We start from the raw sequence: 57671 nt of genomic DNA, 5'->3' as shown, positions 1-57671 counted from the left end.
ACAAAGGATAGGAGGTCTTGCCGGCACCTGAGCTGCAGGTTTAATTTCCAGTTCTTCTTTCAAGATTGCCTTGCGGAGCATGTTTGCGCTGTATTCGCCCTGAACCGTGAGGATTTCCTTGCCTGTCGCCTTGATTCCCCAGGATTTGACCTGCTCTTCGATAACAGGATCCAGTTCTTCAACGATGTATAATTCATCCACTTTTGAAGCGAAGTCTTCGATTAATTTTCTTGGAAGAGGATTTACAATACCCAATTTAAGTACGGAAGCGTCCGGAAGGGCTTCCTTCACATAGAGATACGGGATACCGCTTGTAATGACGCCGATTTTGGTATCTTTCAGCTCAACCCTGTTGATTGGGAAATCAGAACCGTCTTTTATCATTGCGTTTGTCCTTTTTTCCACTTCGATATGTCTGAGTTTTGCATTTCCAGGCATCATGACATTTTTTGCAGCATTCCTTACGTATGGCTTATCTTCGATCTCAGTCCTATCGAAAAGTTCAACCATGCTCTGTGAATGTGCAAGTCTTGTCGTAGTTCTGACAATTACAGGCGTGTCGTATTTTTCACTCATTTCAAAAGCGAATTTCGTGAATTCCTTTGCTTCGCTGCTGTCCGAAGGCTCTAAAACAGGAAGCTGCGCTGCCCTTGCAACACATCTGGTATCCTGTTCGTTCTGGGAACTGTAAAGGCCTGGATCGTCTGCTGCCACCAGCACGAGTCCGCCGTTTACTCCCATATAGGAAACCGTAAAGAGCGGATCTGCCGCAACGTTGACGCCGACATGCTTCATGGATGCCATGGCACGCACGCCGCTTATGGAAGCTCCGATTGCCACTTCCATTGCAACCTTCTCATTTGGTGACCATTCTGCATATATGGCATCTTTATATTTGATGATGTTTTCACTGATTTCGGTACTTGGTGTTCCAGGATAAGCAGCTGACACTTTGACACCTGCTTCATAGGCTCCGCGGGCAATGGCTTCATTCCCCAGCATAATTATTTTTTCTGACATTCTTTTAAATTCCATCCTTTCTCAAATCCATTACGCTTTTGCTTTTCTCCTCAATCTCCTAAGGCTCCCTGATGCTGCGAGACGGATATTATTGCTCATTTACTCCCCATTATATCATCTTTGTTGAAATTTTTCTTTCTTTTTTTGATTTTTCTTTATTAATTTAATCTTGTGCCCTTTTAACGCAGTGATTTGTTTTTGGGCAAATAATCCACTTAAAAGAGGCGCTTAAAAACCGGCAGTGCCCTCTCAGGAACTGCCGGTTCATCTTTTATACTTTATGTCCCATTTCTCAGCCTGTATGCCTTAAGCCACTATACTTCCCTGATTTCCTTATGGAAATCCTGTAATGATTTAACACCTAAAACACCCTGGTTCCTGACTTCGCTGATTCCATTGATGGTAGCTTTTGCAGCCGCCATGGTCGTCACATAGGCAATCCGGTTCTTAATGGCAGCCTTTCTTATGTAGCTGTCATCCGAAGCTCCCTTTTTATCGTTCGGGGTATTGATAATGACATCAATCCTGTCATTTGCGATTGCATCCATGATATCAGGGCGCCCCTGATTTATCTTCTGGATTTTTTCCGCTGGAATTCCGCTTTCCGTAATGATGTCGCAGGTGCGTCCTGTCGCCATGATCTTAAATCCACAGTCATGGAAGCCTTTTGCAACTTCGACTACTTCTGCCTTGTCCCTGTCGTTAACGCTGATCAGCACTGTTCCTTCAAGGGGCAGTTTTGTCTGTGTCGCTTCCTGCGCTTTATAGAATGCTTCGCCGAAAGTCTGGGCAATTCCCAACACCTCTCCGGTCGAACGCATTTCCGGTCCCAAAAGCGGATCTACTTCCTGGAACATATTGAATGGGAATACTGCCTCTTTTACTCCGCAGTGGGTGAATATCTTTTCCTTCAGAGCAGGTACAGGAGAATCCATTTCTGTGAATTCGCTAGTGATGATCTGTGTTGCAAGCTTTACCATATTGATATCGCAGACTTTGGAAACCAGAGGCACTGTCCTGGATGCTCTCGGATTGGCTTCAAGAACATATACCTTGTCGTCTTCGATTGCATACTGCATGTTCATGAGGCCGCGCACGTCCATTTCCTTTGCAATCTTCCTGGTATATTTCTTTATTAATGCAAGATTTTTGTCTGAAATGTTTTTGGAAGGAAGAACACATGCCGAGTCTCCCGAATGCACGCCGGCAAGTTCGATATGTTCCATGACTGCCGGAACAAACGCATTTGCTCCATCGCTGATTGCATCAGCCTCGCATTCCAGGGCGTTGTGCAGGAACCTGTCGATGAGGATCGGCCTGTCCGGCGTAACTCCTACTGCCGCCTTCATATAGATTTCAAGGCTTGCATCGTCATGGACGATTTCCATTCCCCTTCCTCCAAGAACGTAGGATGGCCTTACCATTACCGGATATCCGATTTTTCTGGCAATCTCAAGAGCTTCTTCGACATTGACTGCCATGCCTGATTCCGGCATCGGTATGCCAAGACGGTTCATGATTTCCCTGAACTGATCCCTGTCTTCTGCAAGATCGATGGTTTCCGGAGATGTTCCAAGTATGTTTACGCCGAATTTCTTCAGGTCTGCTGCCAGATTGAGAGGTGTCTGTCCGCCAAACTGTGCGATCACGCCCAGCGGCTTTTCTTTCTCGTGTATACTCAGCACGTCCTCAAGGGTCAGAGGCTCAAAATACAGCTTGTCTGAAGTATCATAATCTGTTGACACTGTTTCCGGATTGCAGTTTACGATGATTGTTTCGAATCCCATCTCTTTTAATGCAAATGCAGCATGTACGCAGCAGTAGTCGAATTCGATACCCTGGCCGATTCTGTTCGGACCTCCGCCAAGGATCATGATTTTAGGCCTGTCTGTATGAGCTACGCTTTTATCCTCTGCATTATAGGTCGAATAGTAGTAGGCGGAATCTTCCGTTCCGCTGACATGGACACCTTCCCATGCTTCAACGATTCCCGCTTTTGTCCTGTCTTCCCTGATCTGGGTTTCAGAAACATCGAGAACCTGACTCAGGTATTTATCCGAAAATCCGTCTGATTTTGCTTTACGCAAAACTTCCACAGGCGGAGTGGTTCCTCTGTACGCATTTAATGCTTCCTCTTCTTCAACCAATTCCTTCATCTGCTCAAGGAAATAATGCTTGATTTTTGTAAGCTTGAAGATTTCTTCAACTGTAGCGCCTTTTCGTAAGGCCTCATAAATGATGAACTGCCTTTCGCTTGTAGGCACATGGAGCATTTCCAGAAGCTCCAGCTTCGTCTTCTTATGGAAATCTTTTGCATGTCCTAATCCATAGCGTCCTGTCTCAAGGCTTCTGATCGCTTTCTGGAATGCTTCCTTGTAGGTCTTTCCAATGCTCATGACTTCGCCTACTGCACGCATCTGTGTTCCCAGTTTGTCCTCTGCGCCTTTGAATTTTTCAAATGCCCAGCGTGCAAACTTGATTACGATGTAGTCTCCGCCCGGTTTATATTTATCCAATGTTCCATATTTTCCACATGGTATATCGCTCAGATCAAGTCCGGCTGCCAGCATCGCCGAAATCAGCGCTATCGGGAATCCCGTAGCTTTTGACGCAAGTGCCGAAGATCGTGAAGTTCTTGGATTGATTTCAATAACCACGATTCTGTCGCTTACAGGATCGTGAGCGAACTGTACGTTCGTTCCTCCGATTACCTGGATTGCCTCTACGATTTTATAAGCCTGTTCCTGGAGACGGTCCTGCACTTCCTGTGAAATAGTAAGCATTGGCGCCGAGCAGAAGGAATCTCCTGTGTGCACGCCCATCGGATCGATATTTTCGATAAAGCATACCGTAATCATATTTCCCTGGGAATCCCTGACAACTTCAAGCTCAAGCTCTTCCCATCCGATTATCGATTCTTCTACCAGTACCTGGCCTACGAGACTGGCCTGGAGCCCGCGTGATACGATCACTTTCAGTTCATCTACATTATAGACGAGTCCGCCGCCCTGGCCGCCCATGGTATATGCCGGACGGATTACGACAGGATATCCGAGGTTTTCCGCAATTGCAACAGCTTCTTCCACCGTGTAGGCAACTTCGCTTTTTGCCATCTCGATTCCAAGTTTATCCATTTCCTTCTTGAATTCGATCCTGTCCTCGCCTCTTTCGATGGCATCCACCTGGACACCGATGACCTGGACATGATACTTTTTCAGGACACCTGCCTTGTCAAGCTCTGAGCACAGGTTGAGTCCAGACTGGCCTCCAAGATTCGGAAGAAGGGCATCCGGTCTTTCCTTTTCAATAATCTGCGTGAGCCTGTCAACATTAAGCGGCTCAATATATGTTACGTCAGCAGTTTCTGGATCTGTCATGATTGTCGCTGGATTTGAATTTACAAGAACGATTTCATAACCCAGTTTTCTCAGCGCCTTGCATGCCTGCGTGCCGGAATAGTCAAATTCGCATGCTTGTCCGATAATAATAGGTCCCGAACCAATAATCAATACTTTATGGATATCTTCTCTTTTTTTCATTGTTTCCTCCTTACCAATTGTCCAATATATTTGCCATGAATCCATATGAAGTGAATTATAGTAACTGTTCAGAATTGCTGTCCTGCAAGGCATTTTTATACTGCATCTGCATAAAAATCCAGAATGTACACAGACCGGCCTGCTGGTCCGTAGTCGTTACGCACTATTAGGGAACCGCATTCTGCGAAGTCACATAAATTATTTACATTTTACATAAACTCAAAGATTAATGCAATCATTTCTCACCATATTATACAAATATAATACTTTTATATGCGTAAATCTCTTCTCTTATAAAAATAATAAGTTGCGCTTATAAAAGAAACTGTCAGCAGCGCTGCCAAGACAGGGTATGCATAATTATACCCTCCCTTCAGTATCTTCCCCGCATCGAAATACTTGAAGGGAGACAGATATCCCAGATAGTCGTAATTCCCGCTGATATCTATTATGACAGCCAGCATGAACGTCAGAAGAAGAATCCCCGTTGATACGGCTGATGACAGTTTTGATCGGCTGATGAGTGCTGCAAAAAAAGCTCCCATTGCCAGAAAGAAGATTTCAAGGGCGAAACAACCCAGGGAAAGTTTAAGCACGCCTGCTGCATATGGATGCCCTTCCGAATAATACCCGATCATGGCAAAGGATGCAGCATATATGAAGCCATTGAACACTGCCACATTCGTCAACGCCGCAAGAAGTTTCGACGTGATTATGCTCTGCCGCGATACCGGCTTCACCATCAGATATTCTACCGTCCTGTCCCTTTCCTCCTTTGCAATAATTCCAGCACCAAGCATGACCCCGTGGACTGCTGCCACGAGTACGATATACATGTAAAGCACCGCATAATACTCAAGGGCAATCGACAGGTCGAACACCCCTACTCCGAAAATATTCTGAAGCGATTTCGGCATTGTCTTCATGAGGTCGTTCATATTCATCCCCTCAATGCCCAGCGTAGCAGAGTATTTGGCCATTCCGCCCATAATAAGAAGCGCCATGCTGGCAGTCCAGATTATGAGCGGCTTCATATGTGCTTTCAGTTCTCTTAAATAGATGTTCATAAGTTCCCTCCCGTAATTACTATTCAGGACCATGTCCTTCATAGTCACAAATGATGCATGATAATCAGACTGCCTGTATGTCCTTACGGCTGTATCTGAAATAGCTCAGGGCGATTCCGACCATGATGACGGCCACTCCCATGACCACGTATTCCATTTCATAATGCTTTTCCGCCAGTATGTAGTCTGCCTTGAAATACTGGAATGGCGTGACAAAACGCAGCCTGTCATCCTTGGATGTCACAGCAAATGCAGAAATCGCAAAAAACATAAACACCATCCCAAGTGATACCGGCAGAACAGCCCGCACCTTCTTCAAGACTGTCGAGACCGCCAGCCCTATGAAGAAAAAGACAGCCTGACTGAAAAAGAGGGAAAAGCTGATCAGCAGGAACGTCTTTGTTTCAAATTCCCCGTCCGCATATCCGGTCAGCATCAGGTACATGAGCGGTACGTAGCATGCATTCGTTACGGCAAGTATGGTGAAGGATGCCGCCAGTTTTGCAGTCAGTATTTCCAGCCTGGTAACAGGCTTCGTCATCAGAAAATCAGCCGTTTTTTCGCGCTCTTCCTTGGAAAGAATCCCTACCCCCAGATTCATTGCCTGAATTGCTCCAAAAAGCAGGGTATAGGTAAACGCAAATCCATAATAGCCCAATGGGCTGCTGAAATTCTCCGTCACGATCCCCATCAAGGCCTTTACAGCAGGGGGAAAGTTGTCCAGAAAAACAAGGTATTCGTCCATGTCCGCTTTTATCATCGGGTAGAAGAGCATCAGTATCATGGAAATGCCGCATATGGCGCAGATCCACAAAAACGATGTCAGAAGATTCACCCTGATTTCGTGTCTGTAAATATTCATGGCATCACACCCCTTCCGAGTAGTAATGCAGGAAGATTTCCTCAAGGTCCGGTTCCTCAGCCCACAAATTCACAAGTTCAACAGCAGAAAGTTTTTTAATGATCCTGTTGACATCTCCCCTGTATATGAAGCTGTGCACGTTTCCTGCGACCTTCAGTCCATCCACGCCCTCCATTGCAAAATAATCTTCAGGTATGCTGCTCTCGACTTCAAATTTAAAACGTCTGACGCTGTTTTCCTTCAGGGTAGAAATCTTTTCAACCTTGATGATCCGCCCCTCCTTAATGATTGCAACCCTGTCGCAGAGACGCTGAACCTCTCCCAGGATATGGGAAGACATGAGGACCGCTGCCCCCCTTTTATTCTCCTCCCTAATCAGTTCGAAAAAAGTCTGCTGCATCAGCGGATCAAGCCCTGATGTAGGTTCATCCAGAATGATAAGGTCCGGCGAATGGAGAAGCCCCTGCACGATTCCCACCTTTTTCTTGTTGCCAAAGGACAGCTCGTCTATTTTCTTGTTCAGATCCAGGTTCATCCTGTCCGACAGGTCTTTGATCCTTTTGCTGCAGTCCTTTTTGTAGAAGCTTGCCGAATAGTTCAGAAGTTCCCTGACTTTCATCCCTTCATAATAAAAAACCTCGCTAGGCAGGTATCCTACCCGCTTCGCGATTTCCCTTGACTGTTTCATGCAGTCAAGGCCGAATATCTTGGCCGATCCGGAATCGGGATAAAGGAGTGCCAGCATTACCCTGATCGTGGTTGACTTTCCTGCGCCGTTTGGACCGATGAAGCCGAATATTTCCCCTTCCTCGATATTGAAGGATACATCGATTATCCCTCTTGATTTCCCATAATATTTTGTCAGTCCCCTGATTTCAACTGCATCTGCCATATACTTCTCCCTCCATGATGTCAAATAGCGGATAGGAAGCAGCTTCCTACCCGCTACCAGACAAGAGCATCTCTTCTCTTGTTTTCTGATTATATTTTATTGAAGCGGTAAAGCATTGTCCGTATTGACTTTAAAATAATCCCATCGTCCCATCTCGATATGTCCCGATGCATATGGTTTACCTGCCACCGTCAGATACACCCTCTCCACGCCGTAGTAGTTTCCAAGTGTATTGGTTATGCTTGCAAGGATGAGGGATTCATATCCGGCTCCTGCATTCATATCCCTGACAAGTTCCTCTGAAAAGTCCACATACACCATTCCATCCTTGTTCAGATAGAGCCAGTTTATTTTCACGTTATCAGAAAGGACCCTGGCAACCTTTCCTGAGGGGAGTTCCTTGAAGGCCTCCTGCAGTACAATCCTTGTGATATCGTTTGTATCAAAAGATATGTTTCTGTCGACGAAATAAAGCTTCTCCACGTTATTATCGGGGTAGAAGAATCTGATATGCTGAACAAGAGGCTGATTTCTGGTCATCGAGCTGAGGGTGGAAGATACCGTGTACCCTTCCTTCGATTCCCATATCGTCTTGACCAGGCCGACCTCCGGCGCATAATAATCCTTATTTATATCCCCTGAACTTTCCGTCGTTACTTCCACCGCCCTGAACGTGCCTGCAGGCGTCTCTACTTCGACATCCACAGCCGAAATGTAACGTCTGTATCCGTCAGGCGTCGTCCATTCGGTGCCTTTTTCCAATGGTTCCATAAGCAGTACATCCGCCTCTTCCGCGGCTTTCGTCAGGAAATTTTCTCTGTAGTAGCATTCCGGACGCGAAAAAATTCTGGTTATTTTCCCATTCTTTACCTCTATGACCCTTACCATTTCCGTTCCGCCGTTGTTGGTCCTGGTCTGTATCCGGTTTTCCTTATATGCATCAATGTTCATGATAAAGGAAGCATATTCATTTCCATCGCCTTGATAGGTATAGACTGTGTTGTCAAGGAATGGATAGTAGTCGGCAAGGACATATCCCTCCTCTTCAGTCTCCTCTTCGGTTTCCTCTCCTGTTTCTTCTCCGGTCTCTTCGCCGGTCTCTTCTCCTGTTTCTTCTCCGGTCTCTTCGCCGGTCTCTTCTCCTGTTTCTTCTCCGGTCTCTTCGCCAGTTTCCTCTCCTGTTTCTTCTCCGGTCTCTTCGCCAGTTTCCTCGCCTGTCTCTTCTCCGTCACTTCCATTTTGGGTGCATCCAGGAACCGTAGTCAGTATCAGGATAAGTACTAAAGCCAGTAATTTTTTTCTCATGTTATCCACCTTCCCTTTGCATCTCTGCCACGTTGACTATACAAATGCAGACTCTCTGATCGAGCCCGTCACGGGGCTGCATAAGTGTTACTGTTCGCTGAGTGAACAGTAACACTTTGCGTCAGTTAACACATAAACAATAACACGTACATCTACCGGGATAGTCAAAAACTCCCCTTATATCTGCATTATACTATTTTGCCAAAAATATTGCCACAACAATTATTTTAGCTGAATATTCTTTCGATACAGTTAAAAAAAGAAAAAATTTCAAGGTCCTGAAGCCCTTAAAAAGGGCATTTTCACTATATTTGTATATATCTAAGGCACCATAATAGTTTAAGTTTTACTAAAAGTATTGACAATTCCTAACCTGCATGCTATTATAATCAAGTATTAATATTTTCACATATTTTTAGAGATTATATGTTTTCTAAAATATGATTTGTAAAAATATGTGAAATTTTTTATGCACAATATATTATTTTTTTAAGGAGGTACCACAATGAACAAAGGTACAGTTAAATGGTTTAACAGCGAAAAAGGATTTGGATTTATTTCTGCAGAAAACGGAGAAGATGTATTCGTACATTTCTCAGCTATCCAGACAGACGGATTCAAAACTCTTGAAGAAGGTCAGGCAGTAAGCTTCGACATCGAACAGGGTAACAGAGGACCACAGGCAACTAACGTTTGTAAACTCTAATTAAATCCTGTCCGGCTCAGCCGGTCAAGTTTTAAGGAAGAGATGCAAAGCAGATTGCTAGTATCGTCCGCTTCGCTTAATTCTTTATAGACTTAGTTAAAAAAGCAATGGAATGTATGCTTCGCATACATTCCATTGCTTTTTTTAATTCTCTCATGATTAACCTGTCAAAAGTCCCTTCGTAACGTTCGCTTCGTCAATTTGCACATCCGCCATCTATCACACAGTGATGCAAAACATGATTCAATGAGCAGCTTTATGAAGACGTTGGTACTTAGGCCGCGTACTTTGCGGCCTTACGTACCACTACGTCTTCATCTAAGCGAGAGCGCGCTGCGAATGAACATGTTTTGCATCACGTCCCCTCTTACTCCTCCGCAAACCAGCTCCAGACAACAGCTATTGCTGCCCCGAGAAAGATGAACATATCTGAAATATTAAATACTATTTTCTTCAGACCCTGAATTTTTGTGTTGAAGCTGAAATAGTCAACGACATAATTATGCATTACCCTGTCGTAAGTGTTGCTGATTGCACCTCCGAGAACAAGGCTCAGGGCAAATTTCAGACCGCCCCACCCTTTTTTCAAAAGCACCCAGACATAGCACACTGACAGCGCAAGGGTAAGCATTACGGAAACCTTGGAAACCAGCCTCTGTTTGTGATCCATGAAATTCATAATGGCACCCCTGTTATAAATTTTACGGATAATGATGTTTCCACCCATAATCTCTTCCGGATCATTGTATTCCTTGTTCTTTTCAATATAGTTCTTGATCTTGTAATCCAGTACAAAAGCCCCTGCTGCAACCATTACGTAAAAAATCATGTCCACCATTCCCTTCGCATTTTGTTTTATATTACGATATCGGGGCAAAAGGTATTTTTTTTCCCGGCACCGGTGTTAAACCCTGCCTTCCAGCTGAAGGTATCCCCTCATGTCAATAAGCGGGCCGCCGCGCTTTTCAATATAGTCCCTTGTAATAGTCACTTTTCCGATATTCTCATCCTTTGGAATCTCATACATGATGTCCATCATGAAATCTTCTATGATAGCCCTTAATGCCCTGGCGCCGGTCTTCTTTTCAAGTGCCTTCTCGGCAATGGCCTCCAGCGCTCCTTCATCGAATTCCAGTTTCACCTCATCCAGCGCCAGAAGTTTCTGGTACTGCTTCAGGATGGCATTTTTAGGCTCCTTCAGTATCCTTACGAGCATATCCTTATTCAGGCTTTCCAACGTATAGACGATGGGAAGACGCCCTATGAATTCCGGAATCATGCCGAAACTCCTCAGATCCTCAAGGGTCACTTTCTGAAGGATGTTTACATCATCATCATACTTGTCCTTCAGATCTGCCACAAATCCCATGGACGACTGCTTATTGAGCCGCTCCCTGATGATTTCCTCCAAATCCGGAAATGCACCGCTGCAGATGAACAGAATGTTCTTCGTATTCATTGTGACCAGGGGAACCATTGCATTCTTGCTGTTGGCTCCGACAGGCACTTCAATTTCTCCGCCCTCCAGCATCTTCAGCAGCCCCTGCTGTACCGACTCTCCGCTGACATCCCTCTGTGTCGTATTCTTCTTTTTTGCTATCTTGTCTATCTCATCGATCAGGACGATTCCTGACTCCGCACGCTGTACATCATTGTCTGCGGCAGCCAGCAGCTTCGAAAGCACGCTTTCGATATCATCGCCTATATATCCGGCTTCCGTAAGGGACGTCGCATCAGCCATGGCCAGCGGCACATCCAGAAGTCTTGCCAGGGTCTTTACAAGATAAGTCTTGCCGCTGCCCGTAGGGCCTATCATAAGCATGTTCGACTTCTCGATCTCAATCTCATCCATGGTATTCGTTGCAACCCTTTTATAGTGGTTGTAGACAGCCACCGAAATGACTTTCTTTGCACGCTCCTGCCCGATGACATAATCGTCAAGCTGGGCTTTCAGCTTGTGAGGCGATGGGATTTTCTTGATGTCGACGACCGGCTTTGGATTTTCTTCTTTCTTCTTTTTCAGTTTCTGCCTCTGCGGTACGCTCTCCTGCAGATTTGACAGGTCCACCATGTTTATGTTTCCTAGCCCCGGAAATTCCGAATTTTTCAGGATGCTGTCATAATCCATTCCGACGCTGTCCATTGTATCGAAAGCCTTTTGCATACAGTCCACGCAGATTGTAATGCTGTTCGGAATTTTTATCATTCTTCCCGTCTTGCTTTCAGGGCGCCTGCAGATATAGCAGATCTGCTCATATTCATCCTCATGTCCGTCCTTTTTTTCATGGACATGTTTATGGGATCCGTCTGGAACAGAGTCCTTTGTGGGTTCGTTTTTTGGATCATCATCCGCATTTGTTCCGGCCTGGTTTTCCTGATTATCTTCAGCATCCGGAATATTGTCTATGCTTTTATCAGGAAGATCGGTTTCCTTTTCATCCGTTGTTTGAAAGCCATCATTCTGCTGCGACATATTTATTCTCCTCTCTCTGCCACTTCTGACTTCATTATATCTTAATTATTTTTATCATTCAAGCAATGTTTTAGACGCCTGGATGCTGACAGAAAAACGTCAATTTGCCTAAGTTTCGTGAATGAGGACGTGATGCAAAACATGTTCATTCGCAGCGCGCTCTCGCTTAGATGAAGACGTAGTGGTACGTAAGGCCGCAAAGTACGCGGCCAAGTACCAACGTCTTCATATCATAGGAAAGTTCGTCCTATGATATGAAAACCCTCTGGGAGATGTGCAGTCGGGCTTGTGGTATTTGATTGACTATCGTCAATCAGCCCTCCGCACTGCAAAATGTCTTCGCCTTCAAGTTTTAGGTGGGTGGAGCTGAAGCGGCGAAACCACTTTGATCTAAAGCTGCTCATTGAATCATGTTTTGCATCACTGTGCGACAGATGGCGAATGTGAAAATTAACGAAAGCGAACATTGTAAGAGGACTTTTGACATGCTAGTCCTATAAATCAAAAACAGCCAGTTCCTGCGGATTATGCTCCCGGTACTGGCTGTTAAGCTTTGTCGCCTGATTTATTATTTTTTTATCTGCTTCTTAATTGGTTCCTGGCTTCTGCCTATTGAGCAGTCCGCTCTCCCAAAGTGACTGAAACTGTCTCTTTTTCGTAGCCGCCATTTGATGCTCTCTCCACTGTCAGGTCGACTGTCGTCCCTGCCGCATAGTATTCCAGAATACCCTGGAGGCCTTCCATTGAGGTAATGCTGTTTCCATCAAAGGCAGTGATGATATCTCCCTTTACAAGACCCGCATCATCTGCCGCTGTGCCTTCGACAACTGCCGCAACATATACGCCCATTGGCATGCTGTAGGTTTTTGCCACTTCTGATGTGACGTCAACGCCCTGGATTCCAAGATATCCTTTTTCCGCTTCATCTACTTTTACCCTGGTTTTTTTGTTCATAAGCTCGTTGATGATAGGGGTTGCCGATGAAACCGGTATTGCATAGCCCATGCCTTCAACGTCGCTTGATGCGAATTTCACTGCGTTTATTCCGATGACCTCACCCTTTATGTTCAGGAGGGCTCCGCCGCTGTTGCCCGGATTGATTGCCGCATCTGTCTGGATCAGTTCGTTGGTAATGTTGTCGACCGTGACTTCCCGGTTCAGTGCGCTGATGACTCCAGTCGTGACCGACTGTCCGTATCCCAATGCATTTCCGATTGCAATTGCCGGTTCGCCCACTGTAAGGGCATCTGAATCACCCAGCACTGCTATCTTGATCTGGCTCATGGTATCTTCTGTCAGGTCACTGAGCGGAACTGCTATCACAGCAAGATCCATATTGGCATCAGTTCCCTTCACCTGGGCATCATAGGTCTGCTCGTCTATGAAGGTCACTGTAATGGAATTGGCATTATCAATAACGTGGTTGTTTGTTACGATGAGCATTTCCGTATCATTCTGACCGATTATGATGCCGGATCCGCTTCCTTCGCTTTCATATTCCATGGACTGACCAAACATGTTCTGCTGCGAAACAGTAGCTTTGTTTATAATCGAGACGACGGACGGCATCACCGCTTCTACGACGCTCGAAACATCACTGACCGTAGTTGTTGTCTGGGTCGTGTTTGCCGCAATGATATCGCCGGCATCTGCAGCAGAGTCAAGCGTTGTCTGTGCAATCTGCTGGGCACTGCTGTCTTTCTGCAACGATCCTGCAATCATATTCACACCCTGGAAAGCCGCTCCTGAAATGGATCCGAACACTAGCGCTATTGCCGCAGTCATGGCGATCCGTCTTCCAAAGCTGTCGCTTTTATGGGTTTTTATTTTTTTCGTCTTTTCCTTTTTTCCACCATTATTTCCATTATTTCCATTATTTCCGGTGTTACCTGCATATCCCGAATTCCCATCCTCCGTAAAATTATATGCAGCATACACATTTTCCCTGCTGCTTTCTGAGGATGCCTGGGTGCTGCTGCCGGAAACTTTCCGGGTGCTGTCACCCGTATTGCTGCCCGTATTGCTGCCCGTATCGTTGATTCTGTTTTCCCCGGTTACATTGCTGTACCTGTAGCTGCTTCCCTCGACTGTTCCATAATTGAAGGAATCGCTCATCGGCATGCTGCCCTGGCTGCTTTCACCGCCTGATTTAGTGCCTGGTTCATGATCAGCCGCTTTTGTAACCGGGACTTCGTTATCAATTACCGCATTGTCCGTTACTGCCTGACCTGGTGCTGCATTGTCCGTTACTTCACCATACAGCACGTCGCCCTCCGGCAATGTGCTATCTTTCATTTCTCTATCTGGTTCCTCGTTATTCTGGTTTTTCTTATTTTCAAATTCATCAAACATAAATGATTCTCCTTTCAAACTTGCCCTGCCAAATGAAGGCTTGCATATCCGGGCTGCTTATCTTTTAACTGATTATAAGTTTAACAAGAGTTTGTGTTCAATTTGTGTTTAATTGATTAAAAAACTTTGAACTTCTATTCACATTCGAACAACGGCGCAGATGCCGTTAAAGCCAGTATGCACGGTTCATTGTCAGCCTGTTTATGAGCCACTGGGGAAGGGAGCGGTATTTTCTTCCCAGCTTGTAGCCAATGAATTTGAATCCGCTTTTTATGATGAGATCCGGAATGAGCCATGGCTTTCCGATCCTGACCAGATGTGCTGCACTTTTCTTTACGAGCTTAATCCCCTCGCTCTCTGATTTCACCCCTGCAAAAACCTCAGGATGATCTTCCTGGGAGACGGCCAGATCAAAATTTCTCCTCAGCTGCTCCATATTCCCGTAGTTGTGGGAATGGACAACCTCTGCATCTGCCGCATAGGCAATGCTCTTCCCGGATTTTATAATGTTTCCGGCAAAAATCATATCTTCATTGAATATGGTTTTCTTCACGAATCCCCCGAGGCTCTCATATAAGTCCCTCCTGTAGGCGGCACAGACATTCGAGCAGAAAAAGGTCTTGATCCCGAGCCTGTCCAGATCTTTCAGGGACTTGACCGAAGACTGGGCTGGATAGTTGAACGCTCTGGTGAATTTCTCCACCTCCCTGCAGTCGTCCGCTGGGAGCTGCCTTGCATAAGCCGCTCCGATCTCAGGATTCGCAAAGGGCCTGAGCAGATTCTCGATAAGCCTTTCGTTTTTGGGTACTGCGTCCTGGGTCATGAATACGAGTATGTCAGCATCTGAAAGCTTTGCCCCGAAATCCCTTGTCCTTCCATGATCGAACTCTGACTTCTTTATATGATGTATCTGAAGGTTTTTGATATCCTTATACCGGTTTTCGTCCAGATATGCCTTCTCCGTATTGACCAGGATGATCTTGCGGACCTTGTGGGTCTGTTCCTGGATTTTTTCAAGAAGGAGGTCCAGTTCCCTGCCTGGCTTATATGCAGGCACTATTAAGTCGACTGTAAATGTTTTTTCCATACTATCTTCCTTTCCGAAGCTGCTCTCTTTGATGCCCGGACGGCTTTTTGCCCCCGTTCTGCTCCACTCCGCCTTGCAAAATGGCAGGAGACAGCAAAAAAGAGACTCTGAATTTTCCAATGCAGAAATCTCCTTTTTACCTGATCTATTACTTTAATTCTTGCTTGTGCTGGTCTTGGTACTAGAACCCGTTGTAGACTTCGAATCTCCGCTGTCATCTGTTTCTTCGTCTGTCTCTTCTTCTGTCTCTTCTTTTATCAGCGCTTTGACTCCGGTATCCTTAATGATTTTATTATTGATCTGCGTCACGGTTGCAGATGGCTGATAGTCCTTTTCTCCGAACAGGAATTCATGGAGCTGAACGACATTCTGCTCGAGGCCCTGGGCGATTACACAGCTGCCTCTCTTTCCTACGGTACCTGTCGTCTTATCGAACGGGAATCCGGCAGTCTCACTGATGCTGTATTTTGCAGCATTCGGCACAAGTGCGATAAGCTCTTTTATAGAAAGGCTTGTTGATACCTGTGGGAATACTTCATTAATTACTTTGTTCAGGGTAACGACATTTGCCGTTTTCGCCTTTTCGATAATCTTCTCGATTACCTCTCTCTGGCGCTCTGTTCTTCTGAAGTCGTCACCTGCCGTATACCTGATCCTTGCATAGGAAGTAGCCTGTACCCCGTCAAGAACCTGAAGCCCTGGCTTTTTGACCTTTGTAGTCTTGACTCCCGTTACTTTTGATGTCTCGATTGCATAGTTATTAAGATGAACAACTTCATCAGCGGTCTGTATATCGATTTCGATTCCGCCTAACAGGTCAATTACATCAACCAGAGCTGCGAAATCCACCGAAACATAATCCTTGATATCCAGATCGAGGTTCATGTTGAGCATATTGATGGACTGCTTCGGTCCTCCTGAGAAATAAGCCTGTGTCGCCTTGTTGTAGCTGTCCGTCGACTGGTTCAGATAAGTGTCCCTGTATACTGAGACAAGCTTGATATCCCCTGTCTTGTTGTTGATGCTGGCAACGATGATACAGTCGCTGTGGTTTCCTTCACCCAGGGAACCTGCTGTCCTTGAATCCACTCCAAATAGTGCGATATTCCTGTATCCTTCTTTTTCGACCGTCGTCTCATCATCGATTTCGTTGACGATGACATCTTCTTCCGGAATCTCTTCCTTCTGCATCATGCCATATTTCGTATATCCATAAAGGACACCTGCCAGGATCAGGATCAAAAACAATTCAACGCCCAGGATGATCCTCCTGCGTCTTCTTCTTTTTGCTGCCCTGCTATTTTTATTTCTCTTTTTCATCTGTTTTTCTTCAACCGACATTTTCTAACCTCTCTATCCGACACTAATAAGCGTTCTTGTTTACAAACCCCTTAAATACTGTTAAAAACAGAATTTTAATATCAAAACCCATTGTCCAGTTCTCTATATAATATAGATCATGATCTATCCTTTTTCTTATGGAGGTATCTCCCCTGTATCCATTCACCTGCGCCCAGCCCGTAAGCCCCGGCCTTACCTGGTGTTTTACCATGTATCTTGGAATCTCTTCGCGGAATTTTTCGACGAAGAAAGGCCTCTCGGGTCTTGGTCCCACAAGGCTCATGTCACCCATCAGGACGTTGAAGAACTGCGGGAATTCGTCGATGCTCGTCTTCCTTATGAATTTTCCGATTCCGGTGACCCTCGGATCGTTCTTTACAGTCCAGGCGCTCTGTTCTTCCTTCGGTGCCTGAACCTCCATGGAACGGAATTTGTACATCCGGAAGGTCTTGTTATGAAGCCCGACCCTTTCCTGTGCATAAATCAAAGGGCCTTTCGATGTGAGCCTTATAATGATTGCCGTCACGAGCATAACAGGCGAAAACAGGATGATTGCCGCTGCCGCACCGACGATATCGACCATCCTTTTTGAAATCATGTTCAGGGTATTTGTCAGCGGAACCCTTCTGATATTAATGACCGGAAGACCCAGAAGATCTTCTGTATATGGCTTTGTAGGAATGATGTTGTTGTAATCGGGAATGAATTTTGTATGCACGCCTGATTTTTCGCATAGGCTTACGATATGTTCAAGTTTTGCATATTCGTTGATGCTCAGGGTAATCGCAATTTCGTCCAGTTTGTTCTCCGGCAGGATGACAAACAGATTGTCTATGCGTCCAAGAACCTTGATCCCTTTATATATGGTGCCTCGCTCCACATTGTCATCCAGGATTCCCCTGACGACATATCCCCACTGTGGATTCGCCCTGATCCTGTCTATGTATTCCTCCGCAGCCCTGCTGTATCCGACGAGGAGTATGTGCTTCAGATTGAAGCCCTTCTTGCGGATATTCCGTAAACTGTATCTGATGACGTTCCTTACAAGTACCTCTGCTGCTATATTGATGCAGTAGAAAATGAAGATCATTGATCTCGAGAAATCCACCTGCTTGATGATATAGAGCACTACAAAGAAAAGAAGGAGGCCTATGGTATTCGCCTTGACGATATTAGCAGCTTCAAGACGCCTTCCCTGCACCCGCTTCGGCGTATAGAGGTTGAATGCATAATAAAGTATCAGGTACACAGGCACTATGAACGCCAATGCAGAAAAATAAACCTGGACTGAAAGATACAGTCCCGGGTTATAAAAAATACCGCTTTTAAATTTCAGCAACCATGCAAGTGCATAGGTGACAGCAATTACGAAGGCATCTATGACTACATGCAGTCTGTTAAAATGTTTTTGATTGTCCTTTATCAAGCGTTATCACCTTATTTCCATTTCTTTACCATTCATAATTTATAATGATAACAGTGAGCGGATCTCCTGAATCCGTCCAGCAAAAAAACGTGGGTGTCCCTTAAACTTCCAAACTCCCACAATGTTACAGTAAAACCGGCAGGATTAGCCCGGCTGATGATTTCCATAGGCTATATAATACAATATTCGCAATCAAAGGGCAACTAAAAATTTCATTAAAATATTCTTAAATCCGTCAAATGAGGTCAGAACAGAGTCCCATCTTTATAAAGAATGTACTTTCCTGTCCTGCCCACTTCAATATAGCCGCTGTCCTCCGGAGATGAAAGTGGCTGCTGGCTGACTGCCAGGACAATATATCCACATCTGTTCCTTCTGGCTATTTCCGCTATTTTTTCGATGTCCGGGTTTGCCGAATTGATGGTTTCGTAAACTTCTACGCTTCCTTCTGAACGGGAATCATGGGGCCGCCTCCCGAAAAGAAGCGGAATCGATGCATCATACTGTCTGATGGTGCATGCAAGTTCATAAGGGACCGCCAGCTTTGGAGCTGCGCTTTCGATATCCGTCCCTTTATCTTCCTTTATCATTTCAGCGATAAAGATTGCCTCATTCGGGATTTTAAAGTAATTTTCCGGCATCTCGAAATTTTCTCCCGTCAGGATGAATTTTCCCGATAAGGCGATCAGCAGCAGAAGTACAAGGAATGTGATGCTTCTGCTGCTGGCTTTCTTCCTGCTCATAATCATGTGGGTGGCTGCATATGCAATTACGATTATAATAGGAAGAAGCCAGAACACCCTCCAGTATACTTCAGCGCCTATGATATACTCTGCGATGATTTTTGCAGTGACCGGCATAAAGGCAATCACCATCACAGTTAGCGAAGGGTATACGAGAAGCTCCCTCAGCTTCCTGTCCGCTATGAAGGCATAGAGCAGCGCTATATAGAACAGTACTAAATAAGTACTGTCACCCTGAAACATATTGTAGGCTTGTCGTACCATTTCAGACATCAGCTTTCCTCCCTATAGCGCAAAAATATAAATCAGACCGTATATGATACAAGGTGTGCAGCAGGACAGCACCCTTCCGATCACATAAGCTTTTCTTCTTGTAACCAGATAAACCAGCGCGTATGCCCCCAGCGACAGGGGCATCAGAAAGATTCCCATTGAGGATACCATGCAGCTCGAAAGAGCAAGCGCCAGGGCCATCAGCCAGTCCTGTCCTCTTCCTTTTTCATTCAGAAGACATCCTGCGCTGTAGATGACAAGGGGCAGGAGTATGCTTGCCAGCACCGCCTTCCCCTGCCAGATCCTGAACAGCAGAAAGGATGAGGACGTATATACGGAAAAGTTTCCCCACAGGTTCAGTGCAAGCAGGGCTAACAGAAAGAAGCCGACTGCCTTTTTATTCTCGCCGAACAGCTCCCTTCCAATGAGTCCGTATACCATGAAGGCCAGCGGAATCAGAAATACCGGCAGTACAGTATGCGCAATAATAGTGGGATGAAGCATCGTCAGTTTCGCAATCAGAGCTACGAACACAGGAAACGGCGACAGGACATATCTGGCCGGAAACGCGCCGTATACATCCCCCGTGTAAGCATCATATTCATACATGGAATCGGTCTGCAGAGTCGTAACGGCAGTTCCCACATAGAACGCATCGTCGTCGTCTACATGCTGCAGCAAAACCATTGCCATGGTCAGAACGATGATCAGCTCTATGGCAAAAATATAAGGCCATACGGTTTCTCTCCTGCCGTACCGGTACTGTTTCCATATTTTATAATATTCCTTCCTGTTCCTGACAAGCAGGATCACAGAAAGCAGGACGATGACAACTGTCCATGCATGCACCAGGGTGGTGAAGTCCGCCCTGGTGAAAATCAGTGGAATTGCAAACAGCTGGAAAACCGCCATCATGACCAGCCATCCCTTTACATAGAGCGCTGTCAGGCTGCCGTCGCCTTTCCTTTTGAAGTCCGTCAACAACGAACCTAAAACAGCCGGTGCTATGACCAGCAGCAGCGCTATCAGAAATGCTTTATACAAAAACATCATGTTCATCTCCCTGCCCGCTTCTGCGCAGCCTGCATTATTCCGCCAGCTTCAGCATCTCTTCCGTCAGTTTTTTCAGTTCCCTGTCCGAATCCTCCAGGCTGTTCCCTTTTACTCCCATGTAGAACTTGATTTTAGGTTCAGTTCCGGAAGGTCTGACGCAGCACCAGGAATTGTTGCTCAGGTCATAGTAGAGCACGTTGGATTCAGGCAGTCCCGTCTCCGATATCTCCCCTGTTTCCATGTCCTTCACTTTACCGTTTCTGTAGTCGCGCACCCTGAGGACTTTCAGGCTGCCCAGCTGTTCTGGCGGGTTGCTTCTGAGCTTTTCTATTATGGTTTTGATCTTCTCTACCCCTTCGATTCCCTTCAGTGTTATGGATTCCAGGCCTTCGCGGTAGTAGCCGTATTTCTCGTATAAGCTGATCATCTCATCCCACAGGGTCCTGTTCTGGCTCTTGCAGTATGCTGCCGCTTCGCAGAGGGCCATGACGGCAACGACTGCATCCTTATCCCTTGCATGGGTTCCCACGAGGCATCCGTAGCTTTCTTCAAGGCCGAATACATATTCCCAGGTCTTCTGCTCTTCAAAGAATTTGATCTGTTCGCCGATATATTTGAATCCGGTGAGGACTTCTATCAGTTTCACGCCGTATTCCTTTGCAACCGCATCAGCCATGCTGGTCGTCACTATGGTCTTTACGAGGGCGCCGTTTGCCGGAAGTGTTCCCTTTGCCTTCCTCTGGCTGAGGATGTATTCCGCGATCAGCATGCCCGACATGTTTCCCGTAAAGCTGATGTAATCCCCGGTAGCGGAATCCTTTGCATAGACGCCGAGCCTGTCAGCATCCGGATCCGTAGCCAGGATGATGTCAGCATCCTTTTCCTTTGCCAGCCTGATCGCCAGCTCGAATACAGCTGGATCTTCCGGATTCGGATAGGACACGGTCGAAAAGTTGCCGTCCGGCATTTCCTGCTCCCTGACCACATATACGTTTTTGAATCCCAGTTCCTTCAGGACCCTCCTGACAGGCATGTTTCCCGTGCCGTGGAGCGGTGTGTATACGATTTTGATATCCTCGGCCATGGCTTTGATGACTTCCGGATTGATGATCAGCTTTTTCAGGGCTTCTATATATCTGTCATCCATCTCTTCGCCCATCACATTGTAGAGTCCTGCCTTTACGGCAGCTTCCTTTGTCATAGTCTTCATGGTGTGGAAATCCTTAACTTTGTTGACTTCCGTTATGATTTCCTCATCCTTCGGATAGGTGATCTGCGCGCCGTCCTGCCAGTATACCTTGTATCCGTTGTATTCAGGCGGGTTGTGGCTGGCTGTAATGACGATGCCGGCTATGCAGCCAAGCTCCCTTACAGCAAATGAAAGTTCAGGCGTAGGCCTCAGGGCTTCAAAACAGTATGTCCTGATACCGTTTGCATTCAGGCATAGGGCAGCCTCGTCTGCAAATTCCGGTGACATGTTCCTGGAATCGTATGCGATTGCCACTCCCTTGTCCTGGCCATTTTCAGAAAGGATGACATTGGCGAGCCCCTGGGTCGCCTTTCTGACCGTATAAAGGTTCATACGGTTCGTTCCTGCGCCAATCACGCCCCTGAGTCCTCCGGTCCCAAACTCTAAATCCTTGTAAAAACGATCTTCTATTTCCGCATCATTGCCTCTGATCGCCAGAAGCTCCGATCTTGTTTCTTCATTAAAATATTCATCCCTGCACCATAATTCGTATGTTTCCATAAATCCCATCTTATAAATTCTCCTCTTCAAAAAGTAAGTATGCTTCCTCGTGGAACACTTATAAATCATAGGACGTATATCCTGTAATTTATAAGCAGTCGCTTTAAATATGCTACCATAAAACCCCAAACAAGTCTACCAGGTTTTTGCTTTATATGGCGCTTTTTCCCAACTTTTCGTACCTGTTATTATTGTTTTATTTTTCTCAATATAGTATCATAAAAGATATGGTCTTACGCTGTTTTACACATTTCACAGATAGCCAGGCAGCATAAACCATAAACATCACTAGTGTGCTGACACATTGACACTTAGACAAATGACGCTGAATTGGTTTTCATTCTGCAAGACGGAGGAATGAGGCATAGCGGTGGCTACGCTGATTGACGACAACGCCGCAGATGGAAACCAAGGCAAGTGATTTGTCAAGATATCAATGTGTCAGTGCACTCAAATCTTAACAGGGGGAATAAGAACACCATGAAAAAAACAGCACTGATTATGGCCGGCGGGCGCGGCGAGCGTTTTTGGCCCAAGAGCAGAAAAGATCTGCCAAAACAGTTTCTTTCTCTGACTGATGATGGCAGAACCATGATACAGCATACAGTTGAGAGAATACTTCCTATCGTAGAAATGGAAGATATTTATATCGCGACAAATAAAGATTACAAGGCGCTTGTTATGAAGCAGCTTCCCGGGATCCCGGAAGAAAACATACTCTGCGAGCCAATGAGCAGGAACACTGCTCCGTGCATCGGGCTCGGCGCCGTCCACATCACGAAAAAATACGAGGATGCGACAATGATGGTGCTCCCTTCAGACCATCTGATCAAATACAACAGCATGTTCATCGCCACTCTGAAAGATGCCTGCGCCATTGCCGAAAAGGGCGAAAATCTCGTGACGATCGGAATCACTCCGGATTATCCTGAAACAGGCTACGGCTACATCAAATTCAACTCCGACTCCCTGGAAGACCATGCATATGCGGTGGACCGGTTCGTAGAAAAGCCGAGCCTTGAAGTTGCAAAGGAGTATCTGGCAACCGAAGAATATCTTTGGAACAGCGGCATGTTCGTATGGAAGACCTCCACGATACTGAAGAATATCGAAATCTATATGCCGGATACCTACAAGGGCCTGATGACAATCAGGGATTCCGTCGGGACCTCCGAAGAAGGTTCTGTTCTTGAAAAAGAATTCGCTGCCTTCGAGTCCGAATCCATCGATTACGGCATTATGGAAAAGGCGGAGAACATTTATATCCTGCCCGGATCTTTTGGCTGGGATGACGTGGGATCCTGGCTTGCTGTAGGCCGCATCAGGAAATCCAACGAATACGGAAATGTTGTCCATGGAAATATCATCACGATCGACAGCAGCAACTGCATCATCGAAGGCTCTAAGAAGCTGATTGCAGCTGTGGGAATCGAAGACATGATCATCGTGGATACGGATGATGCTACCCTGATCTGCAGCAAGGACCATGCCGGTGACATCAAGAAGGTCATTGAAAACCTGAAAATCTGTAACCGCAATGAGTATCTGTAGATGACGGTTCGGTTATAATCCATGAAAGACAGCCAGCGGAAACATGCGGTTTAACCGCTGCAGTATTTCCGGCTACATAAAAAATTATTGAACAGAAGGAGATTCAACATGAAAAATGCATTAATAACAGGTATCACAGGACAGGACGGCTCATACCTTGCCGAGCTTCTGCTTGAAAAAGGATATAAGGTATATGGAATCATGAGAAGGAAAAGCGTCGTCGACTACGGCAATGTTGAACATATCAAAGACAAGATCCATTTTATCTATGCGGATATGACCGATGTCATCTCCCTGATCACCGCCATGAAAATCTCGCAGGCTGACGAAGTCTATAACCTTGCTGCACAGTCTTTTGTAGCGACAAGCTGGGAACAGCCTATCGCAACTGCTGACATCGATGCCATCGGCGTAACCAACATGCTCGAAGCAATCAGGACCGTGAAACCGGAAGCACGCTTCTACCAGGCTTCCACTTCAGAAATGTTCGGACTCGTCCAGGCAATCCCACAGTCCGAAACCACTCCTTTCTACCCAAGAAGCCCGTACGGAGTTGCAAAGCTTTACGGACACTGGATCACCAAGAACTACAGGGAAAGCTATGGCCTGTATGCATGCAGCGGCATCCTCTTCAACCACGAAAGCGAAAGAAGAGGCAAGGAATTCGTTACAAGAAAAATCACTGACGCGGTTGCAAGAATCAAGCTTGGTGTGCAGGATCATCTTGAACTTGGAAACATGGATTCAAAACGTGACTGGGGACATTCAAAGGACTATGTCCATGCTATGTGGCTGATGCTCCAGCAGAATGAAGCAGACGACTATGTAATCGCAACAAACGAAACAAGGACAGTAAGGGAATTCGTGGAAATCGCCTTCGGCCATGTAGGAATCGAAGTGGAATGGTCCGGAACAGGCGTTGACGAAATCGGCAAAGACAAAGCTACAGGAAAAGTAATCGTTAAAATAAATCCTGTATTCTTCCGTCCGGCTGAAGTAGACATCCTCCTCGGGGATGCTTCAAAGGCTGAAAAAGCCCTTGGATGGATAAGAGAAATACCGTTCGCGGAACTTGTTGAAAGAATGGTCATGAACGACATGAAACTGGTTGCCAGGGAAATCGAAATCGCAAAACTGTAATGTCATGCTGCAGGGGGCAAAAGGTGTTTTGCCCCCTGATACCTACGGATTGTTCCGCACTTTGTGCTCCCACAATCCTAAAAACAAGGAGAATCTCATATGAAAGCACTTATAATAGGCGGAGCCGGATTCGTCGGCAGCTATCTGGCCGACCATCTGAACAACAATCTGGGCTGGCAGGTATATGCAACAAAAATGGAACATGAGACCTTTCTTACCGGCAGCTCCTCAGTGTACGATCTGGATATATTAAACAGACAGGAAATCTCAGCACTGCTGAATGCCATACGCCCTGACTGCATTTTCCATCTTGCAGCCCAGAGTTCGGTGGCGCTTTCCTGGAAAAACCCGGGGCTTACCATAGACGTCAATATCAAGGGCAGTGTAAACCTCCTTGACGCCATCAGAGAACTGGATTACAGTCCAAGGGTGCTTCTCATCGGCTCAGGCGAGGAATACGGCCATATCCGGGAAGATGAGACGCCAGTGGGGGAAGAGAACGTCCTCCGTCCCGGAAACATCTATGCAGCCACCAAGGCATGCCAGAACATGATAGGCAAAATCTATGCCCAGGCTTACAGCATGGACATCATGTCCGTAAGGGCATTCAACCACATCGGACCTAACCAGTCCCCGATCTTCGTAGTCGCCGATTTCTGCAAGCAGGTGGCAGAAATCGAAAAAGGCCTCCGGGAGCCAGTCATCCGGGTAGGCAACCTGAGCGCCCGAAGAGACTTCACCGACGTGCGGGACGTGGTCAGATCCTATTCCGCGCTCATGGAGCATGGAAAGCCTGGCGAGACCTACAATGTGGGCAGCGGCAGGGCCGTGGAAATCAACAGTATACTCGAACTCATCCTCTCCCTGTCCGAGAAGAAAATCAGGGTTGAGATCGACGCAGACAGGCTGAGACCTGTTGATGTGCCGGTTATCGAGGCGGATGCCTTCAAGCTCAAGAGCTGCACCGGATGGAAGCCGGTGATCGGGCTGGAGCAGACACTGGAGGAAACGCTGGATTACTGGCGGGGGATGGTTTAGCAAATAGCATAAGAAAAGCCTGCTAAAGCGGGCTTTTCTTATGCTATGATATTTTTTGCTCCATCTCATTCAGTAGAACAAAATAACTTCGCCACTTCACCCCCTAGCGGGGCATTTATATCTCTTATGAAAGTTCGCCTATGAGATATAAAAGATTGTCGGTATGTCCAACATATGCGATTTAACAAAAAATCAAGGAGCATGAAACAAACATTATGAATAAGAAAAAGAAAAATCTAATATTAACAATAACAGCACTGACACTATTTCCACTGTTTACGGCATTTATGATTGAAACATTAAATCATCTGAGCATGAACACAGCTTTCCAGTTCTATAAGAACAGAATGGATATCCTTCTTTATACCTATGCAGTTGCTTTATTTGTGGAACTAGCTGTTTATTCGATTTCGAACAATTTTCTAATTGCATCGCTATCATTAAACCTAATATTTGGATTACTCGGAATAGTTGACTATTATAAATGGATACTGAAGAACGAGCCTCTGCTGCCAAGCGATTTCTTCGCATACAAAGCCTGCATCGATATTGCTGGGAGCATGAACATCCAGATATCAGATACTGTAAGAAATATGATACTTATATTCGTACTAATCATTATACTAAGCCTATTCGCCAGACACAAAATCACAAAAATATGGGCAAGGCTTGTTCTGCTTGTCATATCTGTCATCGGCTTTACAGGCGCCTGTGAAATTATCAAAGCTGACGACTCTCTCTTTTTTGCAATATGGAGCCAACAGGCTACCTATCAGCAGGGTGGATTCGTCTCTTCGTTTATTAAAAATATGGATTATGTTCACATAGAAAAGCCTGATAACTACACAAATGTAAGCATAGAGACAATAAAAAAAGACATTGTGATGACCGACTGTAATACAGATATAAATCCTAATATTATTATGATAATGAGTGAGTCTTATTCAGACCTAAGCGAGTTCGGCGACCTGAATACCAACATAGAAGCGACACCTTTCTTCAATAGTTTGAAAGAAGAGACAACTTACGGCCATGTTACGGTTTCATGTTTTGGCGGAAACACGTGCAATACAGAATACGAGGTGCTAACAGGAAACAGCATGGTATTCTTGCCACCAAACTCTATCCCTTATCAGCAGTATGTACACAAAAATACAGAAACACTTGCATCCGTCCTGAATGCTCAGGGTTACATTTCCACTGCAATCCACCCAAATGATGAAATGTTTTGGTCAAGAGATGAAGTTTATCCACTTTTTGGCTTCTCCAAATTTATAAACATCAAGGATTTTATACAGCCCTTATATGAGGGCGATTACGTAACAGATGAAACGTCTTTTAACAAGATAATCGAGACCTTTGAAAACAATAAAGGAAGTAAGCAGTTTATATTCGAGGTGACAATTCAGAACCATGCCCCTTATAAGCCTCTTACCGAAGGCAATACCGTATCGGTTGGAATTAATAATTTGTCTGATAAAGAGTCTGTGAACAATTACCTGAGTGTTCTGAATAAATCAGACAAAGCATTAGAACAGCTGATAAACTATTTCAGAAACTGTGATGAGCCAACAATTATCGTTTTCTTTGGCGATCACAGACCCTGGATTGGAGCGTATGAAGATTTGCTCGGACATAGTATCGGGGAGATGAGTAATGACGAGGTTGTATCCTATTATTCAACACCTTTTTTAATGTGGGCAAACTATTCTATGGATACCGAACAGAATATACAGCTTGATGCTAGCTATATGGCTCCCTATGTATTAAGCAGAATCGGTTTGGACATGCCTGATTACTTCCATTTTTTACTGGATTTAAGAGAAGAAGTGAACTCCATAGATGCAAATTATGTTGTCGATGCAAATGGAAATATCTATAGAGACAATTATCCGGATGCAATAAACGATGCAATTGAAGACTATCGACTGCTACAGTACGATCGCATATTTGGAAAGAATTATGCCGATGAATAATTAAAAAAGATGGCCACACAAAATGTAATTTAAAGTTTTGTGTGGCCATCTTTTTTAATTTCTATTTTTCATTTCTTTTTCTTTTGAATATCACAAATCACTTTGTGAAGGCTGTGCTTTTATCCTCTATAATTCCCCTTAAAAACCGTATATATTTTTCACTGATAACCTTATGTGTAAAATTTTCTGTAACATACTTAAAACCATTCTCACCCATCTTATCGGCAATCTCTTTGTTTTTAATCATAAAATCCAGGCAACCGCAAAATGTTCCAAAATTATCATAATAAAGCCCTCCATTATTTTCCTGGCAGAAATTTGTGGTCACTGCGCAATGCTCCGATACCAGCACCGGCCTTTTTGCAAGCCAGCTCTCCATGATTACGATGGAAAAGCTTTCGAAATAGGATGGATTGCAAAGAAAGAGGGATGCCGCAAATGCATTGTGCTTGTCTTCGATAGATACGAAGCCAAGGTCGATTACCTCACGCTGGAATTCCCTGGGTATTTCAAGCGTTCCACCGCCTATTATGACAAGCTTGAGTTTTTCTTCCTTGTGAAATTTTTTATACTGTATAAAAAATTTCATCAGCTCATCGGCTTTTTTCCCGCTGTCCTTGCGGCCCGCATAGAGGATGAAGTCATCCTGAATGTTATATTTTTCCCTGAAGGCCTGTGGGTCGCAGGAATCCTCCCAGCCAGATTCCACATAGGCACCCAGGACAGCCGTCTTTACCTTTGAAAGGTCATAGAGACGGTGGGCTAGTTCACCCTCGGGTTTTGAAAGGAATATCATTCCCTTAAATCTTGCCGCACACTCCTTCGTAAGATTCATGTATGCATAACTCTCGTCATGAAAGCAGGGAATCATAATGCAATTATCCGGGCACTCACGCGACCCATTATATGTGGGGCCATAGAGGTATGGCATGAAAATGAAACATTCATATTTATCTCTATTATCTCGGATATATCTGTACATGGCAGGACTATTAATGTCCTCTTCAACATACATCCTTTCTTCCTCTGCGGTCACTGGCATATTATTGTAAAGTTTCAGATTCGCACAATTATACCGGTCTTTGTTCTGCTTTCTGACTTTAAATCTCCTTACCAAAACTCCGCTTTCTTTAGATATTCCAGCATGCAGGGTATTTTTCCCTTTGTCATCGGCTGCTTTTTTGACACAAGTAGTAAGTACTTCGACCTCCATGCCGGAATCCATGAAGCAATGTGCAAGGTGGTTGCACTCAATCTCAGCCCCTCCCTGAATGTCGTCACCATACCAGGGAATCACAAATGCTATTGGTTTCATTTAATATTCACTCCATATCTTCAAAAGTATGAATTACGTTATAATATATCTTTGCTATGCTTTCAGGTGCTAATACCGTATCAGCATAGGCCTTTGCATTATTTCCTAGTGCATTTCTTACATCCTCATGAGCGATAAGATATTCCAGCATTTTTTCCATAACCTCAACTTCATATCTGCCAACCGGCACCTTCCAGCAGACTTCGTCAGGGTATTCCGTATACTGATTTATATCACTCACAAGCACCGGCTTTCCATATTTGAATGCCTCACAGAGAGTGCCTGACGCTTCACCCATGGAAGGGTATCTCAGATTCACTATGATATCGCACATTTCCAAACCTACCGCATATTCGTCATAGTCTACATAACCTGTGATGTGAACTATACCCTCCAGGTTCTTCTGCCTGATTATATCGTTCATCCCCGAAAAATTCGATTTCCCAAAAAAAACAAGCCTCAATTTCAAATTCTTCTCAATCAACTTTTCAACAGCACTGATTATTTTGTCCGGACGTTTGTTCTCATTTACAAATCCAAAACACCCAATTACGATTTCTCCACTATGAATGTTGAATTTTTTTAGAAATCCTTCCCTGATACTTTCGGCTGTAGCTGGATTCACATCAAACCTGTCATGGCATGGCAGTGGGATTATGACTATATCTTCCCTGTCCCCCATCTGTTCACCCGACCAGTGATTGTGGAAAATGGTTTTTTTTGCTGCTCTGCTGACAGAATGGCTCATAGGGAACTGGAAATTCTCATTCTGTATATTGCCTTGCTTCAGATTTCTGAAATAATCCAGACCTTCTTCTCCATATCCTAGTTCTATAGCTTCGGCGAAAACGTCGTACTGCTTTTTCAGGAAATAAGAATGGTAGAAAAAAGGCTGTAATATGAAATCATGAATTTCAACAATTCCCGGGTATTTCTTCAGATAATTATAGACTCCGGTATGGAAACTGCTGTTATTGCCCATCTGATACAGGATCTGCTCATAATCATCATGCCTGCTGTCCAGTTCTTTTATATTGTAAATATTTCCATAGTTGTTCGGCCTGAACTGGCATTTTTTTTCTATCGTATTGTCGATAAAAATATCAACCTCAAAGTACTTGCTAAGATATGGAACGAATTTAAATACATAATTGGCAATTCCTGTTTGCTGGTCGGGCCATGGAGTTACGATTGCTATCTTTTTTTTCTCTCCATCTTCTTCCATAATCTCCACGCCCTCTATTGCAGAAAGACTCTCCATGGCCGCTTCCTCCCAGGAAAATCCCATTGCGTACTCCTGTCGTGCGTGCTTTTCTTCCATTGTTTCATTTTTCGCATTTTGTATTGCCTGATACAGCTTATTTGCCATATCATTCACATCGTCGGCTTTACATAACATTCCGTGTTTTCCACACACCTCCGGCAGTGACGAGTTATCGGCACTTAAAATATATGCGCCTCCGAGCATTGCTTCGAGAATAGGCAGTCCGAACCCCTCATACAGTGAAGGAAAAAAGAATACATCTGCTCCTGCATACAACTCAGACAATTCCTCATCAGAAATATATCCTGTAAGAATAACCTGGTTCTCAAGATCCAATTTTTTAAGTTTCTTATAAAATTCAGTCTTTTGCTCCTCAGAACATCTGCATACAATATATAATTTTATGGCTGCCACAACCGCATCTGAATATATTTTTTTCATTTTTGACAGCGCTTCAATTGCTCCGCCGATATTCTTCCTATAATCAAAGCCTCCCGTGAAAACAATGTATGGTTCAGCTCCAAGGCTACTTTTTTCTCTTTTCCTGTAAAAAAGCTTGCTATCTGCCGCAAGCAGTGTCACCTTATTGTTACTTTTGCATATCCCGACATATTTTTCAAAATCCTTCTTTGTTGCCTCTGAAATAAAGAAAAAATTTATCTCTTTCTCATTTAAATAATTAAGACGCCTGTCATATTCCTTTTTTATTTCTTTCGGCCATCCTGGGGCAGGCATCACAACTGGTATCAGATCATAAATCGTCGCAAACATTTTGCAGTCCAGCTTGTCATCGGGAAATAATACATTTATCATTAACGGATTCGGTATCCATACCGCATCAATTTTCTTTTCCTTTATGATTCTATTTAATTCCCGTGTAAAAACATTGTTACGGCTATAGTCAGTTCCCGGCACAAACTTATTACTAACAATTGGTTTGATTTTTTTTAAAATCCATGGATCCAGAGTTTTTAATGATTCTTTTCTCGATATGGTAATATACCAATTATGCACATAACTCTGCTTCATCATATTTGCCAGAATATTTTTGAAATATACTCCGATTCCTCTATTGACTTCCATCGTCTCCAACGTCTGGCCATCAATCAAAATATTCATATGGTTTCCCTCCGCCTATATCATTGTCAGTCGATGTAATTTCATACTGACCTCTTATTTCCACTTCCCAGTCTGCTCTATTCCTCTTTTTCGTTTCGCTTATCTTTTCCTTGTGTATCCGTTAATTTTTCGAGCCTGTCATCCATGTATTCGATAGCTCTTATTATATACTGCTGACCTTCTGTCAGCGACTTCAATGAAGCCTGAATATCTTCATTAAATGTATTCTGATCCTTTATGATATAGCGTGTCACCTTAGCAAACACTTTAAATGCCAGTTTAAAAAGCGGCCTGATGAATTTAGGAAGACTTTCAAATTCCGGAGTCCTATATCCGATAGTTTTATATACTTCTGCACGATTAACAGTTTCATTTATAACATTATAACTCTCGATTAATTTATTTTTTGTAAATCTGACTATTTCCTCCGGCTGGACATCGTCACTATCACCCCATATATTTTTTGGAACAGCTTCCATTTTAATTTTTCTCATAATCTCTGCTACATTGATTGTTTTATCATACATCTGGTTTGTACCTCTCTAATCCTAAATTATTCATGATGATTTTTTCAACGGTGCTCTACACAACATAGTTACTGTAGGTTTGTCAAATTGTATCCAATTCGTTCTTTGAAATATTCGGCTACTTACTATAGACATCCACCTTCATTCTTCCGTCAACAACTCATTCTTCCAAATAACGACTAGTGCATATAACTCTTACTGTATCCTAATGTTGTGGCCAGCTGCTTAACTTCTTCCGAATTATAGCTCTTATCAATCAATTCATACCCTATGATATCTTTCATGATTTTTTCCGTAATAGCCGATTTTTCCTGATTGCAGATAAAGTTTTTATAGTGGATTCCAATTTTATCAAGCGCAAGATTTTTAATAGCATATTCACGAGCCTTCATCCCAATTTCATCAATTCGAGCTCTATCTTCAACGAGAGCTTCAAGTGCATCATAGATCGCCTGGACCTCTTCATGCTCCTGCATCTCAGAAACCGGGGGGATTTTAACACATCCCTCATCCGGAATCTCGCTAAAGCTTCCCAGGTTATTTATCAGCACGCACTTTCCTTTTGCTAATTCACGCATAAGACTGCCGCTAGTCTCTCCATTATAAGGATGACGGAGGTTAACACAGATATCGGTAAAATCAATAAATTCTTCAAATTGTTCAAGTTCCGTATACCCTGTTACCGTTACCAATTCCCCTAAATTATGCTGTTGAACGATATCCTCAAAATTGTTTTTAATGCCTTTATCCAATTTACCAACGAAATTATATCGAAGGTTATTATATTTTTTGCAAAGCATAGCAAATGCTTTAAGAATTGGAATAGCCCTTTTGGTCTCATGAATATGACCAAATGATGCAATCACTATTTCATCTTCCAAAAAATTATTTTTCGTTTTGAGTGTAGATTTATCAACCAATGATTCGATTTTTGCATAATGTCTTATGCACCTCACATTTCTTCCTATGTTACGTGTCAAAAGCTTTTCTCTTGCTTCATCGCTATGAACGATAATTTTATTCGCATAGTTTGAAACGCACCCATTCAACTCCATCCCGCTAATTTCTATATCAGTAGTTCGGTTCTGAAGATTCTTCAGATATTCTTCTACCGTTTCTATATCAAAATCTTCAAGCAGATACTTTTCGTATTGCTTCATATTATTGGACTGTTTATATAAAGTCAGATACTGTAGCAGTGAATGCAGATTATAATCATGTAATACCACAGTTCCCTTATTAGCTTTAATATAAGGCATCATATATTCATGGTATTCAGAATTCCCCATCTGATATACAATATCAAAATACCCTGCTTCTTTCTTTTTGAATTTTTTATGATTATAGATATTTACATTATCCGCAAGTTCGCAGTTTGCCTTATAACCATTATCAATATACACATCAATATCAAAGTACTGGCTTAGTTCTCCAATGATATCGACACTATAATCAGAGATTCCTGACTGTAACGGTGGCAACGGAGTAAAAAACGCAATTTTCTCGCGTGCTTTCTGCTTCGTATCATTGCTGACTTTCTTTTCAACCAATTGATTCAGCAGCTCGATAGTTGCATCTGCAACAACGTTCCAGCGGAATTTTTCCAGTCGTTTTCTTCCTTTTTCAATAAACTCATCTAAATCAGCTCTCTTTAGGGCATAAACCAGTCCCTCTGTTATCGACTGCACTTCGAAAGGATTTACAAGAATAGCAGACTCAGCTGCTATTTCACCCAGGCTGGAATTGTCAGATGTTAATACAGGTGTTCCACACGCCCAGGCTTCTACAATAGGCAGGCCAAATCCCTCGTACTGAGATGGAAAGGCCATTAGATAAGCTTTATTATATAACTGAATTAATTCAGAAGAGGAAACAAAATTAGTGAGTATCACTCTTCCTGCAATCCCATTCTCATTTATGATTTTTATGTATTTATCAACTGCTTCCGCCGAGAGTTTACACACTACAACCAACTGATATTTCTCAATCAGCTCCGCTGGCATTTTTGAATATGCTAAAATCAAGCTGCCTATATTCTTCCTGTCATCATCTCCACCCGTACACATAATATAATCATTTTCGATACCAAACTTCGAAAACAAGCTGTTCACTTGTCCTTCAGAAATCTCGATTTCTTTGTACATCTCACTAACCGCGCCGTAGATTACATCTATTTGATTTGGATCAAATTCAAGATATTTGATCATATCATCTTTTACACTATTAGATATCACGTATAGTTTATCAATCCATTTCAACATTTCAATACAGCTCATGTACCATTCATATGTATCTGAATCAGCAATGTATCTGTCCTTAAAAACGTATGGAATAATATCATAAACAGTTGCAACAACATTAACGTTTCCAAACCATTCTTTTTTATATTTCACATTGCGTGACTCAAATGGGGAAGTGATGTAGAAAATGTCAATACTGTATTCTCGATTAAATTTTTTAATAATATCTCCGATTACCTCCTGATATTCCGGATTACTCAGAAGAAAGTTATCCTTACCACAGTAAAAATAGTGCGACGAGAAATTTTCACTTTCCGGCAACCAATTATCCATATTAACATCTTCAAAAAAATTAAGCAGAAAGTATCTGTTTTCCGTATCCCTTTGTATCATTGTCTTAAACTGATCCACAGCGTAATTTCCTATGCCCCGATTTTTGCTCATAGGGCCAAATATTGCAGCAGCATCAAATGCTATGTTCATACTTAATCCTCCCCAAGTCTGGCTTTATCTATAAATATTGAATTAATACCAGTAAATGCATATTCTTCATAACCTTTATCTTTCATAAAGTCTAATATTTCAGAATTTTTTGTTCTAATTCCAATTTTGGGTTTATATTCTATCATTTCTGCAATAACAATTACTGGTCGATATTTATCCCAGTTAATTGACTCCAATACCTCTAACTCTTTTCCCTCTATATCAATATTTACGATTGTTGGAGCTTCTCCAAAATAAGTTTCTATAATATCATTTACTGATATAGTTTCTACTTTTATAACTTCTTTTATTTCCAGCGCTGGATTTTTCCTGATAAATTCCTCTGCGGCATCCTTATCCGGAGTTGATAAACCATCCCCATTCAGAACATAAAATTCTACAATATCATTGGATTTTGTTGTAATACATTTATTTAAAATAACATCTCCATGTCTGTAAAACTTCAATTCAGGTATTAAAGCAGGATTTGCCTCTACCAGTACTCCTCTTGCCCCTTGTGAGTAAAAATAAAATGTGTTGCTTAGAAACTTAGCATGGTTTGCACCCAAATCGAGATACTTACATTCATTCATAGAGACTCCCAGCTCCATTAAAATAAAGGCAACAATTGCATCCTCACCCGATTGTGCAGCTGTTTTCTTAATCCAGAAGTTGTTCTCAGTATTTTGTAAAGCAGGTAGGTCTGCCTCCTCAATACGATCTGCAATTTCATTTAGCTTACTATTAGTCATGTTCAATATCGTCTGCATTTCGTGATTTTGTTCTTTCAATTTATCCATAATCTCAGTCATTCTTCCAATACTTGGAGTGACTGCATTATTAAAGGCACTCTGCTGCTCACAAACCGGTTCAATATACCATCTCAAGATTTTACGTATAGCACGCTTCGCTAGAATTCCCAGTTTCCCTCTGTAACTGTTTATAAGCCGATTAGAAGTATTATAACTAGTACTATTCATTACAGCAATATTTCTTGTTATTTCATCAAAATACTGGTTTATCGTTTCATTTGAAAAATCACTTCCAGGAATTGTATTTGACGTACCCACTCCATTATTCTTTCTACAATCCACTTGCATCCCGTTTTTCAGTTTTTCATATATCACTTTTTCTTCTATACTGCCAAACTCCATAATTATTCCTCCAAAATATTAATCTATTCCAGTTCCCATTTGTGTGGTATTGACATATAGCCAACGCTGCGATCATCTGATACAACATCAAAATGGCAATAATCGCGATAGAAATCTAATGGCATGCCATTATCATCAACAATAGCTACATTTAATATATATTTTCCCGTTAATAGTGGAAGGTTTTCCATCTTGAATTTTACGATTCCCTTCATTTTCGAATGCAAAACTTCCACTCTGTCCAACTGCGTATTTGACCCCAATAAACAACGGCCTTCCAAATCATAGAAACCTATTCCAAACACATATCCCCCTAATTGCTTATTAACTTTATAGTGCATTACTACTTCTGCCTTCTCTCCCGCCTTTAGCACCTGTGTTTTATTGCCTTGTTCATTTATGAAATAAGCTTGCACTATTTCTGCCTGGCCAAGCCCAAAGTGATTTGCGCTATAGTCAATCTCTGGCTTTGTCTTTTCCGCCCCCACATCCACTGAAGAAACTGTCTCTTGAGCATTCTCAGTTTCTACATCTGATACAGACTCACTACTCATTTCTATCTCGCAAGACTTTTCTGCATTTTGTTCTTCTATTGCTCTCTCTTTTTCCTCTTTATTCAGTAATGATTGTACTTTTTTATCATTCATATGCTTTAGATATGCATCCACAACCTTGGCTGCCTTGCCACTAGAAACAACTTCTCCTTTACTAATCCAAACAGCCTTGTCACAGAATTTCTCTATTGTTCCAGAATCATGTGTTACAATCGCGATTGTTATACCTGCTGCTTTCAATTCACGAAGTTTATTGAAGCACTTTGCCTGAAAATTGGAGTCCCCCACTGCAAGGATTTCATCAATCAGAAGAACATCTGCATCCACATTGATTGCCACCGAAAATGCAAGTCGCATATACATACCTGAAGAATATGTACGCACCGGGTTATCTAAAAATTCCTCTAGCTCCGAAAACTCAATGATATCCTTCATACGCATATCAATTTCCTTCTTGGTAAGACCAAATATTGATGCATTCGTATATATATTTTCCCTTCCGCTCATATCGGGATGAAAACCAGCACCCAACTCAATCAGACTGGAAACCCTTCCTTTTATCTCTATACTGCCGCTATCCGGGTACATAATTTGGGTCAATAGTTTTAAGGTTGTACTCTTACCACACCCATTTTCACCAATAAGTCCTATTGCTTCTCCTTTTTTCACTTCAAAGCTAATTCCTTTCAGAACCCACCTTTCTTCATACCTGTTTCTATTTAAGAACAACAGTCTTTCCTTTAATGTTCTTCCCTTATCATGATATACACGAAAATTCTTCTTAACATCAATCACTTCAATGGCATTTCCATTTTTCATAACTATAATTCCTCCGCAAAACGTCTTTTTAGCCTTGAAAAACTAAAGCATCCAAGTACCAGAATCAATATGCCTAACACAAGAGCATGAACTAATGTACTCAATTGTGGTATTTGCTTTTCATATAAAATATCGCGATATGCTGTAATAATCGGAGTCATTGGATTAATGTAATAGAATTTCAAAAACTTTTTATCTATTATATCGATTGAATATACGATTGGCGTCAAATACATCCAAGCCATTCCAACTATCCCCAATATATACTCCAAATCCCGAAGATACACCGTAAGACCTGAAAAGAGCATCGTAATACCAAGACATAAAATATACTCTACAAGCATGATTATCGGAAGATACAGCAATGCAACAACATTAATACCTTTTCCCGATATCAATACCACGATAAAAATAACGACAAAAGAATAAATCATGTTAATAAACTGGCTTGTTACATAGGCCAGCGGCAAAACTTCTCTAGGAAAATAAATTTTCTTAACCATATCCTGTTGCGCTAAAATACATGCGGATCCACCAATTAAACATGTACTGAAAAATATCCACGGTACTAGAGCAACAAATAAAAACAAATAAAACTTGTCAATGTTGCTTGGTAAAATCACCGAAAACAAAATCGTATATATGATCAGCTGAAATAAAGGATTCAGAAAAGTCCATAAAAAACCCAAGACAGATCCCTTATAACGACCTCGCAAATCCCTCCGTACCAAACTGTATATCATATGTCTATATGCATATAATTCTTTTATTGTTTTCATACTTTTTCTCCAATCTCTATATTAATTGTAACTGTTCAGAGTCCCTGCCCTGCAAATCGAAGCATTTTTTAGCCTGTTTTTCATAAAAAACCCAAGTTCTGCATGCGCAAAAGTGCAGTCTGTTACTTGTTCAATTTTGTTATTTTCGTATAATTCATTTAAACACATCCATAATCTCAAGATGTTTTTTACTCAATCGTGGCCTGTCCGTATATATCATAAATGCGGTTTTCAACTAATAAAACTGCTCTTTCCATGCTGAGTTTGTCCTCTATGTGCTCCTTGGCCTTCCTTGACAATTCTTCATGAAAATTCCTATCTTCATAAAGCTTCCTCATACAGGAAGCTGCCTGATCCGTATCCGCCTCTGCCCATCTGTTCCCTTTTTTATAGTGTCCGTCATCTTCCTGTATTTCCACATAGCGGTAACCTACCATACAGGCAACATCCCGATTCATAAATTCCGTATTGGAAGACCAGTCTGTCGCAATTACCGGGGTTCCCACCAGCATAGCTTCGGCCATGACCAATCCGAAGCCTTCCGCTCTGTGCAGGGAGCAAAAAACATCCACCTCTTTGATCAGACTGTTCACCTGCATCTTCTCTAGGACGTCAGTAATATAATAAATGTTACTGTATCCTTCGAAGTTTTTTTTCAGGATCTCCATTTCCTCCGGCTTTGTATTGTTTGTCTTTATCACAAGGCCTATTCCCTCTTCATCCTTACTGAAAGCCTTTTTGAACGCTTCTATCGAACCCATCGGGTTCTTCCTGCTCATTGTGCTGTTTGAATCATACATCACGAGATAAAGAAATCTCCCTTTAGGAAGGCCGAAATATTCCCTATCATACCTGCTGTCCACAGGTGCCGTAACGCAATATGGAATTGTTTTTACAGGCAGATTTGTCTTTTTTCGTATACCCTTGCTTATAAACTCTGACGGAGTCCAGATTTCGTCGAATAAGGGCAGCCATCCAGTCCATATATCAGGAAAAGCTTCCAGCTCCCAGAGCCAGAATGCTATGTTATAACGTTCGTTCCATATACTTTTGTCCATGTGCGAAAAAGCTGCCCCTATTTCATAAGGGTTTATATGGATCAGATTAATATTATACGGCAGACTGCTACCTATCTTATAGTCAAAGGTGCAGTCGCTATTCCGCGTATGTCCGCTAAGCATGAAATTATAGACGGTAAAAGGTAAACTGCTGTTTTCCAATTCCGCTGCAACCAGACGGCAGCTCTGGCCAAGCCCGATTTCCGATTTGATGTTCCCGATTAGGTTTACCCCGTCCGGAAACTTCTCCCTGCAAAATCCCTCCCTTTTGTACTGCTTCAGTTCGGCCAGGCTCTTATTCTCTATCCTGGCCTTGCATTTTCTTAAAACTGAAATCGGAACTACCTTTTTTAGCAACGGTTTAAATTCATTGGAAAAGCCAAAAAGCATTTTTGACAACATATTCTACTCCACTTTCTCTAAAAACTCTTTTAATTTTCGTCCCAGATTCGGGGCATCGAATTTTTCGGTAATTTTATCGTACTCTTCCAGATCGGGTTCTGAATAGCCATTCATGGCTATGCACAGATTCTTAATCTGCGCATCCTCGTCCCCCTCAAGATTGAAATATGTGACATGATTCCCCAGGATTTCTTGAAAGATATTCAGATTACTTAAGATAACCGGTTTTCCGAAATTCATAACTTCCACCGGCGGCATTCCGAATCCTTCGGCTTTTGAAGGGAATACGAAGCAGGAGCATCCAGCATAGAGCTCTTTCTTCCTGTCTTCCTCAAGGTAACCGGCATACTTCACGCCTTCCGTCGTGCTGCTGACTTCGTCGTAGAGTTTCTGTATGTCTTCTTCCCTGATTTTTCCCCCAAGGTACAGTTCCTTCGTGCCACCGCTTTTCCGGTAGAGACTGTAGGCTTTCAGCAGAAGGTCAACGCCCTTCCTTTTCTCGAGATTGCCTACATATAGAAAATACCCGTTGTCTGCAGTACTGCTGACCGGTATCCTGTTGATTATGATATAAGAGATAAAGTTCTTTTTATGTTTAACAGCAGGATAATATTTCTCCATGAACTGTCTGGTTTCCATCGAATTGTACAGGAATATATCCGCTGTTTTTGCGGTCTTTGTCATCCCGTACCTGAAATAATTTTCATATACCCTTCCATAGTATTCCGGTTTTGTAATCGGAAAAAGATCATGGATGGTAACCATAATTCTGCCGTAAGGATTCTTTATCCTGACTGGCATAAGGTTATTCGGTTCCCAGAAAATATCAGGTTTCTCCTGATGTATGCATTTCTGTATAAACTTGAAATATCCGAATAAACCGAAGCTTTTGCTAACCCGGTTTCCATACTCTATAATCCTGATGTTCTGCCCTGCAAGGACTTCCATCTCCCGGCTTACGCTGATATCAGATGCCAGTACAAACTGGATGTCCGGGTATTTCAAAAGTTCCTTCATGAAATTGTAAGTGTACATGCCTACCCCGCTAGGCCTGCTCCCCATTGTTCTTGCGTCAACTAATATCTTCAATTCTCCTGCCCCCTGTAGTGCCTCTTCCCCTTGTAAGTAATCACAAATATTTTTTAATTCCATTTAATGCATAGCCTGTAAAAAAACATGCTGACCTTATATAGCCATACCCCATATACCGATAAACAGCAAATGTCATACGGGCGGATTTAATTTTATTTCTTGATTTCCCATTTTCGCTCAACCTGTATTTTAGAAGCGGCTCGTTGATTGCCCGACCGGAACCATATTTTTTAAGGATCTTAAGCCAGGTGATATAGTCCTCATGACTGTCGTCATGGAGCATTGGATATTCCCTTGCCGCTTCCGCTCTGACTATTACTGAAGAACAGTTAATGCTGTTTCCATACAGAAGTCTCCTGTAACTCAGCACCTCCTTGACCGGAATAATTTTTCCTGTCGAATTCCCGTCCGCCTCCATAAGCTCCCGGCCTGTTGAGCACAGGACAACATGTTCCTTCTCCATAACCTTTAGCTGCTTCGATAATTTCCCGGCTTCCCACCAGTCATCAGAATCCAGGAATGCAATATATCGTCCTGATGCTGCTGCTACTCCTCTGTTTCTGGAGGCTGCCACGCCCATATTCTTCTTGTTCTTCAGATAAATGACATTTCCGTAATCGCTGTATTTTTTCATGACCTCCTCCAGCCCGTCCTGCGAGCAGTCATCAATCACAATTAGTTCGAGGGAGACATCCTGCCTGAACACGGACTCTATTGCTTTTTCTATGTAGCCGGCAACTTGAAATGCCGGCATAATAACCGAAACAAGAGGATCCGCTTTTTCTGCGGACTCCTCTTTTTTATTTTTTTCTATCATTTGCCTGACTCCTTCGTGAGGGCAGTGACCTGCCAGTCGTCGACGCCTTCTGAATTCTCTTTCTGGAACAGGATCTTGAACGTCATGAACATCAGCTTTAGATCCAGCCATATGGAATAATTTTCTATGTAATACATATCCAGCTTCAGCTTATCATAGGGTGTCGTATTGTACTTTCCGAATACCTGGGCATATCCCGTCAGGCCTGCCTTGACCTTCAGCCTGAATCTGAATTCCGGTATCTCCTCTTCGTATTCGCTGATGATTGCTTCCCGCTCAGGCCTCGGCCCTACAATGGACATATGTCCCTGCAGGATATTGAACAGCTGAGGCAGCTCGTCGAAATGGATGTTTCGAAGCACCTTACCGATGGGAGTAACCCTCTCATCATTCTTTTTTGCAAGCCTTGCCCCGGATTTCTCCGAATCTGTAATCATGCTTCTGAATTTGTATATCTGAAATCGTTCTCCGTCTTTGGTGACTCTTTCCTGTCGGTAGAATACAGGGCCGCCGTCATATGCCTTGATCAATATGGCAATTATCATCATAAACGGCGAAGCCACAACAATCCCAAGCACGGAAATGATGATATCCGCAGCTCTTTTTATTACCCTCTGTTCAGCAGTAAGACCCTGGTTCCTGGAAAGAAGAAGAGGTGTGTCAAACAGATGTATGCTGTCCGATCCCCTGATGATGATGTCAGAAATCTTCGGCGTCATATATACCCTTTTGGATTTCACAAAGCAGAACTTCAGTATTCGATTCCTGATCTGTGATGGAACATCGCAGATGATCACGGCTTCGTAATCAAGAATTGCCGCCTGGATAGCTTCTGTGCCTTCTTCAATATGAATGGCATTGCAGATCTTATATTTGTCTCTTCGGGCATTCATCTTTTCAATCAGTGCATCCGGCTCCCTGTCGCCGTGTATCAGGATCATGCGGCGCGGTGGATATAGTTTTATGTAGATAAATCTGGTCGTAATGACCCAGATGATGATAACAGCAACATCTGCCAAAGTTAACCACAGCATCGGAAACGGATTCATGAACCAGCGGCCTATAAGGCAGATCTGGAAATAGGTAATGAAATTCACGCAGAGAAGAGACAGTATCTGGGAATAAAGCACATCCGTAACCTTCAGATATCCAACCTTAAAAGCCCCATACATCCTGCTGAAAAACAGCAGGACGATGGCGTACAGGCCTACTACCGCCCAGTTTCCTCTTCTCCAATAAGGCAGGGGAATTACCCTGCTATAATATTCATACCATACAAACAAGAAGGCTCCTGTCTGCAGTGCAAGAATTATAATTGCTTCAAAAAACAAGATAATTCTTTTATACTGTGCGTTCTTTTCCACGATTTTTACCTCAAATCTTTATTATGACCATGTGTCATCTTAAATGGATCTCGAAAATCTACTTATAAGTTTTATTTAGTCTGTCGTTAGTTTAACAAAGGTGAATTCCTTTGTCAATTGAAAACCGTTATTTTCCATTTTCACCTATCAAATACAGTATTTTGATTATAATCCATAGTTCTGTAGTAATCCGTTAAATTCTGGCGATTTGGAAAACCCAAACATCACTTCTTCCCTGCTGCTTCCACCGGCCAGTTTCTCCAGCCAGTACGCAAGGCCTCCTTCGTCATATTCCCTGTTCAGGAACAGTCTGTAGAGGGTCTTCACATATTCCGTATCAGAATAATTCTTGCTTCTGAATTCTGCTGATTCAAGGAATCCCTTTGCAGCTGCTTCAGGCGTTACTGTCTTATTAAGGATAAGACCGGTCCAGTAATTCAGCCCCTCTGTTTCCGGCGTTCTTCCCAGCGCCTGCTGGTAGCATCTGTACACATACCTTGTAACACCTGCATTCTGGTCTCTTGCTTCTGTCAGCGCAACATTTCCAGCTGAAATTCCGCAATTCTGACAGATGCCTTTAAATTCATTTGAACTGATAAATCCTGCAAACACGCCTCTGCGAGACATCCCGGCTGTCAGGGACTCCAGCCATACGGTCTTTCCTGCTGCATCTGCTGCCCTGTCAAGACAAGTGCTGTAAAGGATGTCCACATATTGAGAATCCCCAATATTCTTCTGTTCGAATTCACTGCAGAACAGGAACCCTTCTGCCACAGATGCTCCTGTTTGATTTCCGTATAGCAGAGCATCGCTCCAGTACTTCAGGCCACCCGCATCCGGCTCCCTGTCAAGAATATTTCTGTAAAGCCTTGTAACGAATGCCTCGACCTTGCTCCTGTCTTCCTGAACTGATTTCAAATTGTCCAGTTCCGTCCGGGCAGCTGCTGCATTCAGGTAGCTGTATCGAAATAGTGTATATCCGGACGCTCCGGCATTTTTAGCAATGTTTGCCTGATCAAGCAGGTTCACAGAGCTTGTGGACCAGCCGATATCGTATGCTGATTTGTCTGCCACCCTGTAAAGTGCCAGCCCTACATGCATCTTTGTATTGTTTTTATTCAGCGCGTTCCACTGCGCCAGCCGGCTGCTGTACATTGCTGTGCCCCCGCCCGCTCCGTAATTGTCTGTCCAGTAGATCTGAGGCATGATGTAATCGATATACCCGCTGTTTGAGAGCCAGGTATCCACATCAGCCCCTGCAGCCCTGCAGTTGTCGATGTTGCCCTGGGGACTGATTCCAAACTCCACATCCGGCTTTATGGTCTTGATTTTCCAGTATACAATCCTGATCATTTCGTTGACATTCGCTTTTTTCTGTTCCACCGAAACTTCAGGATAACCTTTGTAAAAATAATCATCAAAATGGATGCCATCCACATTGTAGTTGCGTACGATTTCTTCAACACCGTTGACAATCAGGTATATAGTATCCACTGATCCCGGATTATGGATTGTAGCTGAGTCAATCCTGTAAGGATTGATCCAGGCCTCAAAACGGAGTCCCTTACTGTGTGCCGCTTCGATCATGATTGCAAGGGGATCGTAGCCAGGCCCGGCCGGATTCGACGTGATATAGGAGCACCATCCAAAATAGGCGGATGGATAGATCGCGTCATTGAAAGCCCTTACCTGAACGATTACCGTATTCAGGTTCTCTGACTTTGCTTTGTCGTACATGGCATTTATGTTTGCCGTGAATTCAGCCTGGCTCTTGTCCTTGAGGCCTGCATAGTCCAGATAGGAAATCCAGACTGCACGCTGTTCCATATCGGCAGCCTCTGCCTTCAGACCGCTCCCCGTAATTCCCGAAAAAGCTGTAACGAATGCCAGCAGCATGGTCACTGCAAGCAGCCCAGCCATCTTCTTGATTCTGAAAATCTTATCCATATTATACACCTGCTCTTCCTGTCACTTTTTCCTACAGACCGTAACTCTCCAGGAGGCCCTGGAATTCAGGGGAATTTGAAAATCCATCAAATATCTCTTCCCTGCTGATTCCACGATTCAATCTGTCCATATAATAAACCAGTCCAGCCTCGTCGCACTCCCTGTCAAGAAATACACTGTATAAGACTTTTACATAATCCACATCTACATAACCTTTGTTTTGGAATTCAGCGGATGTTAGAAATTCCCAGGCTGCTTCTTCGGCCGTGATTCTTTTGTTTACAATCAGCTCTGACCAGAAATTCAGTCCGTCGACCTCTGCGGTCCTGCCCAGTGCCTTTTCATAGCAGCGGAATACATATTTTGTGACTCCCGCATTCAGGTCCCTTGCTTCCGTTACTGCTGCCGTACCTCTGTTTATGCCATAGGTCTGGCATATATTTGTAAATTCATTTGAATTAGCAAATCCTGCAAATATGCCTCTCCTCGTCATTCCGGAAGCAAGAGCGCTCTGCCAGTAGCTCATCCCTGCACTGTCGGATGCCCTGTCCATGAATGTCGTGTAGAGCATCTCGATAAACTGGGAATCATCCAGATTCCTGTTCAGGGATTCAGGACTGAACACGAAGCCTTCCGCAACATCCACGCCGGTTGCACTTCCCGTCGCTAGTCTGTTGTAATGGTAGTCCAGTCCCGAAGTCTCCGGCTCCCTGTTCAGCACATTTTCATAAAGCCTCGTAGCAAAGCTTCTGATCTGGGACTGCTGGGCTTCCGTCAGTACTCCCTTTCTTGAAAGTCCGTAATACTGGGCGATTGCAGTGGCATCCGCCACTCCCATCTCCTTCAGCTTTGTCGGGCTGGAAAGGAGGCTGTAGTCATGTGCGTTATTGATAAATCCATGTTCTATGAGAATAGCTGGAATCCCATTCAGGATATTGTATCTGATGACCGCAAGGTCATCCTGGGGCGTACCGTCGTCATAGAATTTTCCATTTTCATCATTGTTGATCTTGACCCCTCTGCTGGAAAGGCCCACTTTCGAAAGCTCTGCCAGAATCCTGTTTGCAAGATCGGTAGAACCTGCATTGAAGGCTGTATAACCGGTTACGAAGACTTCTGCACCTGCTGCTGTTGTAGTTCCTGTACTGGTTCCCAGTGCATTGATGTGAATGCTGACAAAAGATGTGGCGCCAACATTTTTTGCCAAATTTGCCCTGTTTGTGAAGCTTACATCGACATCCGTGGTTCTTGTGAGATATACGGCAATGCCTTCATACTTTTCAAGCTCTTCCTTTATATAAAACGCGATCGACAGATTGAGGTTTTTCTCATAGAGTCCGCCGTACACTGCACCAGTGGCACTACCTCCATGGCCCGGATCCAGCACGACCACCACATTGCCCGTCCCTTTCAGCATCACAGGTTCGCTTGCGGCATTTACTGCAGTTCCTGACTCCTGGGCCTCTGTCACTGATTTTTCCTGTTCCTCGACAGCTTCCTGCACTTCGATGATTTCCTCAGCATTGCTGAGGCCTTCGCCTATGGCTTCGCCTGTAATATCATCGGCGGTCCCGCTTACAGTGTCTTCTATGATGGAATCGGAAACCGGCATCACTGCTGTTGCATTCACGCAGTACCCGACTTCCTCCGTAATCCCGATTTCATATTTCTGTCCATCCTGGCTGTATGTGATGCCCAGGAGCTTATAATTTCCTGCTTCTGCTTCCTTGTATTCCCTTGTAAAAAGAAGGACGTTGTCGGCTTTCTGGTCTGCTTCCAAAACCTCGACTTCATTTCCGTCTTTCTGAACCCTTAACCCCACGTTCTCCAGTACAGCCAGCTCCGTATCGGTACTGACAAGAATATTCTGTATTCCTGAATCCGTCAGCTCCGGACTTTCCACGTAGATATAATCGATTGCGATTTCACTGGCGATTATTCCGCTATTTACCTCTGTGGCTGTCCCTGATGCATAAGCTGGAACTGCCAGCATGCTGAAACATATGGCTATTGCTAATACTAAAGATAAGACTTTATTAAAACTTTTCATAGATGCTACCTCCGGACTGCTTAACTGCTGATTATATTTTTTCCTGTTTCCCATGCTCCCCAAAGCATGCTGAACTCATAAAATAACTACTGGCTCCATACCGCTCTTTATCCACACGGATGCGCTTTTTTTAATGTATTGTCCACATTGTCTGGTCTTCTGCCAGGTACAACTCTCCCCTACCTGTTGATAAGCCTGACCATATTGCCCCAAAGCTCAAGCTGTATCCTGCAGTAATTCAGAAAATGGCTCCACCTGAACGTTACCTTCTTCCCCTTTTCCGACATTGAAAATCCCTTTACAAGACCGGCGACATACTCTTTCCCAAAGCCTTTTATTACAAAAAAAGCTGTCTTGATGGCAAAACCGGCAGTCAGGAAAGGAAGATTCAGGATGATCTGGAGCAGAGGCATGTTCTTATAGACGAGATAGATGCTATTCCTCGATGCCAGGCTTATTTTGAATTCATTATGCCTGGATCCGCTTGATCCGCTGCCCACATGGTAGACCACAGCTGTGGGAATATACACGTTGCGATAACCGAAAATCTTCGCCCTGTACCCGATATCAATGTCTTCCAGATAGGCGAAATGATCCTCGTCGAAATATCCGATCTCATCGAATATGGATTTCCTGTATATGGCCGCCCCCGCGCAGGCTGCAAAGATATCGCATTCCCGCTCATACTGGCTGATGCTCTTGTCCTTCCCTCTGGCGAAAGCCCATCCCAGGGCACAATACAGATCCCCTCCATCATCCATCCGCTCCCTGTCATGAAAAGATATCATTTTGGAGGAGGCGGAAAAAATGTCATCCGACTTTCTGATTCCCTTCAGAAGCTCTGCTGCGAAATCCATGTGGACTTCCGTGTCGTTGTTCAGCAGGATCACGTAGGGGGCTTCTGCAAGCCTGATACCTTCATTCACGGCCCTGGAAAATCCGAAGTTCTCTTCGAGACGCACAAGCTTTGCCCAGGGATAGCTGTTCTCAACCAGTTCGGCGCTGCCGTCCTTCGAGCAGTTATCAACCACGATCACTTCGACGTCTTCCTGGGTCTGCTTCATCAGGGCATCCAGACAGTCAGCCATGAACTTTATTCCGTTGTAATTTGGTATCACGATTGATACTTCATGCATACTGTCACCCCTCTAATCCTATATCGACTGATACAGAAATGTTCTTTATCAATTATTTTTTTATCTGCCTTTTTCCTTCGTAAATGAAAATGATCAGAAGTCCCAAAAACAAGATTATTGAAATCAAAACGCTGGATATCGCAGCTCCTGTAATTTTATAAGCTGAAACCATTATGCCAGGAAGAATAAATCCTGCAACAGCCGCTGCAATGTACGCAAAACTCACTTTTTTCTGGCATCTCATTGTTGTCAGTGCATAAAACAGGACTACCGACAGTGCCGAGAAACCTCCTGAAAGGATCAAAATCAGAAGCGAACTCTTAAATGGTTCCAGATTAACCCCAAAGATTATCGAAAGCAATGGAATTCCGACAAGAGCACTGCCTGCTTCCACAACAAAGGTCAGAACTACAATTGATAAGGCCATTTTTGCAATAATGCCACCAAACTTTTTGTATTTTTTCTCATTCCACATAATTCCAAGTGAAAGCAGCATCGGTTTCAGCACAAAGATGCTCATCAGATTGATCGTAAAAGTTGGAAGATATAATATATTGAAATATGTCTGCATTTCATATGAAAGCATTCTGTCTATGGCATATTTGGGAGCATTGATTATATATAGGTTTAAGAAAGTCGAAAAAAACAGTGGAAAACATTCAAGAAGAACCTTTTTTATAGCGCCTGTCTCCCTGGATATGCTCAACTTTACATAGTTTTTTATAAGCTTTACGTCAAATACGCACATTACAATCAGGTTGGCTGCCACCATAGCAAGACAGGAAATCAGAATATTCCTTGTCATTCCATCAACAGCTAAAAATACTGAAATGGATGCTGCCATTCTGAAAAAAACGGATTTTCCCGCTATGTCAAGCCTGTTATTCAACTGGAACTCACCCTGAAAAGTCTCACTTAAAGCATCAACAAATCTGAATCCTGTTAAGCAGATGCAGACAGCTGCCTTCACGGGGGTATAGCCGCTAAAAAAAGTATAGATCAACGCCGCTGCCATCATAAGCATAACAACGACCCACCTGGCACTCAGATATACATCAAATCCGTATTTTCGTTCCGTATCCGTAACCTGGAAAACTCTCATCCCGTAATCCGCTATTGCATTCAGTACGGTTGCTGAAGCAAACGCAATTGAAAACATGCCTGCATCATCAACGCCATTGATCCGGGTGGTGATTAGCAACAGCACTGCCGACAGTGCTGAAGCACTTATACTTGCAATGGTATTCCATATAAATTCAGATTTCTTTACCATATTTTTCCTACAACTTTCCAATCAAAAACATACAGCGGATTGCAATTTCATCAAATATCCTATGCCTGAACGGTTTCATATAAAATGCTTTTTTTAATGCGGATATCAGATTATATCGTTCACCGGTAAACAATCCGAGTAATTTTTGATTTTCACCAGAAAGTTCTTTTCCATAAAGACTTTCAAATTCTCTGAGCTGCAGCCTCACGTTTTTAAAATAATCATTCACAATAAATTTCTTGATTCTCCAAAGCTGGAATTTAACAAAATCCATTCCTCCAGGACTGACGCTTTTTCCATGCCTTCTGTATTTTACTGTTGATTGTCTGTCATATATGACCTCTCCGAGCCCTGCGCACAGCATATAAGTCCACCAATCATGTCCGCAGGAATGGTCTGGAATATTCCCAGCCATTTTTTCCCATGCTACGCGGTTAAATACGCTATTAAACCCTAAAGACATACAGTCCACAAGAGAATTCCGAAATGTAGGCGGTTTCTTATAAGATTTCACCCGCTCAACAAAATTCATCTTTTCATCATAAAATTCATAATCCGAAAAATACAGAAGTGGCTTGGTGCTATCCCTTCCCTCCAGAATTTTAATTGCCCGCTCAATCTTATCCTTCATCCACACGTCATCCTGATCGCAAAAGGCAAAATAATCTGCATCCCCACAGTTTTTTACCAATGAAAAGAAACTCTTTATAAACCCTGCATTCTGTCCTTTTTCTAAATGAATGAGCTTCTTCTTTTCATACTCCTCTAAAATCTTAAGGGTATGATCCTTTGATCCATCATCCCTTACATATATTTCTATGTTTCCATAAGTCTGTTCAAGAATACTGTCAATCTGTTCTTTTATATAGTTTGCTCCATTATAGGTCGAAAGCAGCACTTTAATTTTTTTATCGTTCATTTTAGCCTTCCTTGTTTTATCGCATAATATATTTTTTTGCTGAAGAGCCTAATTTTTCCTAAGCGAATAGTTCCACTTATCTAAGGTCAGATTTTTATTGTAAAATGGATCTCCATTTTTCAATATTTCCGTCCAGGTACAGCGCATATACTCAATCTCCGTCTGGAACCTGCGTACCTTCTCCTTTGTATCCTCTGCCCCCCGCGTCTTGGATTCGTAATGATAGAGCTCTGCATATGGGGTATATACCACCAGATACCCGGCTTTTCTGACTTTCAGGCAAAGATCGACATCATTGAAAGCCACAGCCAGCCTTCCTTCGAATCCCCCGGCCTCTTTAAATGCGCTGCGCTTTATCATCAGGCAGGCTGCAGTCACAGCGCTCAAATCCTGCTGTATGGACGCCTTGTGAAGATAGCCGGAATGCGCTCTCGGCATCCCGATGAATGCATGACCTGCAATTCCGCCAATTCCGATAATCGTGCCGGCATGCTGTATGGTATCGTCAGGATAATAAAGCTTTGCACCCACAATTCCTACTTCCGGCCTCTGACAATGCCCGAGAAACTCTTCTATCCAGTTTTCCGTAATGATTTCCGTATCATTGTTCAGAAGAATGATATATTCTCCCTTCGAATTCGAAACGCCGAAGTTATTGATGAGCGAATAATTGAATTCTTCTTTCCAATAGACCACTCTTATGTTATCCTGTCCATCATTTTTTTTATAATATGCAAAGGTTTCCTCTTTGGTGCTGTTGTTCTCCACTATGATGATCTCGTAGTTCTTATAAGTGGATTTTTTCCTGATGGATTCCAGGCATCTGTCCAGTATTTCTACATTGTCCTTGTTCGGGATGATAATCGATACCAGCGGATTATCCTGCACCTCATATCTGACCCTGTAAAATCCCAAATCCGGCGTATGACTGACAGTACCCCTCGCTCCGCTTCGTTCCAGATGTGCCTCAATTGCTCTTTTACCGGCATCGAATGCATACATCTTGCTTGCCGGATTCTCTGCCGTCGAATTTCTGTGCACCCTCCAATGGTAAAGGATTTTGGGTATATGTTTGATTTTTCTGGCCTTTTCGGTACACCTGAATATGAAATCGTAATCCTGGGCGCCGTCGAACTCTTTTCTGAATCCCCCAATCTGCTTCGCCAGACTATTTCTTACGACGAACATATGGCAGATGTAGTTGTTCGACCTGAGAAGGTCAATGTTGAAATCCGGCTTCAGATGGGGCTGGAAGTGTTCCTTCAAATCCATGGTCACCTTATCCTCGTCCGTATACAGAACGTCAATTTCATGGTCTTTGGAAATTGCTGCTGCCATTTCATAGAGCGCATTTGGTGCCAGGATGTCATCATGGTCAAGAAGTGCAATGAAATCCCCGGAAGCTAATGAAATAGCTGCGTTCGTGTTATCAGCTATGCCACGGTTCGCTTCCAGTATCATGTAACGGATTCGGCTGTCCTTCTCCATATACTCATCCATGACTTTCTTAACAGTATTCTCTTCCTGCGTACGGAATGTGCTTCCATCTCCGATGCAGAGCTCCCAGTCTGCATATGTCTGTGCCTGAACCGAATCGATCATCTGCCTCAGAAACTCCTCCGGGGTCCTGTATACAGGCACGATTATACTGATTTTCGGACCCTTTTCAAAGACTTTTCTGCGCTGTTTTTCGAGTGTCTCTTCCGCAGGCATATGCCGTTTAAGCCAAGGCTCATATGGAATCTCCTCTGGCTGGAAACGTTCTGTCAGTTTAACGGCGAACTGCTTAAAACCATAATGTGACAGGTATTTCAGCCCTTTTTTTATATTATAAGGAGACAGCCTGCTAAAAAGCTTCTTCCATTGGATTTTATATTCGTTTTTAGATACTTTTTTTTCCATATTTCTTCCTTTTCATTCTGGAAACTGTTATGAGTGGTTAACAGCCTAAAAATATTTACTGATGCACATTACCCAGTATTCATAAAATATCACACCACTGGCGGCTGTCAGCATCAGGCTGTTAAACGATCTTTTGTTCATTCTGTTTTCGACCCTTCCGCTGCCAAAGCAGTAAAGCGCAATGAAAATCATCGGCATCAGATATCTGTGCTGGCATCCATTGATCACATCTGAAGCAACTGGCGTAAAGGAAACATACATCGCGGTGGCGATCAGTGATGCGGTTATGAATAAACACCCCAACACGACTATCCTGAATTTTCTGTTCAAAATCCTGCTATCCATGCTGTTTCGGTCCAGGAAAGCCGCAATTGTCATCAGGATAAGTGATATGGACGAAAGGCTTCCAAGTCCCAGATATGCCATATTACTTGTAGCTTTAGCTGCATTGGCAATATTGAAGTAATCAGCAAAGAAAAAATGAAGCAGGATCTTGGTATATTGAAGCGGATGGAACAGTATAAACTTCACCTGTTCAATAGAATTGACATCTGTCCCGCCTCTTAAATCATTTCCGCCCTTTCCGGCAAACAAAAACGGGAACACAAAGCTCAGTGCAACAAAAAATGCGATGCCAAAAACCGCCAGCCAGTACTGCCTGTGCTGCTTTTCCGTCTTGAATTTTGATTTGTTCAGAAGGAGGCATAAAAATATCATCGGAAAGTAAATCGCCTTTGGCCCCATTCCCAGAAACAGGGAGCCGAACATTACTGCGATATCCCTTTTCTCCAGTCTCTTATCCGGCTGCTGCAGTTCTCCTATCAGACATGCCATCCCGAGCATGATGAAGCCAATAACCCAGTAATCATAAGTGTAATTAGTAGCAATAAAAATATTTGTCGGCAGGAGCGCTACTATGGCGAATATCATTTTTCCCCACTTTAGACGTTTCATACCGTAGAAACATAATGCCGCATAAACTGCAAGATTTGCAAGTTTTCCAAGAACGAACACATAACCAAAAGGAATACCCACCGTTCTCGCCACTCGCATGGTAAGTGCAGTTGGAATATACCCAAGACTTGAATAGAAAATACCGTAGTCTTTATCAAAGGACAGCACAATTTCGTCATTGTACAATACTTTCATTTTATTCAGGTTTTCTTCTGCTTCGTTCATATTATAGGTAGTCGGATACCTGATATCAATTATATCATAATCCGTCTGCGTGTACTTGCAGTTTGTCAGATAGGACTGTTTTACCACATTGCTGAAATGGATCTGGTCATCCCATGAAATATTAGTTGCCACAGGCAGCGTAAAGGCAAAAAGGCCTCCTGTACATAAAATCAGTGCAAGGAAAAGCACTTCCACTGACCTGATGATATTCCTGCGATATAGAAAGATCACATATAAAGCAAGCTCAACAGCAAATATTAACGACCATCTGTAAGCATTAAAATAGCTGCCCTGTGAATTCACACTGCCCTTTATTATGCGGGAGACAAACGATTCCGCTATTATGCTGGATACAAGCAGGATAGCAAATAGAGCGAACAGCACTAAAATTCTGTTCCAGTTTTTTTCAATGTACCCGGGAACTTTCTTAAGTTTTGCAGGTATATTGAGTCTGTATAATTTGAACAGGGCCAATAATACGATCACCAGAACAAAAAAAATGTAGCCGGCCAGCCCAATCAGATTATCATATGCCAGTGAGTATGACTTATAGTTCAGAGACATTGCAAGATCGGCTTCCATTTTCGCGCCGTTCATATACAAGGTTCTTCCATCATCATCATCTGCCATAAGCACTGTAACTGCATTTCCAATGCTTCCATCATCAGACTGGATTTCAATTTCCAGCTGGTCCCCTTCAGCATCTTCAAGAATTTGCGCCAATGTAAATGTATAAAATGAGTTATCTACAACTGTACTGCTGTCAACTTTCCACGATTCAATCACTCTGTTTTCAGTTTCATTGCTCAGAGTCACATTGAGTATGCAGCTGTTTATCCTCTCATAAGTACCGAAATTCAGTTCGATGCTCATCAGTTTATCCTGGCCGCATAAAAATGTCTGTCTGATTTCAGATTCTTCTGTGATCTCCCCAACCGGCTTTGTGATTGTTCCCAATTCCGCATCTCTATTCTGCTTGAAAATGAAACTCGGGTTAGAATAGATGCCCAAAAGAGATCCTGCTAATGTCAGTAGTATCAGCGCAGCCCCTACTAATATATTCTTATTTCCGCCAAACTTTTTTAACATCTCATTTTTCCTCTCGCTTTTCTCTAAAGCTTTATTCTTCGCATGATGCCCAAAGCGCTTCTGCTTTTTTCTTCATCTGTCTAAACATACCGGCTGATATACACAGACCAATATTCATATAATAGAAGGCTGCCTGAAGCGGCAAGCAGCAGACTGTTGATTAACCGCTTATTTATTACGAATTTGATTTTCCCGCTGCCAAGACAGTATGCCACAACAAAAACAAGAGGCAGCAGATATCTTGGCTGACATCCCCCTATCCCTTCAGAAGCGACGGGATTATAGGAAACATAAAGAGCCGTTGCAATCAGACATACCGTAATGAAAGCGCTTCCTAACACACTCAGACGAAATGGATGTGTCAGTACACCGGTATCACAACTGTTTCGGTCTGCACAGGCAGCCACTGCCATAAGAATAATGGCCAGAACCGAAAATTTCCCTACTCCCAGATACCCCATATTACCGATCAGCCTCGGGGCATTGACTATGTTCAGATAGCTGTTTCCAAGGAAGCTCAGTAATATTTTCGTATACTGCACGGGATTAGTGATTATGAATTTTATCTGCCCGGCTGAATCGACGCCAGCCCCTCCTCTGATATCGTTAATATTTGCCCCTGCCGAAAATATAAGGGGAAATAAAAAGCTTAGCGCTACGCATATACTGGCACATATAACAGCAGTTCTGTACTGCCTGAACCGTCTTTCTGTTTTGAATTTCGTTCTCCCCAGTTGCATACAGAGGAACACCATGCAGAAATATATGGCCTTTGGCCCCATTCCTATCACAAATCCTCCAAGCATTATAAGAAAATCCTTCTTCTCAAGCTTTTTATCGGGCTGCTGCAATTCACTAATCAGATACGCTGTCCCCATCATGATAAATCCGGTTACCCAGAAATCATAACTGTAATTTGCCGCAAGATAAATGTTCGCCGGTAACATGGCAATTACTGCAAACAGTATCTTACCACCTTTTAGTTTCTTCATTCCATAACAGCATACAGCTGCATAGACAATCAGGTTTCCCAGTTTTCCAAATAGGAACAGATACTGAAAAGGCAGGTTCATCATTCTTCCCATACCTATAGCTAAGGCCGCCGGCAGATAACCGATGTGATTGTAAAAAAGTTTATATTCCTTGTTTGAGGATAATACGCCCTTATCATTATAGGAAGCATTCAGTTTCTCAATATTTTCCTGTGCCTGCTTCATATTGAATGTCCGAGGGTATTTGACATTGATCACATCTATATCAGCCTGGTTGTAGACATAATCCGCAAGATTCGACATCTGCAGGGCGTTGCTGTAATGGACCTTATCATCCCATGACACATCGCCCGTTACAGGAAGCGTACATGCAAAGAGTCCGCCAATGGAAAGCACTAGAGCAAAAAACAGGATTTCAACTGATTTTATGCCTTTTCTATAATACAGGAATAACAAATACAGCATGATCTCAAAAGTAAATATAAACAACCATCTGAAAACATTAAAAAAAGTCCCCAGTGAATTTTCTTTCCCTTCTATGATCCGGGAACAGAATGCCTCACCAGCAATGCTGATACACACCAGAAAAGCGGCCGTGATAATCAGCCAGATGATTTTCTTCCTGTTTTTCTCTATGTTCCTGACTGCTTCCACTGCCTTTGCGGATGAAAAAAATCTGTATATGCCGCATACAGCCAGAAAAGCCGCTGCTGCTATCAGCATAATATAAGTCATCATCCCTGATACATTGTTCCAGTTCAGGGTGTCGACCCTGTAATCTACAGAGAAAAGCAGCGTTCCTTTAAGCGCTGTTCCATTCTGATATAACCTGGCTTCTTGAAAGACGCTGTCATCCTCAAACTTGAACAATGTTACCGCATTTCCAGCTTTTCCAGTATCAGATGTAACAATAATTTCCAACTGATCATCCTTTACACCGTGAAGGACCTCTGATAAGGTAAACCTGGTAAATGCATTGTCTCCCAAAGAATTGCAATCAACCTTCCAGGATTCGATTGTTGCGTCTTTTGTCCTGTTATTCAGTGTTACCAGGATGTTGCCTGCGTTTTGTCGCGAAAATGTACCAAAATACAAATCAAAACCCAGCAGTCTGTCTTTACTGCAAAGAAATGTCTGCCGGATTTCCCCACCTTTATGCAGTTCCCCGAGCTGCATTCTTGATTCAACTTTTCCGGTTTCAATGTGCTTATTCAAAATAAAATCCGGATTCGAATATACTGCCAGAAAAGTACCTGCCAGTGTAAGCAGTATGAAAATCGCTCCCATCAGCAGTCTACCGTTATTACAATACTTTTTTAGCATTTTGCTCCCCTCTCTTTTTTCACAATCAAGTCACAATCATCACTTTCCCCTAAAGCAATTATCTACTTTCTTTTCCAAAAGAAGCTTAAATACTTTTGTTTCTTTAATGTAATCCAGCTCGTCTGCCAGTTTGTTCTTTTCTTCAATTTCCGCTTTCAATCTGCTGATTTCAGATTCCAGGCTGTTTATTTCCGTCTCCAGCATCTCTTCAACGATGTGTACATGTTCCTCGTATTTCTCCAGATCCTTCAGGACAAACCTGTATTTCACATGCATGCTCCTGATTGCGATGCCTGCTTCATTCGGAATAAGAAATTGCGGATCTGCATCTCTGATGACAAAGCGCTTTCCGGTGAAAATTTCCGCATTATGCTCCATGCTTTCCGGTTTTCTGGAAATCCCATTTTCGTCAGTCAGAGTCATTTCCAGCAGTTCAATATCCGCAGGCACGTTCAGTGGATCAAGGCGAAGTTCCCTGATATCCTGATATGCGCCTAAATCGAAGACTGTCTCGAACATCCCCTGGTTCTCTTTGATCTGGACCTTTATGCTCTGCTTTTCGGAATAGCCTTCCCCTGTGTTGATAAACAGCTGTACAAAATACTCATACTGGGGCAGGATTTCATCCAGATCATAAGTCGTCTTCTTGTATTGCTCCAGGATGCTGTCATAGGAGGAAACTCCGCCATTGACATAATCCGCAAATTTTCTGTTCATTTTACTGTACACGACCGTATCTTCCGGGCTGATTCCGAAAACTCCGTACATCTCTTCCAGCGTTATGAAATGGTGCAGCTTGGTGCCGTATTTCATGCCGAATGCAAAAACAGCACGGTAGATGATAAAATCCACAGGTATCGCAAAATTGAATATCCATTCATAATCGATCACCTTGATACCGCCGTCTGCAGTCTCGATCATGTTATCAAAGGTCATATCGATATTAAGATTATTACCCGCCTGCTTGTTCTCCAGACCATCCTGGGTGCCGAACACACCGTCGAACTCTGCGCCCGCCTGAAACCGGGCAATGGTTCCGTTGGCTGAAGCCACAACATAATCCTTATAGGATGCCAGCTTTTCCAAAAACTCCTTCTTAACACCAGCGTCTGCCAGTTTCAGCAGGTTGGTACAGAAGCTTGTACCTGTCACGAACTCGAATTCTACGCCTTTTCCAAAAGGCCTGCTTTGTGCAAGCATGTCATTGCCGCATTCCTTATAGCGTTGATAATTCTCATGAATCCTCTTTATGTGGCTTTCGCATTTTTCGTTCAGAGGCA

Annotated in this window: 40 protein-coding genes (2 of these 40 running past the window's edge); 5 read left to right on the top strand and 35 right to left on the bottom strand. The window is 43.2% G+C overall.

Going from position 1 to position 57671, the window contains the following annotated elements; genetic code table 11:
* The 6 genes from iorA to BJR36_RS03950 all read right to left on the bottom strand — a co-directional run.
* Window positions 1-1020, bottom strand: the 5' portion of a protein-coding gene (iorA, locus tag BJR36_RS03975; RefSeq protein ID WP_091230572.1) for an indolepyruvate ferredoxin oxidoreductase subunit alpha. The gene continues 723 nt to the left of window position 1, outside the view; only the first 1020 of its 1743 coding nucleotides appear in the window; it begins with the start codon at window positions 1018-1020; the stop codon falls past the left edge of the window.
* A 314-nt stretch (window positions 1021-1334) separates the two neighbouring features.
* Entirely contained in the window at window positions 1335-4559 is a 3225-nt protein-coding gene (carB, locus tag BJR36_RS03970; protein WP_091230430.1) for a carbamoyl-phosphate synthase large subunit, read from the bottom strand.
* Window positions 4560-4828: 269 nt separating this feature from the next.
* On the bottom strand, window positions 4829-5626 hold the full coding sequence (locus BJR36_RS03965) for an ABC transporter permease subunit (protein WP_169823582.1): 798 nt from the start codon (window positions 5624-5626) through the stop codon (window positions 4829-4831).
* 64 nt (window positions 5627-5690) lie between these two features.
* Complete coding sequence (locus BJR36_RS03960; protein WP_091230425.1) at window positions 5691-6488, bottom strand: ABC transporter permease subunit; 798 nt, start codon at window positions 6486-6488, stop codon at window positions 5691-5693.
* A 4-nt stretch (window positions 6489-6492) separates the two neighbouring features.
* Complete coding sequence (locus tag BJR36_RS03955; RefSeq protein WP_091230421.1) at window positions 6493-7380, bottom strand: ABC transporter ATP-binding protein; 888 nt, start codon at window positions 7378-7380, stop codon at window positions 6493-6495.
* A 96-nt stretch (window positions 7381-7476) separates the two neighbouring features.
* Window positions 7477-8685, bottom strand: a complete 1209-nt coding sequence (locus BJR36_RS03950; protein ID WP_091230417.1) for a GerMN domain-containing protein — start codon at window positions 8683-8685, stop codon at window positions 7477-7479.
* A 505-nt stretch (window positions 8686-9190) separates the two neighbouring features.
* On the opposite strand from BJR36_RS03950, the gene BJR36_RS03945 reads away from it, so the two are divergent.
* Entirely contained in the window at window positions 9191-9391 is a 201-nt protein-coding gene (locus BJR36_RS03945) for a cold-shock protein (protein WP_091230414.1), read from the top strand.
* A 367-nt stretch (window positions 9392-9758) separates the two neighbouring features.
* Here the strand turns inward: BJR36_RS03945 and BJR36_RS03940 are convergent, their stop codons facing one another.
* The 9 genes from BJR36_RS03940 to BJR36_RS03900 all read right to left on the bottom strand — a co-directional run bounded on the left by BJR36_RS03940 (window position 9759) and on the right by BJR36_RS03900 (window position 21898).
* Window positions 9759-10220, bottom strand: a complete 462-nt coding sequence (locus BJR36_RS03940; RefSeq protein ID WP_091230411.1) for a signal peptidase II — start codon at window positions 10218-10220, stop codon at window positions 9759-9761.
* Between the two features lie 75 nt (window positions 10221-10295).
* Window positions 10296-11864 (bottom strand): ATP-dependent Clp protease ATP-binding subunit ClpX, encoded by a 1569-nt coding sequence (clpX, locus tag BJR36_RS03935; protein WP_091230408.1) that lies wholly within the window; start codon window positions 11862-11864, stop codon window positions 10296-10298.
* Window positions 11865-12473: 609 nt separating this feature from the next.
* On the bottom strand, window positions 12474-14216 hold the full coding sequence (locus BJR36_RS03930) for a S1C family serine protease (RefSeq protein ID WP_091230405.1): 1743 nt from the start codon (window positions 14214-14216) through the stop codon (window positions 12474-12476).
* Between the two features lie 166 nt (window positions 14217-14382).
* Window positions 14383-15423, bottom strand: coding sequence for a glycosyltransferase family 2 protein (locus BJR36_RS03925; protein ID WP_330387803.1), 1041 nt, complete (start codon window positions 15421-15423; stop codon window positions 14383-14385).
* A gap of 33 nt (window positions 15424-15456) precedes the next feature.
* Window positions 15457-16623: an LCP family protein gene (locus tag BJR36_RS03920; protein ID WP_242875446.1), complete on the bottom strand. Its 1167-nt coding sequence runs from the start codon at window positions 16621-16623 to the stop codon at window positions 15457-15459.
* Window positions 16624-16666: 43 nt separating this feature from the next.
* Window positions 16667-18070 carry an undecaprenyl-phosphate glucose phosphotransferase gene (locus BJR36_RS03915; RefSeq protein ID WP_091230400.1) on the bottom strand — a complete coding sequence of 468 codons (1404 nt, stop codon included), beginning with the start codon at window positions 18068-18070 and terminating at the stop codon, window positions 16667-16669.
* A 245-nt stretch (window positions 18071-18315) separates the two neighbouring features.
* Window positions 18316-19086 carry a hypothetical protein gene (locus BJR36_RS03910; RefSeq protein WP_091230396.1) on the bottom strand — a complete coding sequence of 257 codons (771 nt, stop codon included), beginning with the start codon at window positions 19084-19086 and terminating at the stop codon, window positions 18316-18318.
* Between the two features lie 12 nt (window positions 19087-19098).
* A complete protein-coding gene (locus BJR36_RS03905; protein ID WP_091230394.1) occupies window positions 19099-20136 on the bottom strand; it encodes a DUF6077 domain-containing protein in 1038 nt (345 codons plus the stop codon).
* A gap of 37 nt (window positions 20137-20173) precedes the next feature.
* Complete coding sequence (locus BJR36_RS03900) at window positions 20174-21898, bottom strand: phospho-sugar mutase (RefSeq protein ID WP_091230391.1); 1725 nt, start codon at window positions 21896-21898, stop codon at window positions 20174-20176.
* A 471-nt stretch (window positions 21899-22369) separates the two neighbouring features.
* Between BJR36_RS03900 and BJR36_RS03895 the strand changes: the two genes are divergently transcribed.
* From BJR36_RS03895 to BJR36_RS03880, 4 genes are all read left to right on the top strand, one after another.
* Window positions 22370-23440: a mannose-1-phosphate guanylyltransferase gene (locus tag BJR36_RS03895; protein ID WP_091230566.1), complete on the top strand. Its 1071-nt coding sequence runs from the start codon at window positions 22370-22372 to the stop codon at window positions 23438-23440.
* Between the two features lie 108 nt (window positions 23441-23548).
* Window positions 23549-24580: a GDP-mannose 4,6-dehydratase gene (gmd, locus tag BJR36_RS03890; RefSeq protein WP_091230388.1), complete on the top strand. Its 1032-nt coding sequence runs from the start codon at window positions 23549-23551 to the stop codon at window positions 24578-24580.
* Window positions 24581-24679: 99 nt separating this feature from the next.
* Window positions 24680-25618 (top strand): GDP-mannose 4,6-dehydratase, encoded by a 939-nt coding sequence (locus BJR36_RS03885; protein WP_091230385.1) that lies wholly within the window; start codon window positions 24680-24682, stop codon window positions 25616-25618.
* Window positions 25619-25833: 215 nt separating this feature from the next.
* Complete coding sequence (locus BJR36_RS03880) at window positions 25834-27594, top strand: LTA synthase family protein (RefSeq protein ID WP_091230382.1); 1761 nt, start codon at window positions 25834-25836, stop codon at window positions 27592-27594.
* A 97-nt stretch (window positions 27595-27691) separates the two neighbouring features.
* On the opposite strand, the gene BJR36_RS03875 is transcribed toward BJR36_RS03880, so the two are convergent.
* The 20 genes from BJR36_RS03875 to BJR36_RS03780 all read right to left on the bottom strand — a co-directional run.
* Window positions 27692-28909 (bottom strand): glycosyltransferase family 4 protein, encoded by a 1218-nt coding sequence (locus BJR36_RS03875; RefSeq protein WP_091230379.1) that lies wholly within the window; start codon window positions 28907-28909, stop codon window positions 27692-27694.
* A gap of 7 nt (window positions 28910-28916) precedes the next feature.
* Window positions 28917-31292 carry a glycosyltransferase gene (locus BJR36_RS03870; RefSeq protein WP_091230377.1) on the bottom strand — a complete coding sequence of 792 codons (2376 nt, stop codon included), beginning with the start codon at window positions 31290-31292 and terminating at the stop codon, window positions 28917-28919.
* A 77-nt stretch (window positions 31293-31369) separates the two neighbouring features.
* The gene (locus tag BJR36_RS03865; protein WP_207648812.1) at window positions 31370-31786 is read right to left on the bottom strand and encodes a hypothetical protein; all 417 of its coding nucleotides are present in this window, start codon (window positions 31784-31786) and stop codon (window positions 31370-31372) included.
* 212 nt (window positions 31787-31998) lie between these two features.
* The gene (locus BJR36_RS03860; protein ID WP_091230373.1) at window positions 31999-34542 is read right to left on the bottom strand and encodes a glycosyltransferase; all 2544 of its coding nucleotides are present in this window, start codon (window positions 34540-34542) and stop codon (window positions 31999-32001) included.
* A 2-nt stretch (window positions 34543-34544) separates the two neighbouring features.
* Window positions 34545-35696, bottom strand: a complete 1152-nt coding sequence (locus BJR36_RS03855; RefSeq protein WP_091230371.1) for an FkbM family methyltransferase — start codon at window positions 35694-35696, stop codon at window positions 34545-34547.
* A gap of 23 nt (window positions 35697-35719) precedes the next feature.
* Window positions 35720-37069, bottom strand: a complete 1350-nt coding sequence (locus tag BJR36_RS03850; RefSeq protein WP_091230368.1) for an ABC transporter ATP-binding protein — start codon at window positions 37067-37069, stop codon at window positions 35720-35722.
* A gap of 2 nt (window positions 37070-37071) precedes the next feature.
* A complete protein-coding gene (locus tag BJR36_RS03845; protein ID WP_091230365.1) occupies window positions 37072-37848 on the bottom strand; it encodes an ABC transporter permease in 777 nt (258 codons plus the stop codon).
* Between the two features lie 188 nt (window positions 37849-38036).
* Window positions 38037-39308: a glycosyltransferase family 4 protein gene (locus BJR36_RS03840; RefSeq protein ID WP_091230363.1), complete on the bottom strand. Its 1272-nt coding sequence runs from the start codon at window positions 39306-39308 to the stop codon at window positions 38037-38039.
* 3 nt (window positions 39309-39311) lie between these two features.
* Window positions 39312-40397: a glycosyltransferase family 4 protein gene (locus BJR36_RS03835; protein WP_207648811.1), complete on the bottom strand. Its 1086-nt coding sequence runs from the start codon at window positions 40395-40397 to the stop codon at window positions 39312-39314.
* 40 nt (window positions 40398-40437) lie between these two features.
* Window positions 40438-41217 carry a glycosyltransferase family 2 protein gene (locus BJR36_RS03830; protein WP_091230357.1) on the bottom strand — a complete coding sequence of 260 codons (780 nt, stop codon included), beginning with the start codon at window positions 41215-41217 and terminating at the stop codon, window positions 40438-40440.
* Window positions 41214-42581, bottom strand: a complete 1368-nt coding sequence (locus BJR36_RS03825; RefSeq protein WP_091230354.1) for a sugar transferase — start codon at window positions 42579-42581, stop codon at window positions 41214-41216. The genes BJR36_RS03830 and BJR36_RS03825 overlap by 4 nt, the downstream gene beginning before the upstream one ends.
* A gap of 165 nt (window positions 42582-42746) precedes the next feature.
* On the bottom strand, window positions 42747-44528 hold the full coding sequence (locus BJR36_RS03820; protein WP_091230352.1) for a DUF4214 domain-containing protein: 1782 nt from the start codon (window positions 44526-44528) through the stop codon (window positions 42747-42749).
* Between the two features lie 31 nt (window positions 44529-44559).
* A complete protein-coding gene (locus BJR36_RS03815; RefSeq protein WP_169823581.1) occupies window positions 44560-46578 on the bottom strand; it encodes a DUF4214 domain-containing protein in 2019 nt (672 codons plus the stop codon).
* A gap of 179 nt (window positions 46579-46757) precedes the next feature.
* Window positions 46758-47714, bottom strand: coding sequence for a glycosyltransferase family 2 protein (locus BJR36_RS03810; protein ID WP_091230347.1), 957 nt, complete (start codon window positions 47712-47714; stop codon window positions 46758-46760).
* A 52-nt stretch (window positions 47715-47766) separates the two neighbouring features.
* Entirely contained in the window at window positions 47767-48987 is a 1221-nt protein-coding gene (locus BJR36_RS03805; protein ID WP_091230344.1) for a lipopolysaccharide biosynthesis protein, read from the bottom strand.
* 7 nt (window positions 48988-48994) lie between these two features.
* The gene (locus BJR36_RS03800; protein ID WP_091230343.1) at window positions 48995-49906 is read right to left on the bottom strand and encodes a glycosyltransferase family 2 protein; all 912 of its coding nucleotides are present in this window, start codon (window positions 49904-49906) and stop codon (window positions 48995-48997) included.
* 48 nt (window positions 49907-49954) lie between these two features.
* Complete coding sequence (locus tag BJR36_RS03795) at window positions 49955-51808, bottom strand: glycosyltransferase family 2 protein (protein WP_091230341.1); 1854 nt, start codon at window positions 51806-51808, stop codon at window positions 49955-49957.
* A 45-nt stretch (window positions 51809-51853) separates the two neighbouring features.
* Complete coding sequence (locus BJR36_RS03790) at window positions 51854-54076, bottom strand: DUF2142 domain-containing protein (RefSeq protein ID WP_091230339.1); 2223 nt, start codon at window positions 54074-54076, stop codon at window positions 51854-51856.
* 80 nt (window positions 54077-54156) lie between these two features.
* The gene (locus BJR36_RS03785; RefSeq protein ID WP_091230337.1) at window positions 54157-56391 is read right to left on the bottom strand and encodes a DUF2142 domain-containing protein; all 2235 of its coding nucleotides are present in this window, start codon (window positions 56389-56391) and stop codon (window positions 54157-54159) included.
* A gap of 39 nt (window positions 56392-56430) precedes the next feature.
* A protein-coding gene (locus BJR36_RS03780) for a hypothetical protein (protein WP_091230334.1) crosses the window boundary here: on the bottom strand, window positions 56431-57671 show its 3' portion. It continues 100 nt past the right edge of the window; the window shows 1241 of its 1341 coding nt (coding positions 101-1341); the start codon falls outside the window, past its right edge; its stop codon occupies window positions 56431-56433.

Origin of the sequence: Anaerobium acetethylicum (assembly GCF_900096945.1) — a bacterium.
Lineage (GTDB): Bacteria > Bacillota > Clostridia > Lachnospirales > Lachnospiraceae > Anaerobium > Anaerobium acetethylicum.
The sequence above is the reverse complement of the archived record's forward strand: the minus strand, read 5'-3'. Positions and strand labels throughout refer to the sequence as shown.

Bases quoted from the DNA above. Each gene is read 5' to 3' on its own strand.
- carB (WP_091230430.1), bottom strand. From the start codon at position 4,559: ATGAAAAAAAGAGAAGATATCCATAAAGTATTGATTATTGGTTCGGGA.
- BJR36_RS03965 (WP_169823582.1), bottom strand. From the start codon at position 5,626: ATGAACATCTATTTAAGAGAACTGAAAGCACATATGAAGCCGCTCATA.
- BJR36_RS03960 (WP_091230425.1), bottom strand. From the start codon at position 6,488: ATGAATATTTACAGACACGAAATCAGGGTGAATCTTCTGACATCGTTT.
- BJR36_RS03955 (WP_091230421.1), bottom strand. From the start codon at position 7,380: ATGGCAGATGCAGTTGAAATCAGGGGACTGACAAAATATTATGGGAAA.
- BJR36_RS03950 (WP_091230417.1), bottom strand. From the start codon at position 8,685: ATGAGAAAAAAATTACTGGCTTTAGTACTTATCCTGATACTGACTACG.
- BJR36_RS03945 (WP_091230414.1), top strand. From the start codon at position 9,191: ATGAACAAAGGTACAGTTAAATGGTTTAACAGCGAAAAAGGATTTGGA.
- BJR36_RS03940 (WP_091230411.1), bottom strand. From the start codon at position 10,220: ATGATTTTTTACGTAATGGTTGCAGCAGGGGCTTTTGTACTGGATTAC.
- clpX (WP_091230408.1), bottom strand. From the start codon at position 11,864: ATGTCGCAGCAGAATGATGGCTTTCAAACAACGGATGAAAAGGAAACC.
- BJR36_RS03930 (WP_091230405.1), bottom strand. From the start codon at position 14,216: ATGTTTGATGAATTTGAAAATAAGAAAAACCAGAATAACGAGGAACCA.
- BJR36_RS03920 (WP_242875446.1), bottom strand. From the start codon at position 16,623: ATGAAAAAGAGAAATAAAAATAGCAGGGCAGCAAAAAGAAGAAGACGC.
- BJR36_RS03910 (WP_091230396.1), bottom strand. From the start codon at position 19,086: ATGTCTGAAATGGTACGACAAGCCTACAATATGTTTCAGGGTGACAGT.
- BJR36_RS03905 (WP_091230394.1), bottom strand. From the start codon at position 20,136: ATGTTTTTGTATAAAGCATTTCTGATAGCGCTGCTGCTGGTCATAGCA.
- BJR36_RS03900 (WP_091230391.1), bottom strand. From the start codon at position 21,898: ATGGGATTTATGGAAACATACGAATTATGGTGCAGGGATGAATATTTT.
- BJR36_RS03895 (WP_091230566.1), top strand. From the start codon at position 22,370: ATGAAAAAAACAGCACTGATTATGGCCGGCGGGCGCGGCGAGCGTTTT.
- gmd (WP_091230388.1), top strand. From the start codon at position 23,549: ATGAAAAATGCATTAATAACAGGTATCACAGGACAGGACGGCTCATAC.
- BJR36_RS03885 (WP_091230385.1), top strand. From the start codon at position 24,680: ATGAAAGCACTTATAATAGGCGGAGCCGGATTCGTCGGCAGCTATCTG.
- BJR36_RS03880 (WP_091230382.1), top strand. From the start codon at position 25,834: ATGAATAAGAAAAAGAAAAATCTAATATTAACAATAACAGCACTGACA.
- BJR36_RS03875 (WP_091230379.1), bottom strand. From the start codon at position 28,909: ATGAAACCAATAGCATTTGTGATTCCCTGGTATGGTGACGACATTCAG.
- BJR36_RS03870 (WP_091230377.1), bottom strand. From the start codon at position 31,292: ATGAATATTTTGATTGATGGCCAGACGTTGGAGACGATGGAAGTCAAT.
- BJR36_RS03865 (WP_207648812.1), bottom strand. From the start codon at position 31,786: ATGAGAAAAATTAAAATGGAAGCTGTTCCAAAAAATATATGGGGTGAT.
- BJR36_RS03860 (WP_091230373.1), bottom strand. From the start codon at position 34,542: ATGAACATAGCATTTGATGCTGCTGCAATATTTGGCCCTATGAGCAAA.
- BJR36_RS03855 (WP_091230371.1), bottom strand. From the start codon at position 35,696: ATGGAGTTTGGCAGTATAGAAGAAAAAGTGATATATGAAAAACTGAAA.
- BJR36_RS03850 (WP_091230368.1), bottom strand. From the start codon at position 37,069: ATGAAAAATGGAAATGCCATTGAAGTGATTGATGTTAAGAAGAATTTT.
- BJR36_RS03845 (WP_091230365.1), bottom strand. From the start codon at position 37,848: ATGAAAACAATAAAAGAATTATATGCATATAGACATATGATATACAGT.
- BJR36_RS03840 (WP_091230363.1), bottom strand. From the start codon at position 39,308: ATGTTGTCAAAAATGCTTTTTGGCTTTTCCAATGAATTTAAACCGTTG.
- BJR36_RS03830 (WP_091230357.1), bottom strand. From the start codon at position 41,217: ATGATAGAAAAAAATAAAAAAGAGGAGTCCGCAGAAAAAGCGGATCCT.
- BJR36_RS03820 (WP_091230352.1), bottom strand. From the start codon at position 44,528: ATGGATAAGATTTTCAGAATCAAGAAGATGGCTGGGCTGCTTGCAGTG.
- BJR36_RS03815 (WP_169823581.1), bottom strand. From the start codon at position 46,578: ATGAAAAGTTTTAATAAAGTCTTATCTTTAGTATTAGCAATAGCCATA.
- BJR36_RS03810 (WP_091230347.1), bottom strand. From the start codon at position 47,714: ATGCATGAAGTATCAATCGTGATACCAAATTACAACGGAATAAAGTTC.
- BJR36_RS03805 (WP_091230344.1), bottom strand. From the start codon at position 48,987: ATGGTAAAGAAATCTGAATTTATATGGAATACCATTGCAAGTATAAGT.
- BJR36_RS03800 (WP_091230343.1), bottom strand. From the start codon at position 49,906: ATGAACGATAAAAAAATTAAAGTGCTGCTTTCGACCTATAATGGAGCA.
- BJR36_RS03795 (WP_091230341.1), bottom strand. From the start codon at position 51,808: ATGGAAAAAAAAGTATCTAAAAACGAATATAAAATCCAATGGAAGAAG.
- BJR36_RS03790 (WP_091230339.1), bottom strand. From the start codon at position 54,076: ATGTTAAAAAAGTTTGGCGGAAATAAGAATATATTAGTAGGGGCTGCG.
- BJR36_RS03785 (WP_091230337.1), bottom strand. From the start codon at position 56,391: ATGCTAAAAAAGTATTGTAATAACGGTAGACTGCTGATGGGAGCGATT.